The sequence below is a fragment of the Dermatophilus sp. B7861-1 genome (genome assembly GCF_058996045.1).
The window spans coordinates 1,902,533-1,958,742 of the sequence record NZ_CM180082.1 but is presented as its reverse complement, the minus strand read 5'-3'; the positions used below and the strand labels follow the sequence as shown (position 1 = coordinate 1,958,742).

Annotated in this window: 59 protein-coding genes (1 of these 59 cut by a window edge); 47 read left to right on the top strand and 12 right to left on the bottom strand. The window is 57.8% G+C overall.

Features of this window, described 5'->3' with window-relative positions; translation table 11 throughout:
* Window positions 1-926: the 3' portion of an NAD(P)H-dependent glycerol-3-phosphate dehydrogenase gene (locus tag AC2T9U_RS08690; protein ID WP_493695837.1), read on the top strand. It extends 94 nt beyond the left edge of the window; 926 of the gene's 1,020 nt are visible here — the last part of the coding sequence; the start codon falls outside the window, past its left edge; its stop codon occupies window positions 924-926.
* Between the two features lie 69 nt (window positions 927-995).
* Window positions 996-2,171, top strand: a complete 1,176-nt coding sequence (locus tag AC2T9U_RS08685; RefSeq protein ID WP_493695836.1) for a D-alanine--D-alanine ligase family protein — start codon at window positions 996-998, stop codon at window positions 2,169-2,171.
* 80 nt (window positions 2,172-2,251) lie between these two features.
* Here AC2T9U_RS08685 and AC2T9U_RS08680 read toward each other — a convergent pair whose 3' ends face one another.
* Window positions 2,252-2,659, bottom strand: coding sequence for an HsmA family protein (locus AC2T9U_RS08680; protein ID WP_115029512.1), 408 nt, complete (start codon window positions 2,657-2,659; stop codon window positions 2,252-2,254).
* 167 nt (window positions 2,660-2,826) lie between these two features.
* Between AC2T9U_RS08680 and AC2T9U_RS08675 the strand changes: the two genes are divergently transcribed.
* Entirely contained in the window at window positions 2,827-4,041 is a 1,215-nt protein-coding gene (locus AC2T9U_RS08675) for a sensor histidine kinase (RefSeq protein ID WP_493695835.1), read from the top strand.
* A complete protein-coding gene (locus tag AC2T9U_RS08670) occupies window positions 4,034-4,693 on the top strand; it encodes a LuxR C-terminal-related transcriptional regulator (protein WP_493695834.1) in 660 nt (219 codons plus the stop codon). Before AC2T9U_RS08675 ends, AC2T9U_RS08670 begins: the two co-directional genes overlap by 8 nt.
* Before the next feature lie 6 nt (window positions 4,694-4,699).
* Here AC2T9U_RS08670 and AC2T9U_RS08665 read toward each other — a convergent pair whose 3' ends face one another.
* On the bottom strand, window positions 4,700-5,197 hold the full coding sequence (locus tag AC2T9U_RS08665) for a DUF3515 domain-containing protein (protein WP_493695833.1): 498 nt from the start codon (window positions 5,195-5,197) through the stop codon (window positions 4,700-4,702).
* A gap of 57 nt (window positions 5,198-5,254) precedes the next feature.
* Here AC2T9U_RS08665 and thiL point away from each other — a divergent pair, with 57 nt between their 5' ends.
* Window positions 5,255-6,265 carry a thiamine-phosphate kinase gene (gene thiL, locus AC2T9U_RS08660; RefSeq protein ID WP_493695832.1) on the top strand — a complete coding sequence of 337 codons (1,011 nt, stop codon included), beginning with the start codon at window positions 5,255-5,257 and terminating at the stop codon, window positions 6,263-6,265.
* 70 nt (window positions 6,266-6,335) lie between these two features.
* On the opposite strand, the gene rpmB is transcribed toward thiL, so the two are convergent.
* Window positions 6,336-6,530 carry a 50S ribosomal protein L28 gene (rpmB, locus tag AC2T9U_RS08655; protein ID WP_115029517.1) on the bottom strand — a complete coding sequence of 65 codons (195 nt, stop codon included), beginning with the start codon at window positions 6,528-6,530 and terminating at the stop codon, window positions 6,336-6,338.
* A gap of 356 nt (window positions 6,531-6,886) precedes the next feature.
* On the opposite strand from rpmB, the gene AC2T9U_RS08650 reads away from it, so the two are divergent.
* The 12 genes from AC2T9U_RS08650 (at window position 6,887) to mutM (ending at window position 20,509) form a co-directional block, all read left to right on the top strand.
* A complete protein-coding gene (locus AC2T9U_RS08650; RefSeq protein ID WP_493695831.1) occupies window positions 6,887-8,578 on the top strand; it encodes a DAK2 domain-containing protein in 1,692 nt (563 codons plus the stop codon).
* 29 nt (window positions 8,579-8,607) lie between these two features.
* Window positions 8,608-10,875, top strand: a complete 2,268-nt coding sequence (locus tag AC2T9U_RS08645; RefSeq protein ID WP_493695830.1) for an ATP-dependent DNA helicase RecG — start codon at window positions 8,608-8,610, stop codon at window positions 10,873-10,875.
* A 5-nt stretch (window positions 10,876-10,880) separates the two neighbouring features.
* Window positions 10,881-11,468, top strand: coding sequence for a 16S rRNA (guanine(966)-N(2))-methyltransferase RsmD (rsmD, locus tag AC2T9U_RS08640; RefSeq protein ID WP_493695829.1), 588 nt, complete (start codon window positions 10,881-10,883; stop codon window positions 11,466-11,468).
* A gap of 34 nt (window positions 11,469-11,502) precedes the next feature.
* Window positions 11,503-12,831, top strand: a complete 1,329-nt coding sequence (locus AC2T9U_RS08635) for a sensor histidine kinase (RefSeq protein WP_493695828.1) — start codon at window positions 11,503-11,505, stop codon at window positions 12,829-12,831.
* Entirely contained in the window at window positions 12,828-13,523 is a 696-nt protein-coding gene (locus AC2T9U_RS08630; protein ID WP_493695827.1) for a response regulator, read from the top strand. Before AC2T9U_RS08635 ends, AC2T9U_RS08630 begins: the two co-directional genes overlap by 4 nt.
* 212 nt (window positions 13,524-13,735) lie before the next feature.
* A complete protein-coding gene (locus AC2T9U_RS08625) occupies window positions 13,736-14,515 on the top strand; it encodes an ABC transporter ATP-binding protein (RefSeq protein ID WP_424948703.1) in 780 nt (259 codons plus the stop codon).
* 2 nt (window positions 14,516-14,517) lie between these two features.
* On the top strand, window positions 14,518-16,986 hold the full coding sequence (locus tag AC2T9U_RS08620) for an ABC transporter permease (RefSeq protein WP_493695826.1): 2,469 nt from the start codon (window positions 14,518-14,520) through the stop codon (window positions 16,984-16,986).
* Between the two features lie 186 nt (window positions 16,987-17,172).
* The gene (gene coaD, locus AC2T9U_RS08615; protein ID WP_115029527.1) at window positions 17,173-17,676 is read left to right on the top strand and encodes a pantetheine-phosphate adenylyltransferase; all 504 of its coding nucleotides are present in this window, start codon (window positions 17,173-17,175) and stop codon (window positions 17,674-17,676) included.
* A gap of 243 nt (window positions 17,677-17,919) precedes the next feature.
* Window positions 17,920-18,513, top strand: a complete 594-nt coding sequence (locus AC2T9U_RS08610) for a YceD family protein (RefSeq protein WP_208304345.1) — start codon at window positions 17,920-17,922, stop codon at window positions 18,511-18,513.
* A 1-nt stretch (window position 18,514) separates the two neighbouring features.
* Entirely contained in the window at window positions 18,515-18,709 is a 195-nt protein-coding gene (rpmF, locus tag AC2T9U_RS08605; RefSeq protein WP_115029529.1) for a 50S ribosomal protein L32, read from the top strand.
* Between the two features lie 125 nt (window positions 18,710-18,834).
* A complete protein-coding gene (gene rnc, locus AC2T9U_RS08600; protein WP_493696948.1) occupies window positions 18,835-19,536 on the top strand; it encodes a ribonuclease III in 702 nt (233 codons plus the stop codon).
* Between the two features lie 10 nt (window positions 19,537-19,546).
* Window positions 19,547-20,509, top strand: coding sequence for a bifunctional DNA-formamidopyrimidine glycosylase/DNA-(apurinic or apyrimidinic site) lyase (mutM, locus tag AC2T9U_RS08595; RefSeq protein ID WP_493695825.1), 963 nt, complete (start codon window positions 19,547-19,549; stop codon window positions 20,507-20,509).
* Here the strand turns inward: mutM and AC2T9U_RS08590 are convergent.
* Both AC2T9U_RS08590 and AC2T9U_RS08585 read right to left on the bottom strand, forming a co-directional pair.
* Window positions 20,458-20,679, bottom strand: a complete 222-nt coding sequence (locus tag AC2T9U_RS08590; protein ID WP_493695824.1) for a cupin domain-containing protein — start codon at window positions 20,677-20,679, stop codon at window positions 20,458-20,460. The two genes, mutM and AC2T9U_RS08590, sit on opposite strands and share 52 nt — an antisense overlap.
* Window positions 20,680-20,751: 72 nt before the next feature.
* Window positions 20,752-21,048, bottom strand: a complete 297-nt coding sequence (locus AC2T9U_RS08585) for a helix-turn-helix domain-containing protein (RefSeq protein WP_493695823.1) — start codon at window positions 21,046-21,048, stop codon at window positions 20,752-20,754.
* A gap of 11 nt (window positions 21,049-21,059) precedes the next feature.
* On the opposite strand from AC2T9U_RS08585, the gene AC2T9U_RS08580 reads away from it, so the two are divergent.
* Window positions 21,060-21,242 carry a hypothetical protein gene (locus tag AC2T9U_RS08580; protein WP_493695822.1) on the top strand — a complete coding sequence of 61 codons (183 nt, stop codon included), beginning with the start codon at window positions 21,060-21,062 and terminating at the stop codon, window positions 21,240-21,242.
* Complete coding sequence (locus AC2T9U_RS08575; RefSeq protein WP_493695821.1) at window positions 21,239-21,418, top strand: DUF2938 family protein; 180 nt, start codon at window positions 21,239-21,241, stop codon at window positions 21,416-21,418. Before AC2T9U_RS08580 ends, AC2T9U_RS08575 begins: the two co-directional genes overlap by 4 nt.
* A gap of 9 nt (window positions 21,419-21,427) precedes the next feature.
* Here AC2T9U_RS08575 and AC2T9U_RS08570 read toward each other — a convergent pair whose 3' ends face one another.
* Complete coding sequence (locus AC2T9U_RS08570; protein ID WP_181815991.1) at window positions 21,428-21,937, bottom strand: DUF3152 domain-containing protein; 510 nt, start codon at window positions 21,935-21,937, stop codon at window positions 21,428-21,430.
* A gap of 467 nt (window positions 21,938-22,404) precedes the next feature.
* On the opposite strand from AC2T9U_RS08570, the gene AC2T9U_RS08565 reads away from it, so the two are divergent.
* A complete protein-coding gene (locus tag AC2T9U_RS08565) occupies window positions 22,405-22,692 on the top strand; it encodes an acylphosphatase (RefSeq protein WP_424948702.1) in 288 nt (95 codons plus the stop codon).
* Window positions 22,693-22,768: 76 nt separating this feature from the next.
* On the opposite strand, the gene AC2T9U_RS08560 is transcribed toward AC2T9U_RS08565, so the two are convergent.
* The gene (locus AC2T9U_RS08560; protein ID WP_208303070.1) at window positions 22,769-23,626 is read right to left on the bottom strand and encodes a hypothetical protein; all 858 of its coding nucleotides are present in this window, start codon (window positions 23,624-23,626) and stop codon (window positions 22,769-22,771) included.
* A gap of 187 nt (window positions 23,627-23,813) precedes the next feature.
* Between AC2T9U_RS08560 and smc the strand changes: the two genes are divergently transcribed.
* The 6 genes from smc to ffh all read left to right on the top strand — a co-directional run bounded on the left by smc (window position 23,814) and on the right by ffh (window position 32,414).
* Window positions 23,814-27,488 (top strand): chromosome segregation protein SMC, encoded by a 3,675-nt coding sequence (smc, locus tag AC2T9U_RS08555; RefSeq protein ID WP_493695820.1) that lies wholly within the window; start codon window positions 23,814-23,816, stop codon window positions 27,486-27,488.
* Window positions 27,489-28,027: 539 nt separating this feature from the next.
* A complete protein-coding gene (locus AC2T9U_RS08550) occupies window positions 28,028-28,387 on the top strand; it encodes a hypothetical protein (RefSeq protein WP_115029542.1) in 360 nt (119 codons plus the stop codon).
* 14 nt (window positions 28,388-28,401) lie between these two features.
* Window positions 28,402-29,571: a signal recognition particle-docking protein FtsY gene (gene ftsY, locus AC2T9U_RS08545; RefSeq protein WP_493695819.1), complete on the top strand. Its 1,170-nt coding sequence runs from the start codon at window positions 28,402-28,404 to the stop codon at window positions 29,569-29,571.
* A 341-nt stretch (window positions 29,572-29,912) separates the two neighbouring features.
* Entirely contained in the window at window positions 29,913-30,269 is a 357-nt protein-coding gene (locus tag AC2T9U_RS08540; RefSeq protein ID WP_493695818.1) for a hypothetical protein, read from the top strand.
* Between the two features lie 103 nt (window positions 30,270-30,372).
* Window positions 30,373-30,684, top strand: coding sequence for a hypothetical protein (locus AC2T9U_RS08535; protein WP_493695817.1), 312 nt, complete (start codon window positions 30,373-30,375; stop codon window positions 30,682-30,684).
* A gap of 47 nt (window positions 30,685-30,731) precedes the next feature.
* Window positions 30,732-32,414, top strand: a complete 1,683-nt coding sequence (gene ffh / locus AC2T9U_RS08530) for a signal recognition particle protein (protein WP_493695816.1) — start codon at window positions 30,732-30,734, stop codon at window positions 32,412-32,414.
* A 63-nt stretch (window positions 32,415-32,477) separates the two neighbouring features.
* Here the strand turns inward: ffh and AC2T9U_RS08525 are convergent, their stop codons facing one another.
* Together AC2T9U_RS08525 and AC2T9U_RS08520 are read right to left on the bottom strand one after the other, a co-directional pair.
* The gene (locus AC2T9U_RS08525) at window positions 32,478-33,413 is read right to left on the bottom strand and encodes an NAD(P)H-binding protein (RefSeq protein ID WP_493695815.1); all 936 of its coding nucleotides are present in this window, start codon (window positions 33,411-33,413) and stop codon (window positions 32,478-32,480) included.
* Window positions 33,414-33,418: 5 nt separating this feature from the next.
* Entirely contained in the window at window positions 33,419-34,126 is a 708-nt protein-coding gene (locus AC2T9U_RS08520) for a CPBP family intramembrane glutamic endopeptidase (RefSeq protein ID WP_493695814.1), read from the bottom strand.
* A 164-nt stretch (window positions 34,127-34,290) separates the two neighbouring features.
* On the opposite strand from AC2T9U_RS08520, the gene AC2T9U_RS08515 reads away from it, so the two are divergent.
* The 7 genes from AC2T9U_RS08515 to trmD all read left to right on the top strand — a co-directional run bounded on the left by AC2T9U_RS08515 (window position 34,291) and on the right by trmD (window position 40,560).
* Window positions 34,291-35,667, top strand: a complete 1,377-nt coding sequence (locus AC2T9U_RS08515; protein ID WP_493695813.1) for a cryptochrome/photolyase family protein — start codon at window positions 34,291-34,293, stop codon at window positions 35,665-35,667.
* 37 nt (window positions 35,668-35,704) lie between these two features.
* Complete coding sequence (locus tag AC2T9U_RS08510) at window positions 35,705-36,814, top strand: amidohydrolase family protein (protein WP_493695812.1); 1,110 nt, start codon at window positions 35,705-35,707, stop codon at window positions 36,812-36,814.
* The gene (locus tag AC2T9U_RS08505) at window positions 36,814-37,821 is read left to right on the top strand and encodes a GNAT family N-acetyltransferase (RefSeq protein ID WP_493695811.1); all 1,008 of its coding nucleotides are present in this window, start codon (window positions 36,814-36,816) and stop codon (window positions 37,819-37,821) included. The genes AC2T9U_RS08510 and AC2T9U_RS08505 overlap by 1 nt, the downstream gene beginning before the upstream one ends.
* A gap of 231 nt (window positions 37,822-38,052) precedes the next feature.
* Window positions 38,053-38,529, top strand: coding sequence for a 30S ribosomal protein S16 (gene rpsP / locus AC2T9U_RS08500; protein ID WP_208303080.1), 477 nt, complete (start codon window positions 38,053-38,055; stop codon window positions 38,527-38,529).
* A gap of 2 nt (window positions 38,530-38,531) precedes the next feature.
* Window positions 38,532-38,774 (top strand): RNA-binding protein, encoded by a 243-nt coding sequence (locus AC2T9U_RS08495; RefSeq protein ID WP_028326998.1) that lies wholly within the window; start codon window positions 38,532-38,534, stop codon window positions 38,772-38,774.
* Window positions 38,775-38,863: 89 nt separating this feature from the next.
* Window positions 38,864-39,406, top strand: a complete 543-nt coding sequence (rimM, locus tag AC2T9U_RS08490; protein ID WP_115029558.1) for a ribosome maturation factor RimM — start codon at window positions 38,864-38,866, stop codon at window positions 39,404-39,406.
* A 2-nt stretch (window positions 39,407-39,408) separates the two neighbouring features.
* Entirely contained in the window at window positions 39,409-40,560 is a 1,152-nt protein-coding gene (gene trmD / locus AC2T9U_RS08485) for a tRNA (guanosine(37)-N1)-methyltransferase TrmD (RefSeq protein ID WP_493695810.1), read from the top strand.
* Between the two features lie 56 nt (window positions 40,561-40,616).
* Here the strand turns inward: trmD and AC2T9U_RS08480 are convergent, their stop codons facing one another.
* Together AC2T9U_RS08480 and AC2T9U_RS08475 are read right to left on the bottom strand one after the other, a co-directional pair.
* Complete coding sequence (locus AC2T9U_RS08480) at window positions 40,617-41,522, bottom strand: SDR family oxidoreductase (RefSeq protein WP_493695809.1); 906 nt, start codon at window positions 41,520-41,522, stop codon at window positions 40,617-40,619.
* A 79-nt stretch (window positions 41,523-41,601) separates the two neighbouring features.
* Window positions 41,602-42,258 (bottom strand): response regulator transcription factor, encoded by a 657-nt coding sequence (locus tag AC2T9U_RS08475; protein ID WP_493695808.1) that lies wholly within the window; start codon window positions 42,256-42,258, stop codon window positions 41,602-41,604.
* Window positions 42,259-42,388: 130 nt separating this feature from the next.
* On the opposite strand from AC2T9U_RS08475, the gene AC2T9U_RS08470 reads away from it, so the two are divergent.
* The 11 genes from AC2T9U_RS08470 to AC2T9U_RS08420 all read left to right on the top strand — a co-directional run bounded on the left by AC2T9U_RS08470 (window position 42,389) and on the right by AC2T9U_RS08420 (window position 52,270).
* The gene (locus tag AC2T9U_RS08470) at window positions 42,389-43,156 is read left to right on the top strand and encodes a hypothetical protein (RefSeq protein ID WP_493695807.1); all 768 of its coding nucleotides are present in this window, start codon (window positions 42,389-42,391) and stop codon (window positions 43,154-43,156) included.
* Window positions 43,157-43,207: 51 nt separating this feature from the next.
* Window positions 43,208-43,882: a copper chaperone PCu(A)C gene (locus AC2T9U_RS08465; protein WP_115029568.1), complete on the top strand. Its 675-nt coding sequence runs from the start codon at window positions 43,208-43,210 to the stop codon at window positions 43,880-43,882.
* Window positions 43,879-45,138 carry a Dyp-type peroxidase gene (locus tag AC2T9U_RS08460; protein WP_258553077.1) on the top strand — a complete coding sequence of 420 codons (1,260 nt, stop codon included), beginning with the start codon at window positions 43,879-43,881 and terminating at the stop codon, window positions 45,136-45,138. Before AC2T9U_RS08465 ends, AC2T9U_RS08460 begins: the two co-directional genes overlap by 4 nt.
* A gap of 207 nt (window positions 45,139-45,345) precedes the next feature.
* Entirely contained in the window at window positions 45,346-45,687 is a 342-nt protein-coding gene (gene rplS / locus AC2T9U_RS08455; protein ID WP_028326991.1) for a 50S ribosomal protein L19, read from the top strand.
* Between the two features lie 365 nt (window positions 45,688-46,052).
* On the top strand, window positions 46,053-46,802 hold the full coding sequence (lepB, locus tag AC2T9U_RS08450) for a signal peptidase I (protein WP_493695806.1): 750 nt from the start codon (window positions 46,053-46,055) through the stop codon (window positions 46,800-46,802).
* 5 nt (window positions 46,803-46,807) lie between these two features.
* Complete coding sequence (rnhB, locus tag AC2T9U_RS08445) at window positions 46,808-47,602, top strand: ribonuclease HII (protein WP_371667478.1); 795 nt, start codon at window positions 46,808-46,810, stop codon at window positions 47,600-47,602.
* 16 nt (window positions 47,603-47,618) lie between these two features.
* A complete protein-coding gene (locus AC2T9U_RS08440) occupies window positions 47,619-47,939 on the top strand; it encodes a DUF2469 domain-containing protein (protein ID WP_028326990.1) in 321 nt (106 codons plus the stop codon).
* 111 nt (window positions 47,940-48,050) lie between these two features.
* The gene (locus AC2T9U_RS08435) at window positions 48,051-48,440 is read left to right on the top strand and encodes a YraN family protein (RefSeq protein WP_493695805.1); all 390 of its coding nucleotides are present in this window, start codon (window positions 48,051-48,053) and stop codon (window positions 48,438-48,440) included.
* Window positions 48,437-49,996, top strand: a complete 1,560-nt coding sequence (locus tag AC2T9U_RS08430; protein WP_493695804.1) for a YifB family Mg chelatase-like AAA ATPase — start codon at window positions 48,437-48,439, stop codon at window positions 49,994-49,996. The genes AC2T9U_RS08435 and AC2T9U_RS08430 overlap by 4 nt, the downstream gene beginning before the upstream one ends.
* Complete coding sequence (gene dprA, locus AC2T9U_RS08425) at window positions 49,993-51,216, top strand: DNA-processing protein DprA (RefSeq protein ID WP_493695803.1); 1,224 nt, start codon at window positions 49,993-49,995, stop codon at window positions 51,214-51,216. Before AC2T9U_RS08430 ends, dprA begins: the two co-directional genes overlap by 4 nt.
* Before the next feature lie 76 nt (window positions 51,217-51,292).
* Window positions 51,293-52,270, top strand: a complete 978-nt coding sequence (locus AC2T9U_RS08420; protein ID WP_493695802.1) for a tyrosine recombinase XerC — start codon at window positions 51,293-51,295, stop codon at window positions 52,268-52,270.
* A gap of 11 nt (window positions 52,271-52,281) precedes the next feature.
* On the opposite strand, the gene AC2T9U_RS08415 is transcribed toward AC2T9U_RS08420, so the two are convergent.
* A complete protein-coding gene (locus tag AC2T9U_RS08415; RefSeq protein WP_493695801.1) occupies window positions 52,282-53,067 on the bottom strand; it encodes a M23 family metallopeptidase in 786 nt (261 codons plus the stop codon).
* Window positions 53,068-53,408: 341 nt separating this feature from the next.
* Here AC2T9U_RS08415 and rpsB point away from each other — a divergent pair, with 341 nt between their 5' ends.
* The 3 genes from rpsB to pyrH all read left to right on the top strand — a co-directional run bounded on the left by rpsB (window position 53,409) and on the right by pyrH (window position 56,163).
* A complete protein-coding gene (gene rpsB, locus AC2T9U_RS08410) occupies window positions 53,409-54,236 on the top strand; it encodes a 30S ribosomal protein S2 (protein ID WP_115029581.1) in 828 nt (275 codons plus the stop codon).
* 146 nt (window positions 54,237-54,382) lie between these two features.
* Window positions 54,383-55,210 carry a translation elongation factor Ts gene (tsf, locus tag AC2T9U_RS08405; RefSeq protein ID WP_493695800.1) on the top strand — a complete coding sequence of 276 codons (828 nt, stop codon included), beginning with the start codon at window positions 54,383-54,385 and terminating at the stop codon, window positions 55,208-55,210.
* Window positions 55,211-55,443: 233 nt separating this feature from the next.
* A complete protein-coding gene (gene pyrH, locus AC2T9U_RS08400; protein WP_493695799.1) occupies window positions 55,444-56,163 on the top strand; it encodes a UMP kinase in 720 nt (239 codons plus the stop codon).
* Window positions 56,164-56,210 lie beyond the last annotated feature (47 nt).

Here is a 56,210-nt window from a genome sequence, read left to right as displayed (position 1 = left end):
GCAGGGCTGAGCAGGTTGAGCGAATCAACACTGCACACGAAAACTCGGACTATCTGCCTGGCGTCAAGCTTGCTCCTTCTATCGTGGCGACCACTGATCCAGCTGAGGCGCTGGATGGGGCAGAGATTGTGGTCGTGGCGCTGCCGTCGCAAAAAATGCGGACAACGATGACCCAGTGGAGCAATCTGGTTCCCTCTGATGCTGTGTTGGTGTCGCTGATGAAAGGCATCGAACGAGGCACAGGCCTACGAATGAGTCAGGTGATTTCACAAGTAGGCGGTTTTGAGGCTGAGCGGATTGCTGTCGTTTCAGGGCCAAACCTGGCTGGAGAGATAGCGGCGCGTCAGCCATCGGCGAGCGTGGTTGCTTCTGTCAGCGCAGCGACTGCAGAAATGGTGGCAGATGCATGTGCAACTCCGTTTTTTCGGCCCTACACCGATGAGGACATTGTGGGGGTGGAACTAGGCGGTGCCACGAAGAACGTCATCGCGGTGGCTGTTGGTGTAGCAGAGGGCATGGGGCTGGGGGATAACACGAAAGCCACCATCGTGACGCGTGGCTTGGCCGAGACTGTGCGATTGGGGATGGCGCTGGGGGCTGAGGCGGCTACGTTCTCAGGGCTAGCTGGGGTAGGGGACCTCATTGCTACCTGTATGTCGCCGTTGTCCCGTAACCATCGTGTTGGTGTGGGGTTGGGGCAGGGGATGAGTCTTGATGAAGTGGTGGAAAAAACAGGACAGACTGCTGAGGGTGTGGCATCGAGCCTGTCGATTTTGCAACTGGGTGCCCAACTTGGGGTGGAAATGCCGATTACGGAGGCCGTAGTAGCGGTTGTCCATGATGGTCAGCGTCCGCAGTTGATGGGTGATGTTCTTATGTCGCGGGTTCGTAAATCCGAGAAGCCAGAACAGCTACGTCGTTCGTGAATCAGATGTGCTGGGGTGTTTGTCTCGTGGGTCGGGCAGGGGGACGTCCTCGTAGGTAAAGTGCGGCTGATGAGCACCGATGGCACTTTTCCCTCGTCCCCCCGTCCTCTTTCCTCGCGTACCGGGTCTGGTCGCGATGGACGTATTCGTGTTGCCATCGTCTTTGGTGGCCGTTCGAGTGAGCATTCGATTTCGTGTGTCACCGCTGGTGGTGTTCTTGGGGCGATCGACCGCGACCGGTTTGATGTAGTGCCGATTGGGATTACGCGCGATGGCCGATGGGTGCGCATGCCTGACGACCCTGAAACCTTGAAGTTGGGTGGGCAGGAGCTGCCCGAGGTTACCGACGCAGATTCCTATGTCAGTTTCTCGCTGGAAGCTCATTCGAGCACTGTTGTTGAGGTGGCAGACCGCAAGGACGGCGGTCTGGAATCCCTTGGCGATATTGATGTGGTTCTGCCGCTGTTGCATGGTCCTTTTGGTGAGGACGGCACAATCCAGGGGTTGTTTGAGCTTGCCGAGATGCGTTATGTGGGCTGCGGTGTGCTGGCCAGTGCCATGATGATGGACAAGCATTGGATGAAGGTCGCTTTTGAAGCGGCGGGGCTACCTGTGGGGCCCTATCGCGTCATCACAGATAAGGCGTGGCGTATTGATGCCGAGGCAGCGCTTGAATCGCTGCAGGGGTTGCAATTCCCTGTGTTTGTCAAGCCTGCGCGGGCTGGTAGTAGTTTCGGGATCACGAAGGTTGACACCCCTGAAGGATTGCGGGAGGCCATTGAGGCGGCGCGCAAGCATGATCCGAAGGTGGTTGTTGAACAAGGCATCGTGGGTCGGGAAATTGAATGTGGTGTCTTGTCTGGCCATGGATTAGAGCCCAGCCGGGCAAGCATGCCTGGTGAAATCGTCGTTGCTGACCATGATTTCTATGACTTTGAGGCTAAGTACTTGTCCGAGTCGGACGTGACGCTTTCATGCCCAGCGAAGCTGCCAGAGGATGTCACAGCGCGGTTGCGTGAGTTGGCTGTGCATGCGTTTGATGCGGTGGAGTGTGAAGGGCTGGCGCGGTGCGATTTCTTCTATACACCTGATGGCGAACTCATCATTAACGAGATCAATACGCTGCCAGGTTTTACGCCGTTTTCAATGTTCCCGAGCATGTGGGCGGCGACGGGGCTGGAGTACTCCGATCTGATTACAGATTTGATTGAGCTCGCGTTGGAACGTCGAGCTGGTTTGCGCTGAAACACGAATGAACCGCTCGTGCCGATCCACTGTGTTGATGAGGTGGACGCGGTACGAGCGGTTCATTCGTGTGGAGGTGGTTAGTTCTTCATCATCGCGGCTGCCATGCCAGTGAAGTAAGGCACAAGCCATAGAGCCCAGACGCCCACGCTGAATCGGTGGAAAGTCACTTGTGCTTTGTGATCGCGGCGAATCAAGACGACGACAGCCCATAGAAGATGGATGGCCATGAGTACGAGGGCAGCTGCGCCGGTGACCTGCATAAGTTGAGTAAGGACGCTGGCGGCGCCGGTGGTGGCCAGTGTTGCGCCGGAGGCTGCGATGCGCCCCATGAGGAATGTTCCTGAGGCGTCGAAGGTGAGCCCGAGCGCAAACATGGCGGCGTGCCAAGGGCGCAGAACTCCGGCGCGGCGTTCTGCCCAGACACCGATGGTGTAGGCGATCAGGGCGCCCGTGATGAGGACGATGGCTGGGACGAGCAAAGGCATGTTGGGCTCCTGATGGGGGATAGCGTCCGTGCGAGTTGCAGCGGGTATGTATTCAGGTTCGGGTATTGGTGATGTTCGACACATCGGCCGGGGGAGTGGAGTTGGGTCATCCTTTTGGCTGATGTCGGTTCAGTTTTTTGCGAAAAGGTGCCGGTTATGGTGAGGGGGTGCATCATCGCTCTTTTCCGCCAGTAGCGCGGGAATTACTGGTTGGGTTGGATTTGCTAGTCGTGACGCTCACGGTGGTGGGGTTTTCGATTGGTGTGCGGCGTGGCGCTCAGATGTGGTTGCTGGTGAGTGCGGCGTTGCTGGTTCTGGGTGTGTACGCCGGTGGGCGTTTGCGGTTTCGCAGCGTGGATGTCTCTCGTTTAGATCGTCGTGGTGGGGATTTTTGGGAGATCGCTTGGGTGGTGGCCCTGGTGGTTTCGTGGGTGCTGTTCACGCTGGTGACACCTGCTGCGCTGTGGCTTTCTTTTGCGCTGATGCTGGTGCAGATGCATGTTCTTGGGCCGTTTGTTGGTGGTGGGGCGGTCGTGGTGACGGCAGGTTTGACGATTGCGCTGCAGGTGAGTGAAGGCACGGTTGGAGCTGGCTCGTTGGGGGGTGTTGTGGGGCCGATTCTTGGGGCGGCGTTGGCGATTGGGGTCGTGGTGGGGTTGGAGGCGTTGGCTCGGGAGGGGGAGGTGCGGGCACGCATGGTGCAAGAGCTTGCTGTTGCGCGTGAGCATTTGGCTCATGCAGAGCGCGAGCGGGCAGTTGCTGCGGAGCGGGAGCGGTTGGCCCGTGAGATTCATGACACGTTGGCGCAGGGGTTTGTGTCGATTGATTTGTTGTTGCGTGCTGCCCAGTCGGCGGATTCGTTGGATGCTGGTGAGGAGTTCGTGGAGCGGGCAGCGCAGACTGCGCGGTCAAGTTTGGAGGAGGCACGTCGTTTTGTTCGTGGTCTTGCTCCCGGTGATTTGGATGCCGGTGGGCTGGTTGCGGCGTTGCGGCGGCAGATTGAGGCGTTGCCGCCACCGTTGCAGGGGCGTTTTGTGGTCGATGGGGTGGCGGTTGAGTTGCCGTTGGCGGTGGAGTCTGCGTTGTTGCGTATTGCGCAGTCGGCGTTAGCTAATGTGCGTCAGCATGCGCAGGCCTCGTGTGTGGTTGTGACGCTTTCGTATGAGGATGAGCAGGTTGCGCTGGATGTAGTTGATGATGGCATTGGTTTTGATCCGGCTGATCCGCCGCGTAGCGCGGGAGGGTTTGGGTTGCGTGGAATTGCTTCGCGGGTGCGTGAGTTGCATGGCACCTCGGATGTTGAGAGCAGTCCAGGTGGGGGCACAGCTGTGGTGGTGAGGATTCCTGTTGCGGGGGCAGAAAGTGAGCGGCGCAGTGAGTGAGGTACGTGTGGATGCGCAGGCTCGCTGCGTGCAGGTAGTGCTGACTGACGATCACCCGATTGTGCGGGCGGGGTTGCGTGTGTTGGTGGATTCGCAGCCGGATATGCGTGTGGTGGCGGATTTTGCGACAGCTGAGGAGTTGGTTGCGTGGGTGCGTGGTGGTGGGGTCGCTGATGTGTTGTTGGTGGATTTGCGGTTTGGGCAGGGACGGATGAACGGTGCGCAGGCCACGGAGCAATTGGTTGCTGGGGGTGCACCGCCAGTTTTGGTTCTTACGACATATGACACCGATGGGGAGATTCTTGCTGCGATTGAGGCGGGGGCTACTGGGTATTTGTTGAAGGACTCACCGACAGAGGAGCTGACGGCAGCGATTCGGGCGGCGGCTGCTGGTGAAGTCACGTTGGGGCCAACGGTGCAGCGCAGGTTGGTGGCGCGGATGGCTAGGCCTACTGCTCAGCTTTCGGTGCGGGAGAAAGAGGTTTTGGGGCTGGTGGCTGAGGGGGCGGGCAATGATGCGATTGCGGCAGCTTTGTTTTTGTCTAAGGCGACGGTGAAGACGCACTTAGCGCATATTTACGACAAGCTTGGGGTCAAGAGTCGTACGGCTGCGGTTGCGGCTGCTCGGTGTCAGGGGCTTCTCGAGCATTGAGGGTGCCTACATGCATTTGCCTTTGGTTTGGGGGATTTTCTGCACTGATGGGGCGAAGGCTGACAGGACGAGTGGCTCGGGGGCGTATTTTTTGGGTACGAGTACTTCGACGGCGGGGGACCTGCCGTAGCTGATGAACTGCATGCCATCGTCGAGGTGTCGAATGATCCAGTCCACGCCGTTGACGTCGATGCATTCGTCTGTGGTTGGTCCCGGTGAGGTGATGCCGCAACGGGCGATGATTGCAGGGCTTCCCCAGGCTGCAGATCCTTTCGGGTCTGAGGTGGTGGGGATGCGTGGGTGTCCGGATATGTCGTGGGGCCAGTTTTGGGTGACGGTGGTGCAGAGTTTTTCGTGTGCTCGGGGTGCGGCAGCGACGTCGATGGGGGTGTGTTGGGTAGTGGATATGAGTAGGGCGGCGGTGGAGCCCAGGGCGATGCTGAGCAGCCCGCCGACGAGGGCAAGAATGGGTAGGGCGCGTTTGGGGAGGCGAGGTGTTGGCATCGTCCTCCTTGAGGCAGGTGTAGGTTCGGGTTTTTGGGTGTTGTGCTAGGAGTTTTTGTGGCTGATTCGTCTTTATTCTCGCAGCCTCTGAGTTCTGTTTCTGAGGCTGAGTTGTTGGGGCTTGTGTTTCCTGTGTATGAGGCAGGTGGGGTTGATCGGTCTTTTGTGGCGGTGGGGGTGGGTGATGACACAGCGTGGGTGCGGACAAGTGATGGTGGGGTGTTAGTGACGACGGACACGATGGTGCGTGGGTGTGACTGGTTGGATGAGTGGAGTTCGCCGTATGAGGTGGGGGCAAAGTGTGCGGCGCAGAATTTAGCTGATATCGCGGCGATGGGTGGGGTGACGCGGGCGCTGCTTGTGACTTTGGTTGCAGATCCGGCTACGACTGTGGGGTGGGCGGTGGAGTCAGCGCGTGGATTGGCTGATGCGGCCGCTGATGCTGGGGCGGTGGTTGTGGGTGGGGATTTGTCGTCGGCTCCGGCGGGCGTGGTCACCTTGTCGGTGACGGCATTTGGTGATGCGCAGGGGGGGGCTCCTGTGTTGCGCAGTGGTGCTCGTGCGGGAGATGTGGTTGCGGTGGCTGGGTCTTTGGGGTGTTCTGGTGCTGGGTTGGACGTGTTGGCGCGACAGGGGCGTGGTGGTGTTGTTTCTGAGCGAACCTCGGAATGTGTCCAGATGCATGTTTGCCCTAGGCCTCCGTTGAAGCAGGGCCCGGTTGCTGCGCGTGTGGGGGCAACATCGATGATTGATGTTTCCGATGGTTTGGTGATTGATGCTGGCAGGGTTGCTGCGGCTAGTGGCGTGGAGGTGGCTTTGTCCTGGGAGTTGCTGGAGCCGTTTGTTGAGCGTCTTGTTCCGGTTGTGGGGCAGCAACGGGCGGTGGAATGTGTGCTTGGTGGAGGTGAGGAGCATTCGCTGTTGGCGACGTTTTCTGATGGGGAAGTGGTGCCGCCAGGGTGGCGCGTGGTGGGTGAGGTGTTACCTATTTCTCCTTTGGAGCGTGGCCGCGTCACTGTTGATGGTCAGTGTTCTGATGTTGTGACGTGGGATCATTTCGCTCGATAGGTCAGGTGAGTGTCCAAAAAAGGCCGTCACCCGGGTGTGGGGTGGCGGCCTTTTGGGGGTGCTGGAGAGGTCAGCGGGTAACTTTGCCAGCTTTGATGCATGAGGTGCATACGTTGAGGCGTTTGGGGGTCTTGCCGCTAGGGCCGACCAGGGCGCGTACACGCTGGATGTTGGGGATCCAGGCTCGGTTGGTGCGCCGGTGCGAGTGAGAGACGCTCTTCCCGAACTTCGGGGTCTTGCCGCAGATCTCGCAGTTGGCAGCCACGGGACACTCCTGATTAATCGATGTATATGGATTCGTGAAGACCGTCTAGTGTTTGCGGGTTCGCTCTTGCCGTGACAGATCTGACACTGAACGCCTGGGCGTAGCGTGATCGGTAATTCACGGTAGAGAAATTTACGTGTTTTACACGTTTGTTCATTTGAGTCTTGCCGCAAAACGCGACTGGCGGTCGAGCAGATCAATGCTAACGAATAGCGGCGGGGGGCCCAAATGAGTGTCGAATGTTTTGTGTTTCAGAGTGCTGGTGAGCGTGAGAGTGGTTCTCAAGGTGGTGCGTGTGAGGATGGGTGTTGGTGATTCCACGGTCGCGGGAGGTCAGTGCGGTGAAGTGCGTTGCTGTGCCATTGGAAACGCTTGATGAGCTGGCGTTTATGCGTTGGGGGGCCACTGCATTGGTGCGGCTGGAGGCTGCGGTGGAGGAGCTTAATGCTCTGAATGTTTTCCCTGTTCCTGATGGAGATACGGGTTCGAATTTGTTTTTGACGCTTTCGAGTGCACTCAAGGTTGGGGGTGATGAAAACTCATTCGGCAATTTGGGAATGATTCTCGAAAACGCTGCGCGTGAAGCATTAATGTCAGCAAGAGGCAATTCGGGAGTAATTCTCAGTCAGTTGATGGTGGGATTAGCTGAAGAAATAGCACAGATCCCTCTCACAGAAGGGAGAGGGAGTGTGCAACCTAGCCAGTTGGCGCAGGCGCTGTGCACGGCTGCAAACAAAGCTCGTGAAGGTGTTCCACACCCGGTGCAGGGAACGATTCTGTCGGTGGCGGATGCAGCCTCGGCTGCGGCGATGAGAGCAGCATCTGCAGGCAAAAAGCTCGTTGAAGTCGTAGACGCTGCGGTGTTGGCTGCTGAAGATGCCTTAGCAGATACAACTGAGCAGTTGGAAGTGTTAGCACGGGCGGCAGTGGTCGATGCTGGCGGGGCAGGCTTGCTCGTGCTTTTGCGTGCGTTGAGTGAAGTGGTGCATCAGCGAGAGTCCGCGGAAAAAAATGTGAGTAAGGAACAGCGGACGGCTCTTTCGGAGGCTGCGTGTCCAGCATTATCGGTGGACCGCCTGGAATACGAGGTGGTTTATCGACTCCATCAGGTGTGCGCGATGAAGGTGCACGCGTTGGCGCAGGTGTTGGAGCAGCTGGGGCAGAGCGTTGTCGTTGCAGGCACCTCTGAAGTTGATGGGGTGCAAGAGTTGGTGACGGTGCATGTGCACACCGTTGACCCAGGAGCAGTAATTGAGGTTGCTTATCAGGTGGGGTTGCCACGGGATGTGCAGGTGGAGGCCCTACCTGCAGGTGACCAGGTGGAACCGGTAGACGTTCCTGCTGGATCTGAGTACGTAAAGAGTAGTGGCTTAGCGCTTATTGCCGTGGGTGCCGGACAAGGAGCAGCTGAGGAGTTGTCTCGTTGGGGTGTGATGACGGTAGAGCCGATCCCCGCATGGGCTGATTCCAGCGTGGCTTTCTCGCAGTTAAAGAAGGCTGTTATCAGGGCTGATGGTGATGTTGTTTTGCTGATGGTGACTGATGCCCGCTGGTGGGAGGTGGTAGAGAAGTTCGGGCAAGAGGCGCGGGAGTTGCGCTCGCAAGTAGTGGTGGTCAGGTGCGAGTCAGTCGTGGCTGTGTTGTCAGCGGTGTCGCTTTTTGATGCAGCTGCGGATCCGGTAGAGGAGGCAACGCGCTTGGCTCGTGGCGTGCGGGATATTGCGGTGGGGTCGGTGCGATGGAGTTGCTGGGGGTTCGCTGAAGTGGGGTGTGAGATGAGCCGTGGTGATTTCTTTGGTGTGGTTGGAACAGAGGTGGTTTCAGTTGGGGATGCGGTGAGTGTGGCGCGGATGGTGGTGGCGAGGTTGTTATTGGGGGTGCAGTCTCAGGGGCGTGAGCCTGAGGCTGTGGCTGTGTTGGTCGGGGCAGGGCAGGAGCAGCTGGCTGAGGAGGTTATTGGGTGGGTGGGGGAGCAGCTCTCTGAGGTGGAGGTGAGTGTGCTGCGTGTGTGTGGTTTGGAGCCGGTTCTTGAGTTTGGTGTGGAGTGAGGGATGGTGTGTGTGGGAAGGGGATCCGCATGAGTGATTGGTGGAGTTCTTTGCGGGGCATTTTGCCCGAGAAGTATGCGAAGGCGTTGTTGCAGGCGCGGGGGATACACACTGCTGGCGATTTGTTGCGTTTTCGCCCGCGAAAGTTTGTTAGCCGTAATGGCGACTTGGGTGACTTGCATCCAGATGACTATGTGGTGTTTGTCGGGGTGGTGACCTCGGCATCGACGCGTAAGGCGGCTCCCAGAAGGGGGCGGCGTCCGATGACAATTTTGTCTGCGACGGTCAGTACAGGCCCCTGGGAGATGGGTTTGACGTTTTTTTCGGCGTTTCCGCATGTGCGGGAGTTGCGGGTGGGGCGTCGTGGGCTGTTTGCGGGGAAGGTGAGTACGTATAAGGGGCGTTGGCAATTAGCGCATCCGACGTATGAGTTTTTGCCTGATTCGGTGGGTGAGGATGGTGGCTCTGGTGGTGTGGAGCAGGAGTTTGCGGGTGTTTCGGGTGTGGGTTCGTTGTTGGAGCGGGAGCAGGTGCCTGTGTATCGGCAGGTGAAGGGGATGCCGAGTTGGGTGGTTTCGCGCGCGGTGGAGCAGGTTCTTGCGTCGGTGGATTTGCCTGATCCGTTGCCGGAGTCGTTGCGGTTGTCGCGGGGGTTGCGGGGGTATGCGCAGGCGTGGCGGGGGGTGCATTTACCTGAGGGACCGGAAGATTTTGCTGCGTGTGTGCGTCGGTTGAAGTATGACGAGGCGTTTGCGATGCAGGTTGCGTTGGGCAGGCGTAGGGCTGAGCAGGCGGCTTCTCCTGCGGTGGCGCGTTCGGTGTGTGCGGGTGGGTTGCTGGCGGCTTTTGATGCGCAGATGCCTTTTGCGTTGACGCAGGGGCAGCGGCGGGTGGGTGAGGAGATTGAGGCGGATCTGGCGTGTAGTCGGCCGATGAACAGGTTGTTGCAGGGGGATGTGGGGTCGGGCAAGACGGTGGTGGCGTTGCGGGCGATGCTGGCGGTTGTGGATGCCGGTGGTCAGGCGGCGTTGTTGGCGCCGACGGAGGTGTTGGCGCAGCAGCATTATCGGTCGATTTCTGCATTGTTGGGTCCGTTGGGTCAGGGTGGTTTGTTGAGTGGTGCTGTTGAGGGCACTCGGGTGGCGTTGCTGACTGGCAGTGATTCTGTGGGGGAGCGTCGACGTTCGTTGTTGCAGGTGGCTTCGGGTGAGGCGGGGATTGTGGTGGGGACGCATGCGTTGTTGCAGGAGGGGGTGGTGTTTGCGGATTTGGGTTTGGTGGTGGTGGATGAGCAGCACCGCTTTGGCGTGGAGCAGCGTGATGCGTTGCGTGCTAAGGGGACGCAGATTCCGCATATGTTGACGATGACGGCGACGCCGATTCCGCGGACGGTGGCGATGACGGTGTTTGGGGATATGGTGTTGTCGGTGTTGTCGGAGTTGCCGGGGGGGCGTGCTGCTGTTCAGACAGCGGTGGTTGATAATCCGCGCTGGTATGCCCGTGCGTGGGAGCGGGTGGCTGAAGAGGTGCGTGCTGGGCGGCAGGTGTATGTGGTGTGTCCTCGGATTGGGGATGAGGTTGGCGTAGGTGGTGCGGTGGAGGAAGGTTTTGCTGCGGTGTGGGATGGCGTGGGCACTCGTGCTGGTGATCCGCTGGATGCGGGGGAATGTCAGCGTCCTGTGATGCGGGGTGTGGTGGAGATGTTTGCTGAGTTGCAGGGGGTTTCTGCGTTGGCGGGGGCGCGTATGGCTGTGTTGCATGGCCGTCTTCCTAGTGATGAGAAAGAGCGCGTCATGCGGGATTTCGCTGAGGGCAGGGTTGATGTGTTGGTGGCGACGACGGTGGTTGAGGTGGGGGTGGATGTGCCGAATGCGACGGTGATGGTGATTGTGGAGGCGGATCGGTTTGGGGTTTCGCAGCTGCATCAGCTGCGTGGGCGGGTGGGGCGTGGGGGGCTGCCTGGGTTGTGTTTGTTGGTGACGTTTGAGCCGACGCCGGGTGGGCGGGAGAGGTTGGAGGCGGTGGCGAGTACGACTGATGGGTTTGAGTTGTCGCGGTTGGATCTTTTGTCGCGTCGTGAGGGTGATGTGTTGGGTAAGCGTCAGTCCGGTGGAGGGTCGCAGTTGCAGTTTCTTCGGTTGGCTGGGCGTGAGGATGAGGAGATTATTGCGATGGCGCGCCAGGATGCTGCTAGGGCGTTGGATGAAGATGCGCAGTTAACGGGGTTTGTTGATCTTGACCGTATTCTGGACGATCACGTGGCGGCGGAGTCGGTTGATTTTTTGCAGAAGGGGTGAGCAGTGTGACTCGTATTGTGGCTGGCCGGTTTAGGGGGCGTCGTTTGGACACTCCGAAGGGGGATCGGACACGGCCGACGACGGATCGGGTGCGGGAGGCGTTGTTCAGTCGGTTGGATCATTTTGATGTGTTGGCTGGGGCGCGGGTTTTGGACTTGTATGCCGGGTCGGGGGCATTGGCGTTTGAGGCGTTGTCGCGTGGGGCTGCGCAGGCGGTGTTAGTGGAGTCGGCGCGGCCGGTGGTGGCTATTGCAGGGGGTAATGCGCGTGATTTGGGGGTGGCGGATGTGGTGTCTGTGGTTGCTGGTTCTGCGGTGACGTATGTGCCGCAGGTGGAGCAGGGGGCGTTTCAGGTGGTGTTTATGGATCCGCCGTATGAGGTGGGGAATGAGGTGATTGAGGCGATTTGTGGCCGTTTGGCTGTGCCTGGGGTGTTGGATCCGGATGCGGTGGTCGTGGTGGAGCGGTCGAGCCGTACGGCTGAGCCGGTGTGGCCGCTGGGGTTGGAGTGTTTTGATGGTCGGACATATGGGGAGACGCAGTTGTGGTTTGTGCAGCCGGTAGCGGTTGAGGAGGATACGACCCTGGTGTGACGACAGGGGTTGTGTTGGGCCCTACGGTGGTGTTGTGCGAGATCTTCCGTTGGTGCGTTCGGTGATTCGTGCGTATGCGTGGTGGCGTCGTGCGTGTGCGTGGTGGCGTAGCCATCCGATGGTGGCTGATGCGTTGTGGGCGTTTCCGGTGGGGTTTCTGGTGCTGGTGGCCGTGACGGAAGAGGAGTTCAATCAGGGGTGGTTGCCGCCTGTTTTTTCTTCTGTGTGGGTTTTGGGTGGGTCAGTGGTGCCGTTGCTGTGGCGGCGGACTCGTCCGGATAGGGCGATGCTGTGCGTTTTCCTTGGGTGTGTTGTGCAGCTTTTTATTCTGGACTGGCCGTATCCGGGGAATGTTTCTGCGTTGATCATGCTGTTCGCGGTGGCGGCGTATGGCAAGAAGCAGTTGCGGTGGTGGTGGTTGGGGGCAGCGTTGGTCGGCTGCTTGCTGGGTGTGTATGACTGGCAAAAGGCTTCGTACGGGGGCTCGTGGTTGGCGGCGCTTGCTAATTACGTGATGACATCGGTTTTCATGATGGGGTTGGTGGTTTCTTCGTTTGTGCCGGGGGCGTTGCGTCGGCAGCGATATGAGTTGGTGGAGTCTTTGCGGGAGCGGGCTGCTTCGTTGGAGCGGGAGCGAGATTCGGTTTCGCGGTTGGCGGTGCAGGAGGAACGCAACCGTATTGCGCGGGATATGCATGATGTGGTGGCGCATTCGTTGTCGGTGATCGTTGTGCAGGCTGATGGTGCGGCGTATGCATTGGCTCATGGTGATCCGGCGACGGCGGGTCAGGTGGCTGAGCGGGCTTTGGGCACGATTGGTGATACGGCGCGGGGGGCGTTGAGTGAGACGCGGCGTTTGGTGGGGGTGTTGCGACGTGCGGGGGATGAGGTGGAGTATGCGCCGCAGGGTGGGTTGGATCGTATTGGTGATTTGGTGGCGCATGTGGATGCGGCAGGAACTCCGGCGACGTTCACGGTGGTGGGGGATCCGGCGCGGGTGGAGACTCTTGATGTGGCTGCGCAGATGGCGTTGTATCGGGTGGTTCAAGAATCATTGACGAACGCGTTGAAGCATGGTGGGGCTGGGGTGACGGTTGCGGTGGAGTTGGCGTATACGCCGGGGAAAGTGTCAGTGGCTGTAAGGGATACGGGTGGGGGTGTTTCGCATGATGATGGGCAGGGGCATGGGTTAATTGGGATGCGGGAGCGGATTGCTTCGGTGGGTGGTACTTTTTCGGCGCGTCCGCGCTTTGGTGGCGGGTTTGAGGTTGTTGCGAGTGTGCCGTCTGCGGAGTCGGAGCATTCGTCGTCGTTGTTGGGTATGGCGCCTGGTGTTGGTTCTGATGGTGGAGGTCATTCGTGAGTGAGCCGATTCGGTTGTTGTTGGCTGATGATCAGGCGTTGGTGCGTGCGGGTTTTCGGATGGTTTTGGATGCTCAGCCGGACATGGTGGTCGTTGGTGAGGTGGGGGATGGTGCTGCTGCGGTGGCTGCGGTAGCTGATCCTGGGACGGGGGTGGATGTTGTTTTGATGGATATCCGGATGCCGGTGCTGGATGGGGTGGGGGCAACGCGACGCATTGTGGAGTCAGGTTCTGCCACAAAGGTGTTGGTGTTGACGACGTTTGATTTGGATGAGTATGTGCATGCGGCTTTGCATGCCGGTGCGAGCGGCTTCTTGTTGAAAGACGCTGGCCCTGCGGAGTTGTTGGCGGCTATTCGTGCGGTGTTCGCTGGTGATGCGGTGGTGGCTCCGAGTGCGACGCGGCGTTTGTTGGAGCGTTTCTTGCCGGGGATGGGCAACGCAGATTCGGAGCGAAGTGTTGATAAGGAGCGCGTGTTGGCTCCCTTGACTGATAGGGAACGTGAAGTACTGGTGGCGGTGGGGCAGGGCATGAATAACGCCGAGATTTCGGCGAATTTGTTCATGGCGGAGGCGACGGTGAAGACCCATATCGGTCGGATTTTGTCGAAGTTAGGGTTGCGGGACCGGGTGCAAATGGTGGTGTTGGCTTACGACACGGGTTTGGTTCGGCCTCGCCGTGGTGATGCTTGATCGTTGACGTTCAGGTACGACTTGGGTCGTACGTGGGTGGGGTTGGCGTGCTCCTGGTGGGGTATGTGAAAACCAGACCGTAGCCCGATTCGGGGGGTCGGTCGCGCTTCGTACTGTGGTTTTCATCATCTACCGATATCTACGGCGCCCCGGGGTCGGGGCGCTTCCGCTTGCCTGGACAAGGAGCGGACGTACAGATCAGGAGCAAGATCATGACCGCATCACCGGTGTCCGCTGCGTTGGAGATGGATCCTGCGGAGAAGTTTGCGCAGCCTGCGCTCAAGGTTGAGGATCTCTCGAAGGTGTACGGCGAGGGGGAGACCCGTGTGGTGGCGTTGGACCATGTGGATGTTTCTTTTGGGCAGGGGCAGTTCACGGCGATCATGGGGCCTTCTGGGTCGGGTAAGTCGACGTTGATGCATTGTGCTGCCGGTTTGGAAGATGTTTCGGACGGGCATGTCTGGGTGGGGAACACTGACCTGACCACGTTGAATGACAAAGAGCTGACGAGGCTGCGCCGGGATCAGCTTGGGTTTGTGTTTCAGTCGTTTAACTTGTTGCCGACTTTGTCGGCGAAGGACAACATCCTGCTGCCGCTGGAGTTGGCCAGCCGAAAGGTGGACATGCAGTGGTTTGACCATGTTGTGTCGGTGCTTGGTTTGGGGGAGCGGTTGTCACACCGGCCTACACAGCTCTCCGGTGGGCAGCAGCAGCGAGTGGCGGTGGCTCGGGCATTGGTGATGCGCCCGAAGGTGATTTTCGCTGATGAGCCCACGGGGGCTTTGGATTCAGTGACTGGTCATGAGTTGTTGGAGTTTTTGCGGCATAGTGTTCGCGATTTGGGGCAGAGCATTGTGATGGTGACTCACGATCCGAATGCTGCGACGTATGCAGATCGGGTGTTGATTTTGGCTGACGGGCGGATTGCTGGTGATTTGCAGACGCCCTCTAGCGACCAGGTGCTGTCGGCTCTGCGTGAGTTGGGTGCGTGATCATGAAAACGTCGATGAAGATGGCCTTGGCCAGTGTTATTGGTCAAGGTAGGCGTTTGGCGAGTGTGCTTGTTGCTATCGCGTTGGGTGTTGCGTTCATGGCAACCACGTTGCTTGTGAGTAATTCGGTGCAGGCAACGTTGAAGCAGCGGGCTGCGGCATCGGTGGGTGGGGCGGCCGCGGTGGTTTCTGTCCCAGATAGTGGGGAAGGGCCTATTCCGGTTGCGTTGCCTTCTCAGGTGAAATCTTCGTTGCCGCAGGCCAAAGTGACTGCTATCGCAGGGGGGTTGACTTTTCACAGAACTCACACTGGTCAGCAGCCGCTGCAGCTGAAATCGTTGCCTGTGTTGGATGAGCGCACGAAGCTGGATTCGGGGCGGTTGCCAACAACTCGAGGAGAGATTGCTGTTTCTTCCGATGTCGCTGCCCAGCGTCAGATTCAGATAGGGCAGACCGTAGATTTTCTTTCGGGAGAGGCTGCCAAAGATGGCAATGGGGGAACTACTCCATTGCGTGTAGTGGGTGTGGTGTCGCCGGATAAGAGCAGTCCTGATGGTGTTGCTCCGTTGGCGTTTTCTCTGGATGACGATATTTGGGAGCTGACGGGCAGGACTGGTTTTCTCCAGGTGCAAGTGAATCTGCCTGACGTTGGTATGGAGGACGAAAAAACCAAAAAGCTGGTGGCGGGGCTTCCTGCCGCTGCTGGTTTGACGGTGCGCACGGGTGCTGAAGAGGTTACTGAACGTCAAAGGCTTCTTGACTCGGGCATCAAGGCAGTCACCACGATGCTGCTGGGTTTTGTTGTTATCGCCATTTTCGTCTCTGCCTTGGTGATCTCTAACACGTTCTCGATTTTGATTGCGCAGCGTACGCGTGCGCTGGCGTTGATGCGTTGCATCGGCGCAGATCGTGCTCAGGTGCGCCGTGCAGTTCTTTTTGAGGCATTCCTTGTTGGGGTTATTGGCTCTGTTATTGGTTTGCTATTGGGTGCGGCCGTCGCTGCGATCGTCGTGTCGTTTGCGAAGGGGATAGATGGGCTGGTTCCCAGCGTTACAGCGGTTCTGGTGCCGATGTCTGTGGGTGTTGTGGTGACGGTGCTTGCGAGTTTGGCTCCAGCGCGTGCTGCAACACGGGTTGCTCCGATTGCTGCTTTGCGGCCTATTTCAGCGCAGGCTGAGGGACGGGTTGCGCGGTTGCGCATTGTGATCGGGACAGCGCTGTTCGTTGCTGGGGCTGTGTGCTTGGTGCTGAGCGCGCGTGGTAGTGGGATCCCTCTCGGTGTGGCCGGTGGAGTAAGTAGCTTCCTGGGTGTCATGTTGTTGACGCCGCTGGTGGTTCCTATGGCTGCGTCTGTAGTTGGTGCTCCGTTGCGAAGCGGGGGTGTGGCAGGCCGATTGGCAGTGGCTAACGCTCGACGTAACCCGGGGCGTGCTGCCGCCACAGCCAGTGCGCTGCTGGTTGGGGTCACGTTGGTGACGATGATGCTGGTGGGTGCTGCGACGGGGACGACGTCGATCAATGCGTCACTGGATCGTCATTTCCCGGTTGATTCTCAGATTTCTGCTGAGGCCCCGCTGGGGCAAGCTCACGCAGACAAACTAGCGGCTACACCTGAGGTGGAGCGCAGCGGTCTGGGTAACTCGACGTCCGTCACAGTCAAATCAGGAAGTGTCACTATCCCGGATTCGGCGTTGGTGGGAGTTTCTGCTGAGGCTGTCAAGGTCAGCCGTCGTGCCGATGCTTTCACTGGACTGGCTGACGGGAAGATTTTGCTTCCCAGTGATGCGGGAATTGCTGATGGTTCGCCTGTGACTGTCACTACTGAGGGCGGCGAGACTCTATCGCTTACCGCTGTGGTTTCTTCGGGCGAGTTGGAGGCTTTCTACACCACGTTTAACAGTGTTCAACGCCTGGACCCTAAGGCTTTAAACCAAGTGTGGGTGCGGTATGCCGACGGCGTTGAGGCCTCGACTGGTGAGCGGAAAGTCGCTGAGTACTTGAGCGGTCTTCCAGGTGTTCGCGTTCAGGGAGCGGCTGCGGCGCGCGAAAGCCTGCAGAAGATCATCAACATCGTGTTGCTTGTTGTTGTCGGATTGCTGGCGATGGCCGTAGTTATTGCTTTGGTTGGTATTGGCAATACTCTAGGTTTGTCCGTGTTCGAACGGACGCGTGAGTCGGGTCTTCTTCGGGCTCTAGGTTTGCCGAAGTCTGGCCTGCGTGCGATGTTCGGGCTGGAGGCGTTGGTGTTGACAGGTGTTGGTACAGCTCTTGGGTTGCTGCTGGGCATCAGCTACGGCATCGCTGGCTCATACGCTTTGTTGAATGATCTAGGTGGTGTCACCGTCGATATCCCCTGGGCACGATTGCTGTTGGTGGTCGCGGTGGCGTTGGCTGCTGGCTGGTTGGCTTCGGTTCTGCCTGCGATTCGTGCGGCAAAGGTTAGTGCGTCTGCGGCTTTGGCTTCAGAGTGAGTGCGTGGTCGGTTTCCTTCGCGTAACCGACCACGCTTGACAGGTTTTCCCCTGCCGGGGAGTGCAGGGGAAAAGGGAACCGGTGTTTATCGGCACTGGTTTCTTCGGGCGGGGTTCGAGTGTCTGAGGATCAGGGGTCAGACATTCGAACCCCGCCTGTGTTGTGCAGCCTGTTACGGTCGGCGCATGAGTGAGCGTCTGATTCGTCGTGCTGCGTGCCCTGGTTCGTATGATCCGGTTACGTGCGGGCATCTTGACGTGGTTGCGCGAGCAGCTGCTTTGTTTGATGAGGTTTTTGTGGTGGTGTTGCATAACCCGGCCAAGCAGGGGCTGTTTTCTCCGGATGAACGGGTGGCTTTGGTTGAGGCGGAGCTTCAGGAGCGGGGGCTTGCCGGGCGGGTGCAAGTGCGTTCTTATGCGGGCAGGCTTTTGGTGGATGTGTGTAGTGAGCTGGGGGTTTCTGCGATTGTGAAGGGTCTGCGGGGAGAGACTGACTATGCCTACGAGTTACCGATGGCGGTGATGAATAGGCGTTTGAGTGGGGTGGAGACGTTGTTTGTGCCCGGCAGTCCAGAGTTCGTTGAGGTGTCTAGTTCGCTGATGAAGGAGGTGGCCGGGTATGGGGGTGATGTCACGGGGTTGGTGCCGCCGCGGGTACAGGCAGCGTTGATGGAGCGTTTGAATTCGTAGTTCGGAGTTGGGTGATGCCGGTAGGTGCTGCTTGGCTTCGTTTTCCCTTGTTAATTGGGGCAGTGAAGAGTTGAAGCGTTTTGGGGGGCGTGGTTCTGCTGAGCTAAAATTGATATTCGGTCCGCGCATTGTCCCTAATCGCCTCGTTGATGCGGTTTCGCACCAAGAATCTCGAGCTAACGGGCCATGCTGAACCGACCGAAGCTGCAGGCTGTGAAGCCTCTGTTGGGAGTGAGTAATTCCATGACCGAGCTTGATCCGCACGGGCCTTTGGTGATTGATACCCGGCGCTTGAATCGCAGGGCTGGGTCGATGGTGGAAGATGCCTTCGATGCAGTTGCCCCCTCACGTATTGGCACTGATGTGCTGGGGGTTGAAGAAGGAACTCCTATGCATGTGGATTTCCGGCTGGAGTCCGTGATCGAGGGAATCCTCGTGAGTGGAGAAATGCGGGCGCGTGCTACCGGTGCTTGCGTGCGGTGCTTGGACGACATTGACGAGTCAGTCGATGTGAGCTTTCAAGAATTGTTCGCCTACGCCGATCGTGCCGCTCGTCATGAAAAGGTCGGTGATGAAGACGAGGACCAGCGGGTTATCGAGGGCGATTTAATCGATCTTGAGCCTGTCATCGTGGATGCGGTGGTGCTGTCGCTGCCGTTCCAGCCGGTGTGTGATGAGGACTGTCCTGGTCTGTGTTCAACTTGCGGAGACCACCTGTCGGAGGATCCTCAGCACTCACACGACCAGACCGATCCTCGTTGGGCTGCGCTGGCTCATCTCCGTCAGGAAGTTGCTCAGACCAGCGATGGTGACACCGATCCAGAGAAGAGGAACTGACGTGGCTGTCCCCAAGCGGAAGATGTCGCGCTCCAATACCCGTTCGCGTCGCGCGCAGTGGAAGACAAGTGTGTCCACGCTGGCTTCGTGCCCCACGTGTACACAGCCCAAGCGCCCGCATGTGGCTTGCCCGTCGTGTGGCGTTTACAACGGCCGTCATTATTCGGCCGCGGAGCGCTCCGAGCTCCAGGACTGAGGCCGTAGGTCGCGATGGCGTCAAAACACAAGACGACACATCAGCGGCGACCGGTTGGCGAGCTCACTGAGAAGATCGTTGCGATCATCGGTGGCACCGTTGACAGCGGCATCGTCGATCACGCGTTGACACACCGTTCGTACGCGTACGAGAACGGTGGTCTTCCTAATAACGAGCGCCTGGAGTTCCTTGGAGACTCGGTGCTTGGTCTGGTTGTGACTGAGTCACTTTATGCCGATCATCCTGATTTGGCAGAAGGCCAGTTGGCTAAGTTGCGCGCTGCCGTGGTGAATATGCGGGCCTTAGCGAAGGTGGCTCGTGAGCTCGGCGTGGGCGATTATCTTCTGCTTGGTCGCGGTGAGGAAAGCACAGGAGGACGTAACAAGGCCTCCATCCTCGCCGACACGATGGAAGCGCTTATTGGCACGGTGTACCTGGAAAGAGGCCTGGAGGGTGCACGCGTATTCGTTCACCACATCCTTGACCCACTGCTTGAAAAGTCAGCCCAGCTTGGTGCTGCTTTGGACTGGAAAACTTCACTCCAAGAGCTGTCCAGCGTGATGTCTATCGGTACTCCGGAGTACCGAGTCAGTGAAGAAGGTCCTGACCACGAGAAAGTTTTCACCGCCTCCGTTGTGGTGGGTGAAGAAGTGCTCGGCACCGGGGTTGGCCGCAGCAAAAAGCAAGCGGAGCAACAAGCTGCTGAATTTGCGTGGACGATGTTGAAGGAACGTCAAGAAAAAGCCGAAGCTGTTGTTTCCGCTACGGAGGCAGAGGTTGCTGAGGCAGTGGTTGACTCCGTTGAACAGGTGAATAAGAAGGGCTAGGCAGGGCAGCGTGCCTGAACTCCCCGAAGTTGAAGTTGTGCGTAGAGGTCTTGCCGATCATGTAGTTGGCAAGACCTTTGCACGTGTGTCTTTACGTGGCACCAGGGTGGCGCGCCGCCATGTCTTGGGCCCAGAGCATTTGAGTGCGCAGATTACGGGGGCGCACGTACGAGCGGTGGACCGCCGGGGTAAGTATTTGTGGCTGGTGCTTGAACCAGCGCATGAAGTGGCAGCGCAGGGTTCTGCTCTTATGGCTTTGATCGTCCACTTGGGGATGAGTGGGCAGATGCTTGTTCAAGATTGTCACCGTGAAGCCCCCAAACACACCCATGCGCAGTTTTGGCTATCTGATGGCTCAGCGAAGAATTCTGCAGAACCCCTCTCCTCTGGGGGAAAGGTGCTGCGGTTTGTGGATCAACGCACGTTTGGTGGGCTGGCGCTGGCCGAGTTGGATTCCCCTAGCCAGGGGCATCCTTTCGGTGTGCCTGTTCCGGTAGCCCATATTGCTCCCGATCCGCTTGAACCAATCTTTGATGCAGAGCAGGTAAGCGCACGGATTCGTGCATCGAATAGTGAAGTGAAACGGCGACTGCTCGATCAAGGGGTCGTTTCAGGTATCGGCAATATCTATGCAGATGAGTCGTTGTGGCGCGCAGGTATTCATGGCCAGCACCGCTCATCTTCCTTACGGCAGTCCGAGCTTGTTGCTCTTCTCGGCCATGCGCAAGATGTTATGCGGGATGCACTGGCCCAGGGCGGGACGAGTTTTGATTCGCTGTATGTGAATGTCAATGGTCAGAGCGGCTACTTCGACCGGTCCCTGGATGCTTACGGGCGCGAGGGTAAACCATGCAAACGATGCGGCACTCCGATGCGACGGATCCAATTCACTAATCGGAGTTCGACATTTTGCCCGAGTTGTCAGCGGCTGCCCCAGGACGAGGGGCTGTTGCCGAGCGACATACGTAGGTGAAGTCGCTCGCCTTGGCTACTGAACATTGTCAGTAGTTCGATGGGTCGTTTGCCGACTGTGCCGAACCAGTGGGGGATTGCGGTGTCGAACTCGGCAGCTTCGCCTGGTTTGAGGATGAGGTCCTGGTCTTCCAGAAGAAGGCGGATCTGCCACTGGGCACGTACATCCATTCATAGCTGTCATGGCTTCGCAGGGTGCGCGGCTCGTCGAGGGCTGGAATGGTCACCGTGTACGCCTGCGGATTATGGGGATGGTGGGTAAGACGGATAAAGGTTCGCTCCGCTGTCCGTTCTGGTGGGTTGCGGACGCGTGGATCGACGGACACGCGGTGGGGCAATCATTTCGTCGAGAGAGACGCAAAGTGCGGCGGAAATCGGCAGTAACAGTTTCAGGCTGGGTTTGCGTTGACCGTGTTCGAGTCGCGAAAGCGTGCTTGTCGAGATTCCTGTCAATGCAGAGAGTCTGGTCAACGAGACGTTCCGATGTTCCCGGAAGTGACGCAGCCTGGTGGGGATGAGCTCCAAAGTGGCAGAAACCACGAGGAGGGTTCATGGAACTCAAACATCTTGGCCGCGGAGCATTTGCCCACGAATCGATCATGACCGCTAAACCAGTCGAGCGCGAGCATGAGATCGGCCTTGTGGCTCACTACGTCATCGGTTCGGGTTTTCCCTCCCCTTCGTTGCCGTGCGGCCGGGCTGGCTCAACAAGCCCACCCTGGTGCCAGCCATGACGGCGGGTCTTGCGACATGCGCAGCGGCCTGGCTGCTCATGCAACCTGCGTGGGGCATAGGCCTGGCTGCCTCCAAAGTTCCGGACCCGATGACGGCGCGACTGCGTACTGTGCGCACATGCGATGTACGGCCTGGGGACCTGGGCCTCGGCCCGGATGCCTATGGCCCTGTGTAGCGCTAAGAATTATCGGACGGATGCGACCTCAGCATCTGTGGGCCACCCATTGGCAACGCAGCCTTGAAGGCTTTTTGACTGCTGCTGCATGAGAGAAGCCTTATCACCGTTCTTGGCGCAGTAACGGTGCTTCAATCCAAGCCAGTGCCCGGTCTCATGGTTGAGAACCATGTGGTGGTAGGTGTCCAGCGATCCTTTAAAAGCAGGGGTTTTCTTGCGCCAATTGAGGTCATTAATGACTACGTATTTGCCTACTCGGCAGCTGAACTGCTTTTTGCACGAGGGGGAGAAGGAAGCAACGCTCTGTGGGGAGGCCAGGACGAGGGTGAAATCTGCTGGGGCGCTCGCAGGCACACGAACAAACCGATGGCTTGCCTTTTTCCACCCTCGTGGGTCGGCGTAGATCTTCGCGGCTTCGGCGGCGAACTGTTTCGTGTTTGTGAGGACTTTCCCGCGGGTAATGACTTTATAGGTGTGACGTTTGGTCTTTTTAACCGGCACAGCTGGGCGTGGGCTCACGTGAGAGCTGGAGGGCTTTGACGGGGTGCTGCCTGGCGTAGTTTTGGAAGCAGTTGGTGTGCTCGAAGAAGTACCCGAGCTGCTTGGTGCCGAGCCAGGAGGTACGGCTGCTGCTGTGTTCGATGGCGCAGCGGGTCGCTGCTGTTGCTGTTGAGAAGCTGGGCTGGAACATGCTGAGGCCAGCAGTACTGTGGCAAGGAGCGCAGCCATACCGCTGCTACGACGCACCCGAGGGTGAAGGAGTACTGCTGCGGCGGTCAAATTCAAGTTTTTCAGCGTGCTCACCTCATGAGATGCGTGTCTAACGTGCGGCTGCTCTTGGCAGGACGGGGATCAGAGTAGCCGCGCCACAAGAACTTTTACTGAGAAATAGCTGGTCGTGTGGGGCAGCTCAGGTTCGGTCGGCTACCGTTTGGCTGCAGCCGAATCTAGGTTGCCCAAGAGATCCCGGAGGAGATGAACAGCTGGTGAGCGTGGAAAAAGCGACGTTTTTTGTTTCCGGGCATGTGCAAGGTGTCGGGTTTCGTTGGTGGACAAAATCACAGGCACTGGAACTTGGGCTTGATGGCTTTGCTCGCAATCTGTGTGATGGACGTGTTGAAGTGGTCGCTCAAGGAAGTCCAGAGGCGATCGAGGAGTTAGGTGCGCGTCTGGCAGCGCAGCCAAGCCAGCACAGGCGCCCTGGCAGGGTGGAGGCAGTGGTGACGCAGTGGGGCAGTGTTCGTCAAGATGTGGGACGGTTTCGTGAACTGTGAGGTTCACTAAGCCCTGATGTAGGTGTGGGCGGCACCCCAGTTGGGGTGCCGCCCACACCTACATCAGAGGCAGTAGTTATTTTTCTTGTGCTTCCGGAGTTTGAGGTTTCTTGATGCCTCCGAGAGCAGGCATCGTGGTGACTTCGCTTGTGGGTGGGGCAGTGATTGTGACGGACTTTCCGTACTCACTGAAGGTGGTTTCGCTCTTTGCCCCCGCGATGTCGATGTTCATCTTGTGAAGCTGCCCGTTGGCGTCCAAGAAGTAGTCATGCTGGTGCTTCTCGGCCCCTGCCGTTGGGTGTGCATGGGGTGCGCCGGTGGCCAGGTTCGCTGCTGCGTGAGGGTCGAGCTTCACTTTGTATTGGAAGACCTGGGTGCCGCTGTCATTTGATTGGCCGACGTAGGTGACGGACTGGATCGCGGCTTTCTGTGCTTGGAGTTGCTTGCTTAGGTCGAGCATGTCGGAGAGGTTTCCGCCGTTGGAGTGAAGAAGGTCTTCCAAGGGGGTTTTGATGTACTTGTCTCCGGTCAGGCCAGCTAGCTGTACGTAAACGTTTTGGTTGGCCATGATCATGTTCATGGTTTGCCCGCCGGTGGAGACAGTGCCTTTGAACTTGGGTTTGCCTTGCTCGCGTCCATCGACGTAGCCGTTCAGGGCCATTTCCGAGCCGGGCATGGTGGTTTTGGTGGAGATCTTGTAAGTCCCTGCCGCGACCATGCCTTTGTTAATCTTCTCGACGAAGGTGTCCTTATCGACGGAAGCACCTGGTTGAGAATTGAACGGACCTCCTGCGCCCTGTGATTGCGCGGAGGATGAGTTGTTCTGGCCTGTGTTTCCGGTGTCGGACGAGCTGCCGCCGTTGCCGCAAGCACTGAGCGCAAGAGGCAGAACGAGGATCGTTGCCGCTGCGCGGAGCGTGAAACGCCGGTTCATGGAACTCCTTCAGGTCGGTGCCACGTATAGACGGCTGAATGTGTTGCTTGGCATGGCCAGCGTACGTTCCCGACCTCCTAAGTCGTGGAATCACTGCATACCGGATGTGTCGGCCCGCCCACCCCCAGAAAGGGTTGTGGATAGGCTCTCCACGTCGAAAGCCTTGCCAACGAGAGGAACTGCCCGGGTGTACGTCGCCAATCTCACCCTGCGTGGATTCAAGTCCTTCGCCTCGGCAACATCGTTCACACTAGAGCCGGGAATCACCGCAGTGGTGGGGCCCAACGGGTCAGGTAAATCGAACGTGGTGGACGCCCTCGCCTGGGTGATGGGGGAGCAAGGCGCTAAATCGCTGCGCGGTGGAAAAATGGAAGACGTCATCTTTGCCGGCACCTCAGGCCGCGCACCGCTAGGGCGAGCCCAAGTGACGATGACCATCGATAACTCCGATGGCGCATTACCCATCGACTACTCCGAGGTGACAATCTCTCGAACAATGTTCCGGGCCGGTAGCTCGGAGTACTCGATCAACGGCACAGCCTGCCGCCTTCTCGACATTCAAGAACTCCTGTCTGACTCAGGCATCGGTAAAGAAATGCACGTCATCGTCGGCCAAGGACGCCTCGATGACGTTCTGCGATCCACGCCGGAACAACGCCGCGGACTCATCGAAGAAGCAGCAGGGGTGCTCAAACACCGACGCCGCAAAGAAAAAGCACTCCGAAAACTGGAGACGATGGAGGTCAACCTCAGCCGCGTCGTCGACCTCGCAGGTGAAGTGCGTCGCCGTCTTGGTCCTCTAGGACGCCAGGCAGAGACAGCCAGAAAAGCCGCCCTATGGCAGGCAGAAGTCAGGGACGCCCGCCTTCGTTTATATGCAGATGACTTGGTGCAGAAACAAGCCACCTTGACCCAGGAACAAGCCGACCACACAGCGCTACAAGCACGCGCTATCGAAGTCCAAGCCCAACTCGCACACGCCAAAGAAGCAGTTGTGGCAGCAACAGCGCGGGCAGGAGAAGTTACACGCGAAGCAGAAACACTCAACGAACAAACGCATCAACTGCAGGTACTGCGTGACAAGTTCGCCACCTACGGTCGGTTGGCAACAGAACGGTTGAACTCTCTACAACAGATGGAACGTGCCACGCACAATCACACGGGCAAAGACCCAGAAGCACTACGTGCCGAAGCACAAAAAGCACGCGAATTCGAACAAACTCTGACCGAAGAAGTCGAACAAGCGCGCAACGACCTAGAAACTATCCGAACAGAACGCAGCTCTGCCGAGCAAGCCCACGCCGAAGAAAGAGACCGTATCGCAGCTGTCACTAAAGCCCTTGCTGACAGGCGAGAAGGACTAGCGAAACTGGCTGGACAAGTAGCTGCAAAACAATCCCGCGTGGAAACTCTCGAATCACAGTGGGCCGCATCCCAGGCGCAGATCGAAACAGCAACGAAAAAAGCTGACGAGGCCGAGCAAGAACACCACGCTCTCCAAAAGCAGCTCTCAGCAGAAGAAAACGAATCCGACATCGAACGCCAGCTGGCTCGTGTCCGCGAAGAACACGCAGCGGCACTCCAAGCAGTCAGCGAAGCCGAACAGCGCCACCGCCAAGCAATGAGTGAACGAGACCGCGCGCACGCCCGTTGTGAAGCATTCGAAATGGGACTGCGCAGCATGAGCGATTCGCAAGCTTTGCTAGCTCATGACGCCCCACCATCATGGGGAACCTTGGCATCCATGATCACCGTGAACAACGGGTGGGAAACCGCCATCGCAGCAGCTCTTGGCGTTGCAGGAGAAGCCGTCACATACCCGACGGTTGAACAAGCCATCGAGGGGTTGACACACCTACGCACGGTAGGTGATGCCGGAGCAGCGATAGTGGTAGCCGACGACGAACTGCTACCAGCTGCTACACCAGAATCCGACTGTCCCGGACAGCGAGCCATCGACCTAATCACTGCGAAACCAGATGTACACAGCGTGGTTGCCGCCCTGCTGGCAAAAACAGTCTGCGTCGAAACCGTTACTGAGGCCGTCGAATACCTGAGTGCCCACGCACCCTCGACACCACACCTACGTGTGGTTACTCGCGCTGGCGACATATTCGCACCCGGCCTCGTCCAGGCCGCCGGCGAGCCCGGTTCAAGCCGCATCGAAATCGCTGCCGCTCGTGATGAAGCCCACCGCCACCAAGAAGAAGCCTCTATTCGAGTAGAGCAAGCCGCCACAGTAGTAGCTGACGCCTCTTGCTTGGCCGAAACCCTGACCGATCGCCTCAAACATCTCACCGAAGAACTACGAAAAACAGACGCAGAGAAAGCAGCAAAAACAGCCAAACTCGCCGCACTGCAAGCAACCCTGCGAGCTGCTACCACCCAGGTGCAACAACTCACCGCCGCCGCTGAAAAAGCAGCATCCGCGCTCGCAGCAGACCGGGTCGCCCTCGAAGAAATCCACGCCCGTCATGAAGCAGCCCTAGCTGCCCCCGAGACGGAGGAACCCTCAACAGAACAATTGGCTCGCCTCGAAGCTGCCGCATCAACAGCTCGAGCAGCAGAAACCTCCTGCCTGCTTAACCTACGAACCGCTGAAGAGCGCCTGCGCGCAAGTCAAGGAAGAGCAGACCGGCTCGAAGCCGCAGCCCGTGCCGAGGAAAATGCACGATCTGAGGCAGCTCGACGCCGCACCGTTCTGCAGAGCAAGATCCAAGCCACTGCCCTGCTGCGCGAAGCCGCTGAGCACAGCGTTGCCCGAATCACCACATCGATGGAGATCGGGACTAGCCGCCGTGATGGCATTGCCACCGAACGCCAACAGGTCGAAGAACACCTGGCCGCTGCGCGAGGCCGCACTGACCAACTTGCCGAAGAGCTACGCACCCTTACCGACACGGCACACCGTGACGAAATGGCGCGAGCTGAACTGCGCATGCGCATCGAGAATCTCCTCACCAAAGTGACCGAAGAGTTCGGCATTGGAGAAGATGTTCTCCTCGATGAATACGGCCCCGACAAGCTCGTCCCGCCGCTGGAAGTGGCTTCCGCTATGTCCACCGAAGCACCTGAAAATGCTTCGACTGCTGCTGAAGACCCAGGGAACACAGCAACACCGAGGAAAACCCGTCGCCGCAAAAGCGCCCAGATCCCCACCGAACCGCGCCCTTACGTCCGCGAAGAACAAGAAGCGATCGTCAAAGACCGAGAAAAGAAGCTCGCCAAACTAGGCAAAGTCAACCCGCTGGCCCTCGAAGAGTATGCGGCTTTGGAAGAACGGCATGCTTTCCTCAACGGACAGATCGAAGACCTGCGTGCTGGTAAACGAGATCTCCTATCGATCATCGCTGACGTTGATGACAGAGTACAGCGCGCCTTTATGGAGGCTTATGAAGACACCGCGCGCGAATTTGCTGGTGTTTTCTCCCGACTATTCCCAGGGGGAGAAGGGCGACTAATCCTCACCGAACCGGACAGCCCGCTTACTACCGGTATCGAGGTGGAAGCTCGCCCGCCCGGAAAGAAAGTAAAACGACTGTCGCTGCTCAGCGGTGGGGAACGATCTCTGACTGCGATGGCGTTACTCGTCTCTATCTTCAAAGCCCGGCCGAGCCCGTTCTACATCATGGATGAAGTTGAAGCTGCTTTGGATGATGTGAACTTGGGTCGGTTGCTCATGCTCTTTGAAGAGCTACGTGAGTCCAGTCAGCTCATTGTCATCACGCATCAGAAACGCACCATGGAAAAAGCTGACGCGTTGTACGGCGTGACGATGCGTGGAGATGGGGTAACCCGAGTGGTCTCGCAACGGCTTCGGAACCAGCACGAATCACCAGCCGCAGATCGCGCCAGTGCGTAAGTAGTCCTCGTCGAGGCGTGCTGCGATAAGAAACGTGCCGACAAGTGAGACAACTACAAAGAAAAATCTGTCCGCTGCTCGCCGGGGGAACTTCGTTCACGGCAGCGTGAAAAAAGGTCCTGGATGCGTAAGTGATGGGCTTGCTCGTTGACTAAGTAGCACGATAAATGAGCATGCAGTAGGCCTGTGAGCTAACCTTTTTCGGTTTTAAAGCGGCAGAGTTAGTTGAGGCCTAGCGACTATCTGAGTGCCGGAAAAGCTTGCGAACACCGCAGCTGTGGCGGGGGTCTGTGTCCCATTTATTGCCAAAGATGTGCCCGATCGTAACCGAATGTCGACACACTACATATCGCGAATTCGCCTCAGCCGTCGATGATGTAGTCATGGTGGCGCTCGTAATCTGGCTTCTGGCGGTGGCGGCAATAGGCACTTCAATCATGGTGATTGCCCTTCGATGGGCATCTAACTGCGGCAGAACACCATCCAAGGTGCATGTTCGCACTCAGGCACACAATGCCGCACGACGTAGAACTGCACCGGTGCGCACCGCTGACGAGAGGGAAGGTGACACCGGTCGCGGGCGACGGATATTCGCCGGTAGTAAGGCGCGTAAGCCAGCTGTCTGCGCAGCCCAGCTCGCGTGCGTTGAAAAAACTGAAATCGCCGTGAAGTCTTCTGTCGAGGTCAGCGCCAATAGTGAAGTGAACACCGAAAGCTGCGCGAACAGCGTGACTAAACCCGGCGAGCAGGCTGCGGCACCGCTACCCAATAGCTCCGAACTCGGAAACGTCATTGACGCCCGCCAGCGGTGGAACGGCAATGTCCGCGCCGTCGACACCAACGCTCAGACAGCTACAGAGCACGAAGAAACTCCGACCGGGCTGCGCCGCGCCGAGTAAAGGCCCACCAGGCGATGCTCGCCTGGTTGACTGGTCCTGTGGATCAGATACTCAACGATTTCGGAGGAATTCTCCTCGCTGTCATCGGGGTGATCGTCATTGGCGTGGGGACGTTAGTCACGCTCCTCGGGCCAGGACGGCGCCGCCAAACCGAGCTCCCCCCAGCCAACACCGCACCGGAGGTACCACAGCAACAAGACTTAAAACCTGTCGAACTTGAACAACCCGCGAATGCACGGGGACGAATACAGCAGTTACGTGTTCGCTTATCTCGGTCTAACTCGGCCCTTGGCCGTGGCCTCCTTACCCTCATCGCCGGGGGGCGCCTCGACGAGGAAACATGGCAGGACCTGGAAGACACCCTCATTGCTGCTGACCTTGGTCCCGAGGCCGCCTCCAGCATTGTGACTGCGCTACGGGAACGCGTTGCTGCTGAGGGCGCACAAGATGAGACAACGATCCGTGCTTGGCTTCATGAAGAACTCTTGCGCGTGGTTGATCCCACCATGGATCGACGTATTTCCAGTAGGCAAGTCGATGGCCGCCCGGCGGTCATTCTTGTTGTAGGTGTTAACGGGACAGGTAAAACCACCACCGTTGGCAAGCTTGCTCGTGTCATGGTGGCGGAGAACCGCAAGGTCACTCTCGGTGCCGCAGATACCTTCCGCGCTGCTGCTGCCGACCAACTCACAACATGGGGTCAGCGGGTTGGGGTGCCCACTGTTCGAAGTGACAAAGAAGGGGCTGATCCGGCTGCGGTTGCCTTCGAGGCGGTAAAAGCTGGTGTCGAAGCTGGTAGTGATGTCGTCATCGTGGATACAGCTGGGCGCTTGCATAACAAAACCAATCTCATGGATGAGCTAGGCAAAATTAAACGTGTCATCGAAAAGCAGAGCCCTCTCGATGAAGTACTGCTTGTACTTGATGCCACCACTGGTCAAAACGGCCTTGCTCAGGCTGAGGTTTTTGCCGAAGCAGTGAATATCACTGGAATCGTTCTCACTAAACTTGACGGGACAGCTAAAGGCGGCATCGTCGTAGCCGTTCAGCGCAAACTCAAAGTTCCTGTCAAGCTTGTTGGAATTGGTGAAGGTGCCGATGATCTTGCTCCCTTTGATCCGACTTCCTTCGTTGATTCCATCCTCGGACCAGACCCCGCCCGTAAGACCAACTTGCCTTCCTAGCAAGGCAACTCGTAATGCGGGGAATGTACCGGAGAAGCACAGCGGAATCACAGGATGAGCCTCTAACGTGGAACACGTGAGGGGATAAAAAGGGTGACAGCCCCGGCCGATCGGGCAATCGGCCGGGGCTTCTTTTTGCCATTTAGCGATGCGAAATATCTCTTACTGATGTCACCGAAAACACTTTTCCGCGACGCATACCGAGTACTTGAGTCCCCAAAAACACAAACACGACAGTCTTAAAACCCCGGTTCAGCACAATAAATGCCACTTCTACTGAATCTCACCTGTGCCATCACAGCAGTCACCACACCGAACAATCGGTCAGTGATGATGGATGGATGAGCCAGCACGGAGTCGGCCAGCGAATGGATCAACGCGTCACCGAAAAGCTGTCGATGACACCAGACCCACCACCGCAGAGGATCTTCCTCGCTGCCGGACTGCTCATCGCGGCTGGACTTCTCATGGCTGCCGCTGCCAGCAAAAGATGGTCTGCCTGCATAGGCAGTGACCTCACCAAAAAACCTGCGGAGATCGCACAGGATCGGACTTTGATTTCTTTATCGTCTATCCCGTCACCGTTCACATTGCCCCCGCAGCATGGCTGTGCGGCATTGCCCTTGTCGCAGCCGCTGCCGCAATGGCCGCACTTCTCTACCGCAACTGCACTGTCAGCCGAGCCTGTGCCGCTATAACCGCAGTTATCCTGCTCTTAGGGGCTCTTATTACTTTCTGGGCAGCTCATACTGCCGTTCCGCAGCACATCGTTGCTTCCAACTTCTGGATAGACAGCTACCGATGGTGGGTATTTACCGTCGTCCTTCCGGTGACTGCATTCATCGCTCTATCTACCCGATTTTTCGCCCCCTCGACTATGGGACCCGCCCAGTGCGGCGCCCGCCATCAGCTGCAGCACTTGCCATGTGGGGAAGCCTTTTCTTCACAAACCCTGTCCTATGTATCGCGGTGGCGGGATTCTTTCTCAGCGACGTTCATGGTGGAGTCACACCGTGGGCAGAGATGGTCTCGGCCCTAGCCTGCTTCGTCTCGGGGGCATTCGCGATCCTTGACGCCAAGCGTCATCAATACCGTCCAGTTGCCACATCTTGACCGCACCCATGTGGGTGCCGCCCCCGCCGGTCGAGTAGCCTGGGGCGGTGTTCAACTCTCTCTCGGATCGACTGACCGCAACGTTCACGAATCTGCGCGGGCGCGGCCGTGTGTCCGAGAAGGACGTCAACTCGACGATCCGCGACATCCGTATCGCCCTTCTCGACGCCGACGTAGCACTTCCCGTGGTGCGCGCCTTCACCAGCAACGTCCGTGAGCGCGCGCTCGCGGCCGAGGTTAATCAAGCCCTTAACCCGGGCCAGCAGGTTGTGCAGATCGTCCATGATGAGCTGATTGAAATTCTGGGGGCTCAGACCCGAGGGCTTCAGCTCGCTAAAAACCCACCAACGGTCATCATGCTGGCTGGTTTGCAGGGTGCAGGTAAAACTACTTTGGCGGGCAAGCTGGCGCACTGGCTTAAAGAGCAGGGACATACGCCGATGCTTGTTGCTGCTGACTTGCAGCGCCCGAATGCGGTGACGCAGCTGGAAATTGTGGGAGAGCGAGCGGGTGTGCCTGTTTTCGCTCCGGAGCGCGGGAACGTTGCTGGCTATGACGCTGCGGTGGAGTACGGCTCTGGCACGCGAGGGTATGGCGACCCTGTTGAGGTTGCGCGCCGTGGTGTTGAGGAAGCTAAGCATCAGCAGCGCGACGTAGTCATTGTTGACACTGCAGGACGTCTCGCTATTGACACTGAGTTGATGGCTCAGGCTCGTGATATTCGCGATGCTATCCAGCCAGATGAGACGTTGTTCGTCGTTGACGCCATGATTGGCCAGGCAGCTGTGGAGACTGCCCAAGCGTTCCTTTCTGGGGTGGACTACACCGGTGTTGTGCTCACCAAAATGGATGGTGACGCGCGTGGTGGTGCAGCGTTGTCGATTCGTTTCCTAACAGGTCGTCCCATCATGTTTGCCTCGACAGGCGAAAACATGACGGACTTTGAGGTTTTTCATCCGGACCGTATGGCCAGCCGGATCCTCGATATGGGAGATGTGCTTACTCTTATTGAGCAGGCGCAGAAGGCGTTTAATGAACGTCAGCAATCCAGCATGGCTCGTAAATTCATCGAAGCTGAGGACTTCACCTTCGATGATTTCTTGGAGCAGATGGCGGGTATCCGCAAGATGGGCTCGCTTAAGAGCTTGCTCAAAATGATGCCCGGTATGAATCAGATGCGCGATCAGCTGGATGCGCTGGATGAGCGAGAGTTTGATCGTGTTGAGGCGATGGTTCGCTCTATGACTCCCTATGAGCGCAGCCACCCGAAAGCTATTAACGGTTCACGGCGTGCACGTATTGCTCGTGGTTCGGGTGTGCATGTATCGGAAGTAAATGGGCTTCTGGAGCGTTTTGGTCAGGCACAAAAGATGATGCGCCAGCTGCGCAATGGTGGTGGCATGCCTGGTATGCCCGGGATGTCTGGTATGCCGGGGGCCGTAGGTGGCGGTAAGGGGAAGAAGAAGGGCAAAGCTGTCAAAGGCAAGTCCGGTAACCCTGCTAAGCGTGCACAGCAAGAGGCCGAGCTCAAAGCTAAGCGTGAAGCTGCCCGTCAGGCTGCTATCGATGCGGCTTTTGGCGGCGGCGCGGATGCTGAGTCGACAATGGGAGCTCCTGGTGGGGCCTTCGGGGCTTTGGGAGGTGCTAAAAAGCAGCCGAGTGCCGAAGAGTTGATGAAGAACTTTGATCCAAACAAACTTCCGAAGAACTTCGGTGACTTTTTGAAGTGATCGGGTGAGGAACTTTCGCGCAGGCGCTGCTTTCTTCTCAGAAGAGCCGCGCCTGTGGCGTTGTCAGTGTTTTTTCTGGTCGGACATGGCTGCGCGAATGGCGTCGTCGTAGCTGGTGACTCCGCCAGGTGGTGTGCCGAGGTAGTCACGTATGTCGTTTTCTTTAGCGATGACATCGTGGACGAGGCTTCCCATAAGGGGGCGAGCTATTCCTGCGTCGATGGGGGTGACAAGGCCTACCCACCAGCTTGCGATGTCAGGTGTGAGCAGGGGGATGGGGAGCATGATGCGGGGATTCAGTCTTGCTGCGGCTGCGTACCGCTTCATCATGTTTTCGTATGTGAGGATCTCGTCGCAGGCAATGTCGAAGGTGCGGTTTACATCGGAGGGAAGCGTGGCAGCACCGGCGAGGTAGTGCAGTGCATCTTTAATGGCGATGGGTTGGACTTGGTTACGTAGCCAGTTGGGCACGAGCATGAGCGGGAGTCGTTCAGTGAGATGTTTAAGCATCTGGTAGGAGACTGACCCTGCGCCGAGGACAACAGCGGCTTGCAGGCAGGCTGCGGGGACGGGGGAGTCGAGGAAGATCTGACCGACTTCAGCGCGGGAGGCCATGTGTTCGCTGAGGCGTTCGTGGTCGGGGTGGATTCCGCCGAGGTAGACAATTCGTTTCAGATGGGCACGTTCTGCAGCGTCGGCGAATGTGGTTGCCATTTTAACTTCTTGGGCACGGAAGTCTTTTGAAGAGTTCATGGAGTGCAATAGGTAGTAGGCGACGTCTGTGTCGGTCAGAGCGCGGTCGAGATCTTGGGGGGCTGCTGCGTCGCCTTCAATGATGGTGATGTTGTTTTTCCAGGGCCGATCATCCAGAGATGAGGCGTTGCGGGTGAGCACGTGAACGTGGTGCTTGTTGGCTAAGAGTTTTGGTACGAGTTCGCCGCCGATGTAGCCGGATGCTCCGGTGACAAGTACGTGGAGTGGTTGGGGCGTGTTGGTCATGTGGTTCACCTCAGGATCTGCAGTAGTGGGGGCAGGAGGAAAAGCATGGATCCGGACCAGCAGCAGTGCACGATGATTGGGCCCAGGATTCCTCCGGTGACGCGGCGTTGAAGTCCGGTGATGGTGCCCAGTAGTAGTGCGGCAAGGATGAGTAGAGGGATGCCGGAGGTTGCGGTGACGAGTACGTAGATGATGGTGCTGATGGCGACGGCGTGGCCTGGAGGTAGGGCGTCGTAGAGGGCGCCTCGAAAGTAGAGTTCTTCGCCGATGCCGTTGATGAGGGTGAGGAAGGCAACGATGAGCAGGTTGTTGCCGCTGGCATGGTTGAGCAGGTTGTCGACGGGGTCTCGAAGGGCTGGGATGTGTGCGATGGCTAGCGCCCCGGTGAGGAAGAGCGCGATGAGTATGGCGGCTAGGGTTAGAGATTGGATGATGGGGCTGCCAATAGTTTTTTTGCGTGTCCATGCGTGTCCGGCGTAGATGGGGCCGGAGATGGCTGCTCCAGCTACCCAAGTGAGGGCTAGTGCGAGAGTTGCCCAATGGAAGCTTGGGTCACCGGGTGGGATACGTAGGCTGATGGCCAGGATGCTGGTGCCTAGTGTCAGGGTGAGGGCCGCGGTGACGCGTCTGCGGGTGTATGTGGTGGGGGTGGGGTGGGTGTCAGGTACGGGGTTGAAGAGTGCAGCGTCGATGAATCGGCGCAATTCGCCCATGGGGTTCTCTCTTGCGGTGGGGTCCTGGTGCGTTCTCGAGCGTAGACCTCGCGAGGGGAAGGGCTGCGTGTTTCCGTCGGGGTGTCTTTACGTGTGGCCTATTTAGTTGGGGTAGAGCGTTTTAGGGTGAACGGACGGCATTTTTCAGAAAGTGGGGTTCGGGGATGGCTGTGTCGGTTTTGTGGTTGCGCCGGGATTTGCGGATTGAGGATTTGCCTGCTTTGGGGGCGGCTGCTGAGGCCACCGATGGTGGTGTGGTTGTGCCGTTGTTTGTTTTAGAGCCGCATTTGTTCAAGGGATGTGGTGCTGCTCGGTTGGCTGCACTGAGGGAAGCGTTAGTTTCGGCGCAGGAATCGTATGAGGGCAGGTTGTGCGTGCGTGTGGGGGATGCGGCGCAGGTGGTGCCTGAGGTGGTGCGGGAGGCTGGTGCGAGCAGTGTGCATGTGAGTGGGGAGTCCACGCCGTATGGGAGGGTCCGTGGTAAGCGGGTTTTGGAGGCGTTGGGTGAGGTGCCGATGGTTGCGACAGGCACTCCGTATGCGGTTTCGCCGGGCAGGGTTCGCAAGAAGGACGGTACGCCGTACAAGGTGTTTTCGAGTTTTCATTCGGCGTGGCTGGATTGTGGTTGGGATCGCCCTTTTCCGGTGCCGCGAGGGCTTGATCTAGGGCATCGGTTGGATTCGGATGAGTATGAAGGGCTGTTGGGTGATGGGGATGGGCCTGAGGGGGTTGCGCATCCGGATGGGTGGTCGCAGCGGTGGCAGGGGTTTTTGCAGGAGGGGATTGCTGAGTATGGGGATGAGCGGGATAGGCCGGGTGTTGATGGCACGTCGGGGATGTCTGAGCCGTTGAAGTTTGGTTTGGTGCATCCGCGGACGTTGCTGGCTGATGTGGCTGATTGTGCGGCTGCGGGTAGTGAGGGTGTGAGGACCTTTGTGAAGGAGCTTGCGTGGCGTGAGTTTTATGCGGATGTGTTGTGGCATAACCCAGATTCGGCGTGGCACGACCTGGGGGATGGGTTGGCTGGGATGGAATACGCGGATCCGCAGAAAGACGCGGTGACGGCGGAGTTGTTTGAGGCGTGGAAGGAGGGGGTTACGGGGTATCCGATTGTGGATGCGGGCATGCGGCAGTTGCGTGCGACAGGGTGGATGCACAATCGGGTTCGGATGATCACTGCGTCGTTCTTGACGAAGGATTTACACGTGTGGTGGCCCTATGGTGCGCGTTTTTTCTTGGAGCATCTGCGTGATGGGGATGTTGCTTCAAATAATCATAGTTGGCAGTGGGTTGCTGGTACTGGGACTGATGCGGCACCGTATTTTCGGGTGTTTAATCCGGTGAGGCAGGGGGAGAAGTTCGATCCGGATGGTTCGTATGTGCGTCAGTGGGTTCCTGAGTTGGCGCATGTGTCGGGTGGGGCTGTGCATATGCCATGGAAGGCGCCGGATGGGTATGCGTGTGGCTATCCGTTGCCGGTGGTGGATCATGCGCAGGAGCGTGCTGAGGCGTTGCGCCGGTATGAGGCTGCGCGTCGTTGAGAGGGCGAGTGGTGTTGGGTGGCGGTAGTTTCGTTGTATGAGCATGCGTGGTGTGGGACAGGAGTGGCGGGGGCGAGCTCTTCATCTGACGGGGCGTATTAATGTTTCGGCAGATGATGTGCGTGATGAGGTGTGGGTGGTTGGTGGGCGTATTACGTTTACGCGGCCTGTGGGGGTGGAGGTGGAGCGTATTTCAGGGCATGTATTGCCTGGCTTGGTGGACGCGCATTGTCATGTGGGGTTGGAGTCGCAGGGGGCGGTTGAGCGGGGGCGGGCGCTAGAGCATGCGTTGGCCGAGCGTGATGCGGGGGTGTTGCTCATTCGGGATGCGGGTAGCCCTGCGGATACGCGGTGGTTGGATGAGCGTGGTGATGTGCCTCGGATTGTTCGGGCGGGGCGTCATATTGCGCGGACGAAGCGGTATATCCGCAATTATGCGCATGAGGTAGAGCCGGAGTTGTTGGTGGAGTGTGTTCGTGGTGAGGCGCGTCGTGGCGATGGGTGGGTGAAGTTGGTGGGGGATTGGATTGATCGTCAGCGGGGTGATTTGTCGCCGTGTTGGCCTGTAGAGGTGCTTGGTGAGGCTGTGGAGGTGGCTCATGCGGAGGGTGCGCGGGTGACGGCGCATTGTTTTGCTGAGCAGTCGTTGCGTGATTGCGTGACGGCAGGGATTGATTGTGTTGAGCATGCGACGGGGCTTGTTGTTGACACGATTGAGGCGTTTGCTCGGGCTGGTATTGCGATTGTGCCGACGTTGGTAAATATTGCGAATTTTCCTGATTTTGCTCGGGCCGGTCGGGCGAAATTTCCTTCGTATGCAGCGCATATGTTGGATCTTTATGGACGTCGTTATGAGACGGTGAGCGCTGCGCATGAGGCGGGGGTGCCGATTTATGCGGGTACGGATGCTGGTGGTCGGGTGCCGCATGGTTTGTTGGCGTTAGAGGTTGTTGAGTTGGCTAAGACGCGGCTGGGCAATGTTGGTGCGGTTGGTGCTGCGTCGTGGGCTGCGAGGTCGTGGTTGGGGTATCCGGGTATTGAGGAGGGTGCGCCGGCGGATTTTGTTGTTTATTTGGATGATCCTCGTGAGGATGTGCGGGTGACGGTGAGGCCGCATTGCACTGTTTTGGGTGGGGTGGTGTGGTGATGTCGGGGCATCCGGCGAATCGTCCGGGGTGGGTTTCGCCGCCTGTTCGGGAGGTTTCTGGTGTGGTGAGGGAGCCGTTGACTGCTTGGGGTGAGCGGGTGTGGGTGGCTCCAGTGTGTGCGGGTGATCTTGAGCCGTATGGGCGTGCTTTGGCGTTGTCTGCGGATCGGATTCGGGTGTGGAATCCGGTGGATCCGCGGGATTTGGAGACGCATTTGCGGTTTCAGACGAGTGCGCACCGGACGTTTGTGATTCATGCAGTGGAGCCGATTGCTGGTGCAGGGCATGACATTGTCGGGGTGGTGAATGTGACGGGGGTGGTGCGCGGTCGTGCGATGAGTGCTGCGGTGGGGTACAACGCTTATGACCCGTATCAGGGCAGGGGGTTGTTTGCTGAGGGGTTTCGGTTGGTTGTTGATGTGGCGTTTGAGGCAGAACCTTTGGGGATGGGTTCGCATCGGGTGGAGGCGTCTGTGCAGCCGGGGAATGTGCGTTCGGCTGGTTTGTTGCGGTCGGTAGGGTTTCGGCGGAGGGGGTTTTGGCCTGCGTATTTGTGGTTGGGGGATGAGCGTGATGTGCATGCGTGGCGGGATCATGAGACGTATGGGATGACGGTTGAAGAGTGGCCTGCGGTGCCGTTTTCGGTGGGGTCGGTGCCGTCTCCGGTGGTTGTGGTTGGTCCGCAGTGGGGGGATGCGGGGGTTGAGTTGGCGGTGCAGTTGGAGGTGCCTTTTATTGCTGCAGGGGTGGTCGAAGCGTTGGGGGATGAGGGGTTAGGTGCGTTGTTGAGAGGTACTCGGGGGGCGGTGATTGAGCTGCCTCGTCCTACTGATGAGGGGCAGGTGCGTCGTGTCGAGGAGGCGATGAGGTCGGCGGGTGCTGATGTGGGTGCTGAGCTGACTGTTGCTGGTGACGTTGCGCCGGTGGGGCGGCATCGTGTGGTGGCTTTGGCTTTGCGTGCGCGTTCTGATGCGCATGCTGCGGTTAGGGGGGTTTGCCCTGGTTAAGTGGAGTTTTGGCATGTCGTGGTTTAGTGATGTGTTGGTTGGGTCTTTTGTCTGGCAGAATGGTGGGCTGTACCCGCCCGGTCCAGGCCGCTCTCCGTTTCGCGCTGTGGTGTGATATTCGGATCGACTGCGCCGGGATTTCGGGCGCCTACACCCGAGGCGCGATACCCCGGATTTATTCTGGTCCGGTCTCGCCGTGCCTCACGAGAGAGTTAAGGAAGTGGCACCCTCGTGGCAGTCAAGATCCGTTTGAAGCGTATGGGTAAGATCCGCACCCCGTTCTACCGCGTTGTAGTCATGGACTCGCGCACTAAGCGTGATGGTCGCGCGATCGAGGAGATCGGTGTTTACCACCCCACGAAGCAGCCTTCTGTGATTGAGATCGATTCTGAGCGCGCGCAGTACTGGCTGGGCGTTGGCGCTAAGCCGACGGAGCAGGTTGAGGCCCTGCTGAAGGTCACTGGTGACTGGCAGAAGTTCAAGGGTGAGGAAGGTGCTGAGGGCACCTACAAGACGGCTGAGCCGAAGCCCTCGAAGAAGGAGCTTTACGAAGCTGCTCTTGCTGCTGCTGACCAGGCTGACGAGAAGTTCGCGAAGAACCCTCCGAAGAAGAAGTCTGAGCTGCGTGCTGAGAAGGAAGCCGCTGCTGCTGCGGAGCCTGCTCAGGATGAGGCTCCGGCCGAAGAAGCTGAGAAGGACGAGGCCTGATCGTGCTTGAGGAGGCCCTCGAACACCTAGTCAAGGGCATCGTCGAGAACGACGAGGACGTCGTGGTTCGTAAGCGCCCTAATCGTCGTGGTGACGTGCTCGAGGTTCGCGTTCATCCCGAGGATTTGGGTCGCGTTATCGGCCGTTCTGGTCGTACGGCGAATGCGCTGCGTACGGTAGTCACCGCTTTGGCTGGTGGCCGTCAGGTTCGTGTCGACATTGTTGATACGGACCGCGAGTCCTGAGTTGTAGACGTTTGATTGACGGCGCTCCCGCGTTTGCGGGGGCGCCGTCGTCGTAGTGCAAGGGTTGTTGTTGAGGGAGGCGGGCAGGTATGCAGGTTCGGGTGGCGCGAATTGGTAAACCGCATGGTTTGCGGGGTGAGGCGACGGTGCAGTTGTTTACGGACTCACCGGAAGAACGTTTTGTGCCTGGGGCGAAGTTTGTGACGGAGCCGGTAGGTGCGGGGCCGCTGACGGTACGTAGCGCGCGAGTGCACAAGGGGATTTGGCTGCTGGGTTTTGAGGAGGCAGCTGACCGTAGCGCCGTGGAGTTGTTGCGTGATGTACGGCTGTTCGTCGAAGCCGGGGTAGAAGGCGAAGATGAGGTGGATGAAGGTGTGGAGGATGGTTTTTATGAGGCAGATTTGCTGGGGCTGGCGGTAGAGACTGTCAGCGGTGAGCGGGTTGGGGTGGTCAGTGCGCTTTATACGCGTCCGGCGCAGGATTTGTTAGAGGTCTCGTTGGGTGACGGTGGGCAAGCATTGGTTCCGTTTGTTGATGAGCTTGTGCCAGAGGTGGACTTGGCGGGTGGTCGTGTGGTGATTGATCCGCCTGTGGGGTTGTTGGAGCTAGGGCGTGAGCAGGATGGGGAGTAGTAGTGCGTATTGATGTCGTGACGATTTTTCCGGAGTACTTGGCACCGCTTGATTTGTCGTTGATTGGTAAGGCGCAGCGTGAGGGTTTGGTAGATCTGCGGGCCCATGATTTACGGGAGGTGACTACTGATCGGCATCACACCGTTGATGACACTCCTTATGGGGGTGGTGCTGGGATGGTGATGAAGCCGGATGTGTGGGGTCAGGCTTTGGACCGGGTTCTTGCTGAGGCGGCCTCAGCTGACGGGGAGGGTAAGCGTCCTCGGTTGATCGTTCCTGGTCCTGGTGGTGTTCCTTTTTCGCAGGCTTTGGCTCATGAGTTGGCCGGCGAGGATCATTTGGTTTTTGCGTGTGGGCGTTATGAGGGCATCGATGAGCGTGTGTATGAGTATGCGCGGGGTGCCTTTGATGGTCGGGTGGACATTGTGTCGTTGGGGGATTATGTCCTCAATGGTGGTGAAGTGGCAGTGCTGACGATGACAGAGGCAGTGGTGCGGTTGTTGCCTGGTGTGGTGGGTAATGCTGAGTCTTTGGTGGAGGAGTCGCATGAGGATGGGTTGCTTGAGTATCCGGTGTATACGAAGCCGGCAACGTGGCGTGGCATGACTGTTCCTGATGTGTTGCTTTCTGGTGATCATGACCGTATTGCGCAGTGGCGGCATGAGCAGCGTTTGATGCGTACGTGGTTGCGTCGCCCGGATTTGTTGCCGGCTTCTGCGGTGCCAGAGGTAGTTGCTGGTGGTTTGGAGGCAGCAATTAGTGTTGCTGTTCCTGGGGATGCGGGTGAGTTGTTTACGTTGGTCAAAGCGGTTGCGCCTTCAAAGGCGGATTCTTTGGTTGATGGTCAGGGTGGAGCAGTGACGCATGTGTGTCGCCTTGGTGGTCGTTTGGTGGGGATGGTGCGGCATCAGCGTGTGTGTGATGAGGCGGGTGTGGCTGTAGCGCGGGAAATTGAGGTGTTGGCAGTGGTTCCTGACCTGGTTCGGCGCGGGATCGGCAGGGCTCTTTTGCAGGTGGCTACTGGTGGTGATGGTCGACGTTTGCCTGTGCGTTTGCCTGATCAGGTGGAAGATGGCCAGAGGGTCTCTGCTTTTATGCGGGCTTGTGGGTATCGTCCGGGGCGCAGGGCAGGAGAGTGGAGTCGTAAGAAGTAGGGAACAAGCGTGTGGCGAATGCTGGAGAGGATTAGCCACACGCTTGTTTTTCGGGTTTAGAAGATGGGTTTTCCGCCGGTGACTCCGATGACGGTGCCAGTGACGTAGGACGCTTCGGCGGGGCTGGCCAGGAAGACGAAAGCGCCGGCACACTCTACGGGTTGTCCGCCTCGACCTAGAGGGGTGTCTGTGCCGAAGGTTGGCATGGAGTCTCCGCCCTTAGTTGCTGGTTGTAGTGGTGTCCAGATGGGTCCAGGAGCGACGGCGTTGACACGGATTCCGCGGGGGCCGAGTTCGGCGGCGAGATTGGCGGTGAAGTTGTTAATGGCAGCTTTGGTTGCTGCGTAGTCGATGAGAGATACAGATGGGTCGTATGCCTGGATAGAGCTGACGTTGATGATGCTTGCGCCGTGGCTGAGGTGGGGGAGGGCTTGCTGGCAGATCCAGAATAGGGCGTAGAGATTGGTTTTCATTACTTGATCGAGTTCGCCGGTAGTGACCGAAGGTAGCCCTTCTTCACGACGTGCCCATTGGAATCCAGCGTTGTTGACGACGATGTCTAGGCCGTTGAGTTGGGCTGCTGCGTCTTCGACGATGCGGCGTGCGGTGCTTTCGTCTTGGATGTCTCCTGGCAGGAGGGTGCAGGTGCGGTTTTCGCGCTCGACCCAGGTGCGGACATCCTGGGCGTCTTCTTCTTCGCTGGGGAGGTAGTTGATGGCTATGTCGGCGCCTTCGCGAGCGAATGCAATTGCTACGGCTCGGCCGATGCCTGAGTCGCCGCCAGTAATGAGGGCTTTGAGCCCAGTGAGCCTTCCATGACCGACCCAGGTTTTTTCGCCGTGGTCGGGCAGAGGGGTCATTGCTTTGGTGTGTCCGGGGTGTTGCTGCTCTTGGGCGGGAAAACCGCCGTCGGGGGAGGCGAGTTGGCGGGCGGTTTTGTCGATGGCGTAGAGGTCGCTCATATCTCGATCCTGGCGAGATAGTTGGTGTCTTTCTACCTTCTTGGGGGGTGAGTCTTTCTGTTTAGCAAATGATTTGGCTTCAGATGCTGGTTCGTGTGCTCTGCGGCTGCATGCCGTTTTGGATTCCCCACAACACGGCTTGTGAACGACGCTCTACGCCCATTTTTCGGTATGCGGATCGGATGTAGGACTTCACTGAGTTGATGGATAAGTAACAGGATTGAGCGATTTGGTCGTTGGTGAACCCTTGGGTGATCAGGGCTACTACTTCTGCTTCTCGGGGAGAAAGGCCAGCTGTTTGACCTGGCCATTTCTTGATGACAGGTGTTGTGTGGTCGGGGTCTTGGACGTGGGTGTGTTCGCCCGTGTGAATGCTGATGAGTGCGTCGGCGAGCTGTTCAGCGCTTATGCGTTTGTCAAGGAATCCTGCGGCGCCTAGGGCTAAGGCTTGGCGGGCGTGGGCGTCTTGTGGGTCCCAGGAGTAAATGATGACTTTGCCGATGTAGGGGGCTTCGAGAAGGGGGATAACGTCGTTTTCGATATGGTTTCCGGCTGCGAAGGTGTCGAAGAGGGCAATGTCGACCCGGGAGCGGGGAGTGGTGTTGGTGGCGTGTTCGACCACTGTGATGCGCGGGTCACTGGCGAGTAAGTGGGCTACGCCCGCGACAACGATGGGGTAGTCGTTGACGACGGCGACAGTGATGGGAGTGGTGGGGTCTTTCACGAAAATCAGCATAATGTCCGCTTGGTCTAATCATTTGTTGATGAGTAGGTTCGTGGCGCGGTGATTCCGTAGTGGCCTGCCTCACATGCAAGCTGAAGTGATGCGCTGGTGAGGTGTAGCGCACACCTGACAGAATGCGCTTATGACTTGGGCTGTCCCTGCGCGTGCGCTGCGAGCGTGTGGTGTGGCTTCGTCGACCACGTTTATGGCGTTGTTTATGCACGCATTTGCTGGGGGTGGCGTGCCGCCTGTGCTCGTGGTGGTGGTGACATGGATGTGCGGTTTCCTTATTGCTATGCCGCTGGTGGGACGGTGGCGTGCGTGGTGGAGTGTTGCTGTTCCGGTGCTGGTGAGCCAATTCGCTTTTCACCTGTTTTTTGAGTTGGGTGCGCTAATACGCGCTGCTCATGAGGCTGGTGCTGCTGGGAAGGGTTATGCAGCGTCAGCGTGGATGAAAGCCGCGGATCTTCATGCTTTGTGTGCTTTGACGCGTAATGGTTCTGGTGCGGCTGCGTTACGGGGGCAGCTGCATCATGGTGCTGTTGTCCCCAGCTCGGGGGATGTTTGGGGCGTTATGTCCATGTCGCCGTTGATGGTGGCTGGGCATGTGTTTGCTGCTGCGGTATGTGTGGTGTTGGTCCGCAGCGGCGAAGAGTTGTTGATTCGTTTGCTGGAGTTGGGTGGCTCTGTTCTTGACGCGTTGCGTCCGGTGCTGTGCGTTGCGTGCCCAGTGTTAACGCCGGCGGCTGCGCGTGTGGCAGTGGGTACTGCCGCGGTCAAAGCCGTGATGCTGCGGGAGTACTTGGCTGCGTGTCTTGTTCGTCGTGGTCCGCCGATCTGTGTGGGAAAAGAGAGGCTTCGTATAAGGCCTCTCGATATGCAAATCACTGCACATTCCCTCGGGGGCTGAGGTCCCCGGTCAAGAGATGAACCTCTTTGACCAGCCAGAAAGGCACAGTTCATGACTACTTTTTCTTTGTCTCGTTCGCGCAAATTTTCTCGACGTGGAGCTACTACCATCGCGGTCCTGGCTGCTGCGTTGCTTCTTACGGCATGTGGAGGTGGTGGCGACCATGGATCCAATCACGGTGCTGCGCAAACGACGCAGGCAAACGAGTCCAGCCCCATCAACGCGCACGATCCATGGGTGAAAGCGGCAGCTTCGGGAAATTCGGCTCTTTTTGGAACGCTTGCCAACAACAGCGATAAGGACATCACCATCACTGCGGTGAGTAGCCCTGCAGCTGGGTCAGTGCAAATGCATGAGACGAAGAAGGACGCTTCGGGCGCCATGGTGATGAGTGAGGTCAAGGGCGGTTTTAAGATTCCTGCGCATGGTCAGCATGAGCTCAAACCCGGTGGTGACCACATCATGTTGATGGGATTGAAGGGGGAGTTGAAGGCAGGTGAACAGGTCGAGTTCACTGCAACGACCAGTGATGGCAGTTCTTTCAAAGTTGCTGCGCCAGTGAAGGATTTCAGCGGCGCGAATGAGAACTATGACCACGGCAAGGCGTCCCCGAACGACCACGACCATGGCGGTCATGACCACAGCGACCATGACCATGGCAAGCATGAGGGCCATGACCACATGCACGGCTCTGGGAAAGCTACTTCCTCGGCGGCGCATTCGTGACGGACGAAGAGTTTGGTGTGACTCCTTCCCGGCGTTCGTTCCTCTCAACGGGAGCGATCGCCGGGTGGGGGGCGGCGACAGCTTTTGGGCTTGCTGGGCTTGCCCGAGCTGAGGCAGGGGGACAGCGGGCAGATAGTCGCCCAGACCAGGCCACCCCTGCTACTGATACCCCGCATGGAGGGGACACGATTGCGTTTTATGGCGAGCATCAGCCGGGAGTGGATACTCCGGCACAGGCTCATGCCAATTTTGTGGCGCTTGAACTCGATGACGACATTGATAAGGAAGGGTTGCGCCGTCTCATGCGCATCCTGACGGATGATGCGGCTCGTCTTATGGCAGGGCGAGGTGCGTTAGCTGACAGTGAGCCGGAATTAGCTGCCTTTCCTTCGCGGTTGTCAGTGACGTTCGGGTTTGGTCCTGAGTTTGTGCGCCGCGCTGGAGGGCAGGGGCCTGGTTGGTTGCGTCCTTTGCCGAAGTTCAAGGTGGATCGGCTTGAACCTGAGTGGAGCGGTGGGGATCTTTTTCTCACGATTGGGTCTGATGACCCGACGGCTCTTTCGCACGCCACGCGCATGCTCCTGAAAGACACACGGAGTTTTGCGACAGTGAAGTGGATTCAACCGGGGTTTCGGCATGCGCGTGACACGCTGGCACCTGGTACGACGATGCGTAACTTGTTCGGTCAGGTCGACGGCACGGTGAATGCTTCTGCGGGAACACCTGAGTTTGCGCGTCAGGTGTGGATCCCAACAGGTCCGTTTGCGGGTGGGACGGGCGTTGTTATTCGTCGTATCCGCATGGATTTGGATACGTGGGATGAGGTTGATCCTGCGGCCCGGGAGCACAGTATTGGTCGTCGTATCGATAATGGTGCGCCTTTGACGGGCAAGCATGAGCAGGATGAGCCAGATTTCTCGGCTGTTACTGAGAGTGGGTTTCCTGTTATCTCGCAGTTCGCGCATATGCGCCGGGCCCGCAGTGGTGATCCACGTCACAAAATTGTGCGTCGTGGTTATAGCTATGAGGTCCCAGTGTTGGCAGGGCAGAAGGATGCTTCTGGAATTGGTACGGATGCTGGGCTTATTTTTGTTGCCTACGCCGCAGATGTCGATGCGCAGTTCGTTCCTATCCAGCGCCGTTTGGATGAGGCAGATTTGTTGAATACGTGGACTACGCCGATCGGTTCTGCTGTTTTTGTTATCCCGCCTGGATGCAAAAAGGGCGGTTATATTGGCGAAACCTTGCTCGAGTAGCTTCGCGATTTTCCGAGGAGTGGCTCGTCTGGCAAACTTGTTTCCTGTAGAGCGTCTCAAAGCCCCTGCCGCAGGGGGAGTGGGGTACGGGTCACATCGTGACTGCGGATACCCATGAGGCTGGGACGCTTCCCACCAATCTGTTTATTGAGGTCTTTGTGGCCTTGTGAGAACTGCTGCAGCCTGCGGTGCAGCGAGGAGAATTTGATGCAGAAGCTCGATGTAGTTGATGCCGCCAGCCTTCGTGATGACATCCCGGAGTTCCGCGCCGGTGACACAGTCAAGGTTCACGTGAAGGTTGTTGAAGGTAACCGTACTCGTGTCCAGGTGTTCCAGGGCGTTGTGATCCGTCGCCACGGTGCTGGTGTTCGCGAGACCTACACCGTTCGTAAGGTCAGCTTCGGTGTTGGTGTGGAGCGTACTTTCCCGGTCCACACTCCTATCGTGGAGAAGATCGAGGTTGTCTCCCGCGGTATCGTGCGTCGCGCCAAGCTGTACTACCTGCGTAACCTGCACGGTAAGGCAGCTAAGATCCGCGAGAAGCGTTGATCACGCGCTGACAGGTTTTAGGTGAGGGGGCCGCGGGCGAGGTTTCGCTCGCGGCCCCATTGCATGCCCGGCCGTGAACCCTTTAGGCGGGATCTTCGTTTACTGCTAGAGACATCAATGCAGGTGTTTATCTGCGGCTTCGTGGGCTGCCCACAGATATACGGGGTACGGTTCCAGCAGGCCAATTGCGTCGATGGGCGCAGATCGGGGACACAACGACGATGAGTAATACGCACAATTCGCCAGAACATGGTGGCGAGACCGGCACGCGAGGGGATAACCGCGGTTTTCGGCGTAGGCCAAACCGTTCGTCGTCTCCTGGCGGAGGCAACAGCACGAGTGTGCTGGGGTCAATGTGGGCGTTTGTGCGTGAACTAGTGATCATTGTCGTATTTGCCTTGATCATCTCGTTCATCGTGAAGACGTGGTTACTGCAGTCTTTCTATATCCCTTCTGGATCCATGCGTAACACCTTGATTGAGGATGATCGTGTGGTGGTCTCGAAGCTGACGCCGGACCTTTTTGATATCAAGCGTGGCGACATCGTGGTGTTCGAGGATCCCGGTGGCTGGTTGCCGCCATCGATGCCGCGTCCACGTTCTGGGGTGGCAAAGGTACTCAGTTGGGTTGGGGTTCTTCCTGAGGATGAAGGGAATCACCTGATCAAGCGGGTCGTGGGGCTTCCTGGCGATCATGTGGAGTGCTGCACAGCAGATGGAAAGTTGACTGTTAATGGTCAACCGATCGACGAACCGTACGTTTTCCCTGGTACGCCGCCGAGTAGTGTCACCTTTAACATCACTGTTCCGCCTGGAAAATTGTGGGTGATGGGCGATAATCGTGACCATTCGAGTGACTCACGGTTCCATGACAAGCCTTCGAGTAATGGGACGGAAGGGTCTGTGCCGATCGCTAATGTTGTGGGCCGGGCATTTGCTGTGATCTGGCCGCTGAACCGTGCAACGTGGTTGAGCGATTATCCGCAAGTTTTCTCGAAAGTGCCTAACGCATCACAAAATCCGTCAAAAAGATCATCTGCGGTGAAGGAAGAGAAGGGGTCGCATAGCGCCCCGCTGGGTAACGGAAGCACCCCGCATGCTTCCGCCGTACGGTGACAAAGCTGACTTCGGCGGCTCCTACGTTGCGTCTCGAACGAGCGCAGATGAGGCAGGGTGCTGCGCTCGTTGCTGGGATGGATGAGGTCGGTCGCGGCGCTTTGGCTGGTCCGGTCAGCGTTGGTGTGTGTGTCGTAGACGCCAATACACGCAGCGCTCCGGTTGGTTTGCGTGATTCCAAGCTCATTTCTCCAACGGTTCGTGAACGCCTTGTCGAACCTATTCACCGTTGGGCTTGTGCATGGGCAGTAGGGCATGCAGAGCCAGAAGAGATAGATGAGCATGGGATCATGGCTGCGTTGCGGCTAGCTGGTCGGCGAGCACTTGCTGCTTGTGGCGTGAATCCGGATTTGGTGATTCTGGACGGCAAGCACGACTGGTTGACTGATCCTTCTACCGTGGGTCTTTTTTCTGCGCTTCCTGCAGATGTTGAGGATGCCAGCGCATGTAGGTCAGGTGTGCCCCCGGTTGTGACGGTGGTGAAAGGGGATCGGACGTGCTCTTCAGTGGCCGCTGCAAGCGTGTTGGCCAAGGTAGAGCGTGACGGCATCATGGTTGAGCGTTCTGCCAAACATCCTGTGTATGGCTGGGATGTGAATAAGGGGTATGCCAGTGCGGCGCATCGAGCTGCGTTGGGTCGCATGGGTGTCTCTGAGGAGCACAGGCGTTCGTGGAACCTGGGCACATGTCCCACAGGTGTGGTGGGATCAGATGTGGCAGTCGTGCCTGAAGCGCAGACCAGCGTTGCTGGGTGTGGCACACTCCCACAGCGGGGCGCACAGTCGCCGGATCACACGTGAAGAAAGGTGAGTGCGCATGAGCGCCGAGGATCTCGAGAAGTATGAGACCGACATGGAGCTGCAGCTCTACCGTGAATACAGGGACGTTGTCGGGCTGTTTTCCCACGTCGTGGAAACCGAGCGTCGTTTTTACTTGTGTAACTCGGTGGATGTGAAAGTACGTAGCGATGGTGGCGAGGTTTATTTCGATGTCTCGATGAGCGATGCATGGGTGTGGGACGTTTACCGCCCGGCACGGTTCGTCAAAAACGTCCGTGTAGTGACGTTTAAAGACGTGAACATTGAGGAACTCGCAAAGAATGACCTCGAAATCGCAGACGAAGATTTCGGCGCCTGAACTCGTTTCACGGGGTCCTTGTCCCCAACCTGTTCACCTGTCCCCAAAGCACATCTGAGGTCAGCGAAACCACTGCCTGAGTCGTGAGGCTGTCAGGTGGAGGTGATCCACATGGGATCAATCGCTGCCCGCAGTAGGCGGGCATTGGGGGCTTACGGTGAAGAGCTCGCGGTCCAGCGCCTGGTGTCTGCAGGCATGGAAATTCTGGCGCGTAACTGGAGATGCAGTGCCGGTGAGGTTGATGTCGTCGCGATCGATGGCAAAACGCTTGTCATCGTTGAAGTAAAGACACGGCGAAGTACGCGGTTCGGTTCGCCGATTGAGGCCGTAAACGCAGAAAAGCTCACTCGGCTTAGGCGTTTAGCGTCAGCCTGGTTTACAGAGCATCCGAGTGGTCGAGGCACTCGTCGTTTTATTAGCTCGGTACGCATCGATGTCGTTGCGATTTGGATGAATGATTCAGGTCCTGCGCGTATCGAACACCTGGTTGGTGTGTCATGACTGGCCTAGGAAGAACGTGTGCAGCGACGCTGTTTGGGCTTTCTGGGGCTTTGGTTCAGGTCGAGGCGGATGTTTCGCCAGGTCTTCCAACTTTTTTAGTCAGTGGCATGCCGGATGCTGCTTGCCGCCAAGCTACTGAACGGGTCAAGGCTGCCGTTATCCATTCGGGGTTTCCTCGCTTGGATTGTCGAGTAGTTGTGAACCTTTCCCCCGCGTCACTGCCCAAAACCGGGGCTGGTTTTGATTTGGCAATTGCCATGGCTGTATTGGCTTCGCAGGAGGCGCTACCGCCCGAAACCATTGATCGAGTTCTTCATATCGGAGAACTTGGTCTTGATGGGTCATTGAAACCCATATCAGGGGTGCTTCCTCTCGTGCTGGAAGCCGTCTCGCAGGGGTGCACTACGGTGCTTGTTCCGCCAGCGAACGCTGCTGAAGCTGCTCTGGTTAGTGAAGCGCGTGTATTCGCGGTGAGCAGTCTTGCTGAGGCGGTGAAATTCCATCTCGTTGGGCGTACAGGCAATGATGCATGCGCCCAAGTTGGATTTTCGCCTGTGCAAACTGAGCTCAGCAGTGCACCTGTACCTGTTATCAGAGATATGTCTGATGTTGCTGGCCAGGAAGAAGCTCGTTTTGCCCTAGAAGTTGCTGCGGCAGGCGGGCACCATATGGCTCTTGTTGGTCCTCCTGGAGCAGGAAAAACTTTGCTCGCAGAGTGTCTTACTGGTTTGTTACCACCTCTGAGCGATGCTCAGGCATTGGAGTCAACGGTTGTGCACAGTGTGTTGGCCAAGCTTGATAATGCTGGTTTGGTCAAACGAGCACCTTTTGTAGCTCCTCACCACGGAGCCTCGGCGACTGCTCTCATCGGAGGCGGCGGCAGCGCAGGTGCCGTCCGTCCGGGGCTAGTTTCGTTAGCTCACAATGGGGTTCTTTTTCTCGATGAAGCACCTGAATTCAAGCCCTCAGTGTTACAGGCACTTAGGCAACCCTTGGAATCTGGCGAGATTGTTGTTGCCCGAGCCCGTGGTTCAGCGAGGTTCCCAGCACGTTTCCAGCTCGTCCTTGCCGCTAACCCATGCCCGTGTGGGAACGCCTTCGGTAAAGGTGCTCAGTGTCGCTGTTCTTCGAAGACACAACGTGACTATTTAGGTCGTCTGGCGGGCCCGCTGTTGGACCGTGTCGATGTGCAGCTTCAGGTACAACGCGTCTCCAGAGCAGCGCTACGAGCGCCACGAGCAGAGAGCTCAGCGGTGATTGCGCAGCGAGTGAAGAGAGCACGAGAAAGACAAAACCATCGATGGGAAAAACAACCGTGGAGCCTTAACGCGCATGTGCCTGGGCCACGTCTGCGTGACGGAGAGTTTCAGCTACCTGCCGCTGCTACCAGTGACATTGACCGCGCACTTGACCGGGGGGCTCTCACATTACGGGGGTATGACCGCGTTCTGCGCTTGGCTTGGACTGTGGCTGATTTGAGCGTAAAAGATCGCCCAACCCGTGAAGACGTTGGATTAGCACTCGGTCTACGTTCGCGTCTGGGGGCAGCTGCATGAAGAGTTCTAAACGAGCCTCTCTAGAGAGAGTGCAAGCACCCTTGGATGCTGAAGGTATTGCAGATCGAGTTCTTGGCGTCGACACAGTTACGGATTTCACGGCAACTGGCTCACCCGAAGCTGGGCTGGATCGTATGGCGCGAGCTGCGTGGACTCGTTTGGCAGAACCGGGGAATGTATGGGCGCATGCTTTGATTCAGCTGCTCGGCCCCGTACAGGCGCTTGCTGCTGTGGCTACGCGTCATGAGGAAGTAGTTCAACAATTCACTCCTCGGCTCGCTGACCTGAATGTTCTCAGGGATTTCGATATTGCGCGCAGGTACGGTGCACGTCTCATTGTTCCTAGTGATGATGAGTGGCCAAGCGGTCTTGCTGACTTGGAGGTGCCTCCCGTTGCTTTGTGGGCACGAGGACCCCGACAAGCAGCTGAGGTATGCAGCGGATCTGTGGCTATTGTGGGCGCACGCAACTCTACGGATTACGGGATAAATCAGTCGGGCGATCTGGCCTGGTCTCTGGCTGAGCGCGGTCGTGCTGTGGTTAGCGGTGCAGCATACGGAATCGATGCTGCAGCACATCACGGTGCGCTTGCAGCACACGGAACAACAGTTGCGGTGTTGGCCTGCGGTATCGACAAACAGTATCCGGCAGCTAATGCACAGATGCTGGCCGAGATTGCGCAGACCGGACTCATTCTTAGCGAGGTCGCTCCAGGTAGCGCTGCATTAAGAAGTCGCTTCCTGCAACGTAATCGCCTTATCGCGGCTGTCTCAGCGGGCACAGTAGTTGTCGAAGCAGGGCTACGGTCTGGGTCGCGAAACACCGCAGGTACTGCTGCTTCCTTGGGGCGTGTCGTCATGGCGTTCCCTGGGCCGGTGACTTCGATGGCCTCGGCGGGATGTCACGTAATGATTCGTGATGGCATGGCCACTCTCGTCACCGATGTGGATGAGGTGCTCGAACTGATTAGTCCAGTGGGGGAGCAGGCTGCAGCAGAAAAGCTAGCTCCTTCTACGGTCATTGACTCACTGGATGCATCAGATGCAGCAGTACACGATGCGCTGTCGGCGCGCCCGCGAAGCGTGGGCAAGATCGCCACCATTGTCGGTATGGGAACGCGCGAGGTTCTTACGAGTTTGGGGCGACTTGAACTGGAAGGATTCGCCATAAACAGCAACGGTCAATGGCGCCGCCCGCCAGGCAGTCGAAGTATCGGATAGCTCGAAAAACCGTGAATATCTAGCGGGTCCGCCTAGCTTTCTTGCGCTGGGTGGACCCGCTGTGCATCGTGAAGTGGTGACTGAACCGACTAGCGACTCGAGTAGTCGCGGCACAGCTGAGAAGAGCCTCGAGGGTCGAACGCAGGAGATCGTGGCAGATTTTCTCGGCTTTCTTAAACACCATCGTGGCAAAGAACGATCCCCACATACGTTGCGCGCATATGACACGGATCTTCGTTCCGCGATGCGCCATGCAGCGCAACGAGGACATAAGTCAGTTGAAGATATTGATGTTGATGACGTACGAAGTTGGTTAGCTCAAGCAGCTGAACAAGGAAAATCACGAGCTACTCTCGCCCGCCGAATTACGGTATTGCGTAACTTTTTCCGGTGGGCTCGTGATGCAGGTGTAGTGCAGATTGACCCGACTCTACGGATCCGTAGCCCACGTCGATCACAGCACTTGCCCAAGGTTCTCAAAGAACGTCAGGCCATCAGGCTCCTGACGACTGAGTCTAATGACACAAATAAGTCGGCAGCCGTGCGGGCTAAAGCGCTCCGTTCTCGAGATGCTGCTGCGCTTGAAATGCTTTATGCCACCGGTGTTCGGGTTCAGGAGTTGTCTGGACTTGATATTGACGATGTTGATCTTGAGTCACGTACTGCTGTGGTTGTTGGTAAAGGAAACAAACAGCGCAAAGTTATTTTTGGTGAACCTGCAGCACAGGCGTTGCGTCGGTGGCTTTCTATGCGCTCGCACTTGGTGAGTAAGGAAAGCGGGGCAGCTTTATTTTTGGGCGCACGCGGAGGCCGTTGGGGGGTGCGACAGATACGTGATGCAGTGCATGCAGCGGCGGCACGGGCTGAGGTTCCTGATATTTCGCCCCATGCTTTGCGGCACAGCGCAGCTACGCATCTTCTTGATCATGGAGCTGATTTGCGTGATGTGCAGGAGCTTCTTGGTCATGCTTCGCCGGCCACTACTCAGATTTATACGCATGTGTCCACGGCTCGTCTGCGGGCTGTTTTCGAGCAGGCGCATCCGCGGGCGTGAGAATGAATTGTTCAACGTAACGGTAGGAGGCGAACCTCGCCGATGAGGGTGAGGGGGTCGATGTATTCAGCGTTTTTGATCGCTCCCCAGTGCAGGCATGATTTGGGTGCGCAGTGAGCGGCAAATGGAGCAATGTGTCCGATGACTTGACCTGCTTTGACGACGTCCCCAGTTTTAACTGTGGGGATCACAGGTTCATAGGTGGTTCGGATGCCTCGTGCGTGCATGATTGACACGGTTGATTTTGTGGCAATTTTGCCTGCATAAAAAATTTTTCCGTTGCTCGCTGCTAGAACAGGGGCGCCTGCGGCTGCGGCGAGGTCTACGCCTCGATGCCCAGGAAGCCAATTTTGTGCGGGTTTATCGAAGCCACGTAAAACATGGGTAGATCCACGTAGAGGAATGCGGTACGGAGCGGGAAGCAGCGCAAGCATGTTTTCCATGTTTTTCTTTGCATGTCGCCCGGAAGCAGCTGTTCCTGCTCGGGCGGATGTGCCTGCGCGTGCTGCGCCTTGCCCAATGGCGGCTGCTTGACTTGTTGATGCGGTTACCTGTTTGCCTAGTGCGCGTGCAGCAACACCTTCAAGTTCTTTGGCTACACCGGATCCAGCTAAGCGTGTGAGAGTGCCTCGAGCGGCTCCTGTGGCGACTGACTTCACGGCCTGGGTGGCGACGGTGCGTGCAATGGCAGTGCCAACTACACGTACGCCGGTGCCAACGAGAAGGGTTCCCCATCCCGCGGGGCCAGTGGCAATGGTGAGAGCGATGAGGGCGATGGTGATGGGGTCGAGGCTCACGTAGGTGATCGTGGTTGGTGGAGTGAATGTATGAGTGGGGAAAGTTGCTGTCTGTGGATGGGAAGGCGGGTTGGGGACTGACAGCTCTCGTGCGAGAGCGCGCTGGCGTCGCGGGGCAGTGGCTGCTGGCGTTATGATGTTTAAACCTGTGGCGTGTGCGCTGCAGGAAATCGCGTGTCGTTATTCGCCAGTAACTTCCGGTGTTTGTGCGCCAGAGAAGGAATGGTGGGGTTTCGCCTTCGGTCCGGGTTTTTCTCGGTGGCGGTTCTCTCGACACCAGGGACTTAGCCGCAATTCCGCGGATAAGTCGTCAACCAAAACGAGTATCAGGAGGCTTCGGCATGGCCGTCGTCACCATGCGTCAGCTCCTTGAGAGCGGCGTCCACTTCGGACACCAGACCCGCCGTTGGAACCCGAAGATGAAGCGCTTCATCATGACCGAGCGCAACGGCATCTACATCATCGACTTGCAACAGTCGCTGACCTACATCAACGATGCATACGAGTTCATCAAGCAGACCGTTGCTCACGGCGGTCACATCTTGTTCGTCGGCACGAAGAAGCAGGCGCAGGAAGGCATTGAAGAGCAGGCAACTCGCGTGGGTATGCCCTACGTGAACCACCGCTGGCTCGGTGGCATGCTGACCAACTTCAGCACCGTCTCTAAGCGTCTGGACCGCCTCAAAGAACTTGAGGCCATTGACTACGACGATGTTGCAGGCTCGGGCCACACCAAGAAAGAGCTTCTCGTTCTGCGTCGCGAAAAAGACAAGCTGGAACGCACGCTCGGCGGTATCCGTGACATGTCCAAGGTCCCCTCTGCCGTGTGGATCGTGGACACCAAGAAGGAACACCTTGCCGTTACCGAGGCGCGCAAACTCAACATCCCGATCGTCGCGATCCTGGACACCAACTGTGACCCCGATGAGGTCGACTACGCCATTCCGGGTAACGACGACGCTATCCGTTCCGTGACGTTGCTGACCCGTGTCGTTGCTGACGCTGTGGCCGAGGGGCTCATGGCTCGTAACTCTGGTGGCGCAGCTGCTGGTGAGCAGGCCGAGCCGATGGCTGAGTGGGAGCGAGAGCTGCTGGCTGGTGAGCAGGCTGATGCACCTGCCGAGGTAAAGAGCGAAGACCAGGACACGGCTGAAGAAGCCCAGGCCTGAGCCAGTTTCGACCGTTCATGGCGTGTTCTTGAGCATGTGAACGCTGCCGTTGTGGCTCGTAATGGCCATTGTTGGACGTAACAACTTTGACGACGGTGGTCGCGACGATAGTCGCGACCACCGGTACGAGAGAGAGTGATTGGTAGATGGCTAACTACACCACCGCCGACATCAAAGAAATCCGCGAAAAGACCGGCGCGGGCATGCTCGACGTCAAGAAGGCTCTGGATGAGGCTGAAGGTGACAAGGGCAAGGCTGTTGAGCTGCTTCGCGTCAAGGGTCTGAAGGGCATCACGAAGCGCGAAGGTCGCTCGGCCTCCAATGGCTTGGTTGCTGCCAAGGTTGAGGGGAACGTTGGCACCCTTGTCGAGGTCAACACCGAGACGGACTTCGTTGCCAAGGGTGAGAAGTTCATCGCTATGGCTGACCAGATCCTGCAGGCTGCTGCCGCCAGTGGCGCCGCCGACGTTGAGTCCCTCATGGAGGTTGACGTCGAAGGGCAGCCGGTTAAGAAGCTGATCGAGGACAACGCTGCTGCGATTGGCGAGAAGATGGAAGTACGTCGTGTTGCCCGCATTGAGGGTGAGCACGTCGTTTCCTACCTGCACAAGACGAACCCTGATCTTCCTCCGCAGGTCGGTGTTCTCTTCGCTTTCTCTGGTGGTGACGAGCAGGTTGGTCGCGATGTCGCGATGCACATTGCTGCGTTCTCCCCGTCTGTCTTGACTGAGGATGAGATTGACGAAGAGACGGTCGCTAACGAGCGCCGTATCGCTGAGGAAACGGCTCGCGAGGAAGGTAAGCCCGAGCAGGCTCTGCCGAAGATCATTGAGGGTCGCGTTAAGGGATACTTCGCTGAAAACGTCCTTCTTGACCAGAAGTACGCTAAGGATCAGAAGAAGACAGTTGCCAAGGTTCTGGAGGAAGCCGGAGCAACAGCTATCGGCTTTGCTCGCTTCCGCGTCGGTTCCTGATCTCATAGTCATGGGTAGGCCTACTTGGTATGAATAAGTATTTTTTGCTGAGTAGGTTCCCTTTCCCTTTGTTTCCTTAAAATAGGCAGCAACAGGAAATCTTTTAAGAAGTGATCCGCCTTTATTGGTGGATCACTTCTTTTGCGTGAGCGGCTTCTTTGTATAAGTCGCTTGTGGTTCGCCATGCGTGGCAACATGGTTTGAATTGGTTCGCCGATGTGGGGAGATTTTTCGTGAGTGCTCGTGCATACAAACGTGTTCTGCTGAAGCTGTCTGGGGAAGCTTTTGGTGGTGGGGCTGTAGGCGTAGATCCAGATGTTGTTCGTGGAATTGCTGCGCAGATCGCTGTAGCTGTTCGAGAAGGTGTTGAAGTAGCGGTCGTCGTGGGCGGAGGTAACTTCTTCCGTGGCGCAGAACTGCAGCAGAAGGGTATGGATCGTACCCGCGCTGACTACATGGGCATGCTTGGCACCGTGATGAACTGCCTAGCTTTGCAGGATTACCTAGAGAAAGAAGGAATCCCCACTCGCGTGCAGACTGCCATCACGATGGGACAGGTCGCGGAACCCTACATACCCCGCAAAGCTATTCGACACATGGAGAAGGGGCGTGTCGTTATTTTCGGTGCGGGCGCAGGAATGCCTTTCTTCTCCACGGATACGGTTTCTGCTCAGCGTGCGCTTGAGTGCCATGCCGACGCAGTTCTCATGAGCAAGAACGGTGTAGACGGTGTCTACACCGGTGACCCAAGAACAGACGCAGCGGCAGTTAAGCTGGATCGCGTCAGCTACAGCGACGCGATCAGCCAGGGTCTCAAAGTTGTTGATGCGGCCGCTTTTGCCTTGTGCCGTGAGAACAAAATGCCGATGGTTGTCTTCGGTATGCAGGAGGAGCAAGCCATTACCCGGGCGCTGCGTGGTGATGAGATCGGTACCGAGGTCTACAGCGCTTGATGGAGGCGGGTAGAGTCTGATGCAGGAATGCTGAGCTGCTTAGGTGT

Excerpts from the sequence above, each read along its gene's own strand:
- AC2T9U_RS08440 (WP_028326990.1), top strand. The coding sequence starts at position 47,619 with ATGAGCGCCGAGGATCTCGAGAAGTATGAGACCGACATGGAGCTGCAG.
- AC2T9U_RS08590 (WP_493695824.1), bottom strand. The coding sequence starts at position 20,679 with ATGGATGTACGTGCCCAGTGGCAGATCCGCCTTCTTCTGGAAGACCAG.
- rimM (WP_115029558.1), top strand. The coding sequence starts at position 38,864 with ATGCAGGTTCGGGTGGCGCGAATTGGTAAACCGCATGGTTTGCGGGGT.
- coaD (WP_115029527.1), top strand. The coding sequence starts at position 17,173 with ATGAGTGAGCGTCTGATTCGTCGTGCTGCGTGCCCTGGTTCGTATGAT.
- AC2T9U_RS08575 (WP_493695821.1), top strand. The coding sequence starts at position 21,239 with ATGACGGCGGGTCTTGCGACATGCGCAGCGGCCTGGCTGCTCATGCAA.
- AC2T9U_RS08520 (WP_493695814.1), bottom strand. The coding sequence starts at position 34,126 with ATGGGCGAATTGCGCCGATTCATCGACGCTGCACTCTTCAACCCCGTA.
- AC2T9U_RS08685 (WP_493695836.1), top strand. The coding sequence starts at position 996 with ATGAGCACCGATGGCACTTTTCCCTCGTCCCCCCGTCCTCTTTCCTCG.
- tsf (WP_493695800.1), top strand. The coding sequence starts at position 54,383 with ATGGCTAACTACACCACCGCCGACATCAAAGAAATCCGCGAAAAGACC.
- AC2T9U_RS08510 (WP_493695812.1), top strand. The coding sequence starts at position 35,705 with ATGAGCATGCGTGGTGTGGGACAGGAGTGGCGGGGGCGAGCTCTTCAT.
- AC2T9U_RS08470 (WP_493695807.1), top strand. The coding sequence starts at position 42,389 with ATGACTTGGGCTGTCCCTGCGCGTGCGCTGCGAGCGTGTGGTGTGGCT.
- AC2T9U_RS08430 (WP_493695804.1), top strand. The coding sequence starts at position 48,437 with ATGACTGGCCTAGGAAGAACGTGTGCAGCGACGCTGTTTGGGCTTTCT.
- AC2T9U_RS08515 (WP_493695813.1), top strand. The coding sequence starts at position 34,291 with ATGGCTGTGTCGGTTTTGTGGTTGCGCCGGGATTTGCGGATTGAGGAT.
- AC2T9U_RS08560 (WP_208303070.1), bottom strand. The coding sequence starts at position 23,626 with ATGAACCGGCGTTTCACGCTCCGCGCAGCGGCAACGATCCTCGTTCTG.
- AC2T9U_RS08580 (WP_493695822.1), top strand. The coding sequence starts at position 21,060 with ATGGAACTCAAACATCTTGGCCGCGGAGCATTTGCCCACGAATCGATC.
- AC2T9U_RS08625 (WP_424948703.1), top strand. The coding sequence starts at position 13,736 with ATGACCGCATCACCGGTGTCCGCTGCGTTGGAGATGGATCCTGCGGAG.
- ftsY (WP_493695819.1), top strand. The coding sequence starts at position 28,402 with ATGCTCGCCTGGTTGACTGGTCCTGTGGATCAGATACTCAACGATTTC.
- AC2T9U_RS08610 (WP_208304345.1), top strand. The coding sequence starts at position 17,920 with ATGACCGAGCTTGATCCGCACGGGCCTTTGGTGATTGATACCCGGCGC.
- rplS (WP_028326991.1), top strand. The coding sequence starts at position 45,346 with ATGCAGAAGCTCGATGTAGTTGATGCCGCCAGCCTTCGTGATGACATC.
- dprA (WP_493695803.1), top strand. The coding sequence starts at position 49,993 with ATGAAGAGTTCTAAACGAGCCTCTCTAGAGAGAGTGCAAGCACCCTTG.
- AC2T9U_RS08540 (WP_493695818.1), top strand. The coding sequence starts at position 29,913 with ATGAGCCAGCACGGAGTCGGCCAGCGAATGGATCAACGCGTCACCGAA.
- AC2T9U_RS08645 (WP_493695830.1), top strand. The coding sequence starts at position 8,608 with ATGAGTGATTGGTGGAGTTCTTTGCGGGGCATTTTGCCCGAGAAGTAT.
- AC2T9U_RS08480 (WP_493695809.1), bottom strand. The coding sequence starts at position 41,522 with ATGAGCGACCTCTACGCCATCGACAAAACCGCCCGCCAACTCGCCTCC.
- rpsB (WP_115029581.1), top strand. The coding sequence starts at position 53,409 with ATGGCCGTCGTCACCATGCGTCAGCTCCTTGAGAGCGGCGTCCACTTC.
- AC2T9U_RS08435 (WP_493695805.1), top strand. The coding sequence starts at position 48,051 with ATGGGATCAATCGCTGCCCGCAGTAGGCGGGCATTGGGGGCTTACGGT.
- AC2T9U_RS08475 (WP_493695808.1), bottom strand. The coding sequence starts at position 42,258 with ATGCTGATTTTCGTGAAAGACCCCACCACTCCCATCACTGTCGCCGTC.
- AC2T9U_RS08665 (WP_493695833.1), bottom strand. The coding sequence starts at position 5,197 with ATGCCAACACCTCGCCTCCCCAAACGCGCCCTACCCATTCTTGCCCTC.
- AC2T9U_RS08525 (WP_493695815.1), bottom strand. The coding sequence starts at position 33,413 with ATGACCAACACGCCCCAACCACTCCACGTACTTGTCACCGGAGCATCC.
- AC2T9U_RS08680 (WP_115029512.1), bottom strand. The coding sequence starts at position 2,659 with ATGCCTTTGCTCGTCCCAGCCATCGTCCTCATCACGGGCGCCCTGATC.
- AC2T9U_RS08535 (WP_493695817.1), top strand. The coding sequence starts at position 30,373 with ATGGTGGGTATTTACCGTCGTCCTTCCGGTGACTGCATTCATCGCTCT.
- AC2T9U_RS08505 (WP_493695811.1), top strand. The coding sequence starts at position 36,814 with ATGTCGGGGCATCCGGCGAATCGTCCGGGGTGGGTTTCGCCGCCTGTT.
- AC2T9U_RS08620 (WP_493695826.1), top strand. The coding sequence starts at position 14,518 with ATGAAAACGTCGATGAAGATGGCCTTGGCCAGTGTTATTGGTCAAGGT.
- AC2T9U_RS08465 (WP_115029568.1), top strand. The coding sequence starts at position 43,208 with ATGACTACTTTTTCTTTGTCTCGTTCGCGCAAATTTTCTCGACGTGGA.